The 57,115-nt window shown below is 57.6% G+C and carries 53 protein-coding genes and 3 pseudogenes; 25 read left to right on the forward strand and 31 right to left on the reverse strand.

The window, feature by feature from the left end:
- Nucleotides 1-147 precede the first annotated feature (147 nt).
- The 3 genes from V7787_RS31685 (at nt 148) to V7787_RS31695 (ending at nt 1,722) form a co-directional block, all read left to right on the forward strand.
- Nucleotides 148-1,071, forward strand: coding sequence for a hypothetical protein (locus V7787_RS31685; RefSeq protein WP_010951435.1), 924 nt, complete (start codon nt 148-150; stop codon nt 1,069-1,071).
- A 220-nt stretch (nt 1,072-1,291) separates the two neighbouring features.
- Complete coding sequence (locus tag V7787_RS31690; RefSeq protein ID WP_003298409.1) at nt 1,292-1,501, forward strand: hypothetical protein; 210 nt, start codon at nt 1,292-1,294, stop codon at nt 1,499-1,501.
- A 14-nt stretch (nt 1,502-1,515) separates the two neighbouring features.
- On the forward strand, nt 1,516-1,722 hold the full coding sequence (locus V7787_RS31695; protein WP_003298411.1) for a hypothetical protein: 207 nt from the start codon (nt 1,516-1,518) through the stop codon (nt 1,720-1,722).
- 143 nt (nt 1,723-1,865) lie between these two features.
- Here V7787_RS31695 and V7787_RS31700 read toward each other — a convergent pair whose 3' ends face one another.
- Together V7787_RS31700 and V7787_RS31705 are read right to left on the reverse strand one after the other, a co-directional pair.
- Nucleotides 1,866-1,994 carry a hypothetical protein gene (locus V7787_RS31700; RefSeq protein ID WP_003253468.1) on the reverse strand — a complete coding sequence of 43 codons (129 nt, stop codon included), beginning with the start codon at nt 1,992-1,994 and terminating at the stop codon, nt 1,866-1,868.
- 122 nt (nt 1,995-2,116) lie between these two features.
- A complete protein-coding gene (locus tag V7787_RS31705; protein ID WP_003298414.1) occupies nt 2,117-3,814 on the reverse strand; it encodes a phosphoethanolamine transferase in 1,698 nt (565 codons plus the stop codon).
- Between the two features lie 490 nt (nt 3,815-4,304).
- Between V7787_RS31705 and V7787_RS31710 the strand changes: the two genes are divergently transcribed.
- The 3 genes from V7787_RS31710 to V7787_RS31720 all read left to right on the forward strand — a co-directional run bounded on the left by V7787_RS31710 (nt 4,305) and on the right by V7787_RS31720 (nt 6,111).
- The gene (locus V7787_RS31710; RefSeq protein WP_079732563.1) at nt 4,305-4,643 is read left to right on the forward strand and encodes a zinc ribbon domain-containing protein; all 339 of its coding nucleotides are present in this window, start codon (nt 4,305-4,307) and stop codon (nt 4,641-4,643) included.
- Nucleotides 4,644-4,697: 54 nt separating this feature from the next.
- Nucleotides 4,698-5,603, forward strand: a complete 906-nt coding sequence (locus V7787_RS31715; protein WP_010951438.1) for a cation diffusion facilitator family transporter — start codon at nt 4,698-4,700, stop codon at nt 5,601-5,603.
- A 157-nt stretch (nt 5,604-5,760) separates the two neighbouring features.
- Nucleotides 5,761-6,111, forward strand: a complete 351-nt coding sequence (locus V7787_RS31720) for a DUF3147 family protein (protein ID WP_011953105.1) — start codon at nt 5,761-5,763, stop codon at nt 6,109-6,111.
- A 32-nt stretch (nt 6,112-6,143) separates the two neighbouring features.
- Here the strand turns inward: V7787_RS31720 and V7787_RS31725 are convergent, their stop codons facing one another.
- Nucleotides 6,144-6,470, reverse strand: a complete 327-nt coding sequence (locus tag V7787_RS31725; RefSeq protein WP_010951440.1) for a DUF2790 domain-containing protein — start codon at nt 6,468-6,470, stop codon at nt 6,144-6,146.
- A gap of 689 nt (nt 6,471-7,159) precedes the next feature.
- Between V7787_RS31725 and V7787_RS31730 the strand changes: the two genes are divergently transcribed.
- Together V7787_RS31730 and V7787_RS31735 are read left to right on the forward strand one after the other, a co-directional pair.
- Nucleotides 7,160-7,834 (forward strand): heavy metal response regulator transcription factor, encoded by a 675-nt coding sequence (locus tag V7787_RS31730; RefSeq protein WP_003253457.1) that lies wholly within the window; start codon nt 7,160-7,162, stop codon nt 7,832-7,834.
- Nucleotides 7,831-9,249 carry a heavy metal sensor histidine kinase gene (locus V7787_RS31735; protein ID WP_020302565.1) on the forward strand — a complete coding sequence of 473 codons (1,419 nt, stop codon included), beginning with the start codon at nt 7,831-7,833 and terminating at the stop codon, nt 9,247-9,249. Before V7787_RS31730 ends, V7787_RS31735 begins: the two co-directional genes overlap by 4 nt.
- Nucleotides 9,250-9,391: 142 nt before the next feature.
- Here the strand turns inward: V7787_RS31735 and V7787_RS31740 are convergent, their stop codons facing one another.
- Nucleotides 9,392-9,895, reverse strand: a complete 504-nt coding sequence (locus V7787_RS31740) for a hypothetical protein (protein ID WP_169862265.1) — start codon at nt 9,893-9,895, stop codon at nt 9,392-9,394.
- A gap of 266 nt (nt 9,896-10,161) precedes the next feature.
- On the opposite strand from V7787_RS31740, the gene V7787_RS31745 reads away from it, so the two are divergent.
- Complete coding sequence (locus V7787_RS31745) at nt 10,162-10,383, forward strand: hypothetical protein (protein ID WP_047279652.1); 222 nt, start codon at nt 10,162-10,164, stop codon at nt 10,381-10,383.
- A gap of 135 nt (nt 10,384-10,518) precedes the next feature.
- Here V7787_RS31745 and V7787_RS31750 read toward each other — a convergent pair.
- The 10 genes and pseudogenes from V7787_RS31750 to V7787_RS31795 form a co-directional block, all read right to left on the reverse strand.
- Nucleotides 10,519-11,118: pseudogene (locus V7787_RS31750) on the reverse strand (IS66 family transposase zinc-finger binding domain-containing protein); the annotation flags it as partial.
- A 54-nt stretch (nt 11,119-11,172) separates the two neighbouring features.
- Nucleotides 11,173-11,520: pseudogene (gene tnpB / locus V7787_RS31755) on the reverse strand (IS66 family insertion sequence element accessory protein TnpB); the annotation flags it as partial.
- A 10-nt stretch (nt 11,521-11,530) separates the two neighbouring features.
- Nucleotides 11,531-11,776, reverse strand: coding sequence for a hypothetical protein (locus tag V7787_RS31760; RefSeq protein WP_169862263.1), 246 nt, complete (start codon nt 11,774-11,776; stop codon nt 11,531-11,533).
- Between the two features lie 650 nt (nt 11,777-12,426).
- Nucleotides 12,427-12,753: a four-helix bundle copper-binding protein gene (locus tag V7787_RS31765; protein WP_371326763.1), complete on the reverse strand. Its 327-nt coding sequence runs from the start codon at nt 12,751-12,753 to the stop codon at nt 12,427-12,429.
- A 160-nt stretch (nt 12,754-12,913) separates the two neighbouring features.
- The gene (locus V7787_RS31770; protein ID WP_047279650.1) at nt 12,914-13,267 is read right to left on the reverse strand and encodes a copper-binding protein; all 354 of its coding nucleotides are present in this window, start codon (nt 13,265-13,267) and stop codon (nt 12,914-12,916) included.
- The gene (locus V7787_RS31775; RefSeq protein WP_047279649.1) at nt 13,264-16,422 is read right to left on the reverse strand and encodes an efflux RND transporter permease subunit; all 3,159 of its coding nucleotides are present in this window, start codon (nt 16,420-16,422) and stop codon (nt 13,264-13,266) included. The genes V7787_RS31770 and V7787_RS31775 overlap by 4 nt, the downstream gene beginning before the upstream one ends.
- Complete coding sequence (locus V7787_RS31780) at nt 16,419-17,879, reverse strand: efflux RND transporter periplasmic adaptor subunit (RefSeq protein WP_060477657.1); 1,461 nt, start codon at nt 17,877-17,879, stop codon at nt 16,419-16,421. The genes V7787_RS31775 and V7787_RS31780 overlap by 4 nt, the downstream gene beginning before the upstream one ends.
- Nucleotides 17,876-19,126 (reverse strand): TolC family protein, encoded by a 1,251-nt coding sequence (locus V7787_RS31785; RefSeq protein ID WP_060477667.1) that lies wholly within the window; start codon nt 19,124-19,126, stop codon nt 17,876-17,878. The genes V7787_RS31780 and V7787_RS31785 overlap by 4 nt, the downstream gene beginning before the upstream one ends.
- Before the next feature lie 470 nt (nt 19,127-19,596).
- Nucleotides 19,597-21,003 (reverse strand): heavy metal sensor histidine kinase, encoded by a 1,407-nt coding sequence (locus tag V7787_RS31790; RefSeq protein ID WP_060477658.1) that lies wholly within the window; start codon nt 21,001-21,003, stop codon nt 19,597-19,599.
- The gene (locus V7787_RS31795) at nt 21,003-21,680 is read right to left on the reverse strand and encodes a heavy metal response regulator transcription factor (protein WP_047279645.1); all 678 of its coding nucleotides are present in this window, start codon (nt 21,678-21,680) and stop codon (nt 21,003-21,005) included. Before V7787_RS31795 ends, V7787_RS31790 begins: the two co-directional genes overlap by 1 nt.
- A gap of 164 nt (nt 21,681-21,844) precedes the next feature.
- On the opposite strand from V7787_RS31795, the gene V7787_RS31800 reads away from it, so the two are divergent.
- The 6 genes from V7787_RS31800 to V7787_RS31825 all read left to right on the forward strand — a co-directional run bounded on the left by V7787_RS31800 (nt 21,845) and on the right by V7787_RS31825 (nt 26,812).
- Nucleotides 21,845-22,051: a co-regulatory protein PtrA N-terminal domain-containing protein gene (locus tag V7787_RS31800; RefSeq protein ID WP_047279644.1), complete on the forward strand. Its 207-nt coding sequence runs from the start codon at nt 21,845-21,847 to the stop codon at nt 22,049-22,051.
- Between the two features lie 181 nt (nt 22,052-22,232).
- Nucleotides 22,233-24,146 carry a copper resistance system multicopper oxidase gene (locus V7787_RS31805; RefSeq protein WP_047281597.1) on the forward strand — a complete coding sequence of 638 codons (1,914 nt, stop codon included), beginning with the start codon at nt 22,233-22,235 and terminating at the stop codon, nt 24,144-24,146.
- A gap of 14 nt (nt 24,147-24,160) precedes the next feature.
- Complete coding sequence (locus V7787_RS31810; protein ID WP_081016620.1) at nt 24,161-24,484, forward strand: hypothetical protein; 324 nt, start codon at nt 24,161-24,163, stop codon at nt 24,482-24,484.
- Nucleotides 24,474-25,574: a copper resistance protein B gene (locus V7787_RS31815; RefSeq protein WP_060477661.1), complete on the forward strand. Its 1,101-nt coding sequence runs from the start codon at nt 24,474-24,476 to the stop codon at nt 25,572-25,574. The genes V7787_RS31810 and V7787_RS31815 overlap by 11 nt, the downstream gene beginning before the upstream one ends.
- Nucleotides 25,575-25,584: 10 nt before the next feature.
- The gene (locus tag V7787_RS31820) at nt 25,585-26,367 is read left to right on the forward strand and encodes a c-type cytochrome (protein ID WP_047279640.1); all 783 of its coding nucleotides are present in this window, start codon (nt 25,585-25,587) and stop codon (nt 26,365-26,367) included.
- Nucleotides 26,357-26,812, forward strand: coding sequence for a DUF411 domain-containing protein (locus V7787_RS31825; RefSeq protein WP_047279639.1), 456 nt, complete (start codon nt 26,357-26,359; stop codon nt 26,810-26,812). The genes V7787_RS31820 and V7787_RS31825 overlap by 11 nt, the downstream gene beginning before the upstream one ends.
- A 430-nt stretch (nt 26,813-27,242) precedes the next feature.
- Here the strand turns inward: V7787_RS31825 and V7787_RS31830 are convergent, their stop codons facing one another.
- The 7 genes and pseudogenes from V7787_RS31830 to V7787_RS31860 all read right to left on the reverse strand — a co-directional run bounded on the left by V7787_RS31830 (nt 27,243) and on the right by V7787_RS31860 (nt 34,675).
- Nucleotides 27,243-27,575: a DUF2790 domain-containing protein gene (locus V7787_RS31830; protein WP_047279638.1), complete on the reverse strand. Its 333-nt coding sequence runs from the start codon at nt 27,573-27,575 to the stop codon at nt 27,243-27,245.
- A gap of 144 nt (nt 27,576-27,719) precedes the next feature.
- Nucleotides 27,720-27,914 (reverse strand): MbcA/ParS/Xre antitoxin family protein, encoded by a 195-nt coding sequence (locus V7787_RS31835; RefSeq protein WP_255032616.1) that lies wholly within the window; start codon nt 27,912-27,914, stop codon nt 27,720-27,722.
- 201 nt (nt 27,915-28,115) lie between these two features.
- On the reverse strand, nt 28,116-28,439 hold the full coding sequence (locus V7787_RS31840; RefSeq protein ID WP_003253432.1) for a DUF2790 domain-containing protein: 324 nt from the start codon (nt 28,437-28,439) through the stop codon (nt 28,116-28,118).
- Nucleotides 28,440-28,622: 183 nt separating this feature from the next.
- Nucleotides 28,623-28,867, reverse strand: a pseudogene (locus V7787_RS31845) (group II intron reverse transcriptase/maturase); the annotation flags it as partial.
- A 31-nt stretch (nt 28,868-28,898) separates the two neighbouring features.
- Nucleotides 28,899-32,060: a CusA/CzcA family heavy metal efflux RND transporter gene (locus V7787_RS31850; RefSeq protein WP_010951454.1), complete on the reverse strand. Its 3,162-nt coding sequence runs from the start codon at nt 32,058-32,060 to the stop codon at nt 28,899-28,901.
- Nucleotides 32,061-32,084: 24 nt separating this feature from the next.
- A complete protein-coding gene (locus V7787_RS31855) occupies nt 32,085-33,335 on the reverse strand; it encodes an efflux RND transporter periplasmic adaptor subunit (protein WP_196171443.1) in 1,251 nt (416 codons plus the stop codon).
- Nucleotides 33,336-33,403: 68 nt separating this feature from the next.
- A complete protein-coding gene (locus V7787_RS31860; RefSeq protein ID WP_336091388.1) occupies nt 33,404-34,675 on the reverse strand; it encodes a TolC family protein in 1,272 nt (423 codons plus the stop codon).
- Between the two features lie 404 nt (nt 34,676-35,079).
- On the opposite strand from V7787_RS31860, the gene V7787_RS31865 reads away from it, so the two are divergent.
- From V7787_RS31865 to V7787_RS31875, 3 genes are all read left to right on the forward strand, one after another.
- A complete protein-coding gene (locus V7787_RS31865) occupies nt 35,080-36,423 on the forward strand; it encodes an OprD family porin (RefSeq protein ID WP_047279633.1) in 1,344 nt (447 codons plus the stop codon).
- 488 nt (nt 36,424-36,911) lie between these two features.
- Entirely contained in the window at nt 36,912-37,586 is a 675-nt protein-coding gene (locus V7787_RS31870) for a heavy metal response regulator transcription factor (protein ID WP_003253420.1), read from the forward strand.
- A gap of 118 nt (nt 37,587-37,704) precedes the next feature.
- Complete coding sequence (locus tag V7787_RS31875; RefSeq protein WP_336091390.1) at nt 37,705-38,028, forward strand: hypothetical protein; 324 nt, start codon at nt 37,705-37,707, stop codon at nt 38,026-38,028.
- An 86-nt stretch (nt 38,029-38,114) separates the two neighbouring features.
- Here the strand turns inward: V7787_RS31875 and V7787_RS31880 are convergent, their stop codons facing one another.
- From V7787_RS31880 to V7787_RS31900, 5 genes are all read right to left on the reverse strand, one after another.
- Entirely contained in the window at nt 38,115-38,657 is a 543-nt protein-coding gene (locus tag V7787_RS31880; RefSeq protein WP_060477664.1) for a hypothetical protein, read from the reverse strand.
- A gap of 188 nt (nt 38,658-38,845) precedes the next feature.
- Nucleotides 38,846-40,243, reverse strand: coding sequence for a hypothetical protein (locus V7787_RS31885; protein ID WP_230385194.1), 1,398 nt, complete (start codon nt 40,241-40,243; stop codon nt 38,846-38,848).
- An 81-nt stretch (nt 40,244-40,324) separates the two neighbouring features.
- On the reverse strand, nt 40,325-40,726 hold the full coding sequence (locus V7787_RS31890; RefSeq protein WP_169882566.1) for a hypothetical protein: 402 nt from the start codon (nt 40,724-40,726) through the stop codon (nt 40,325-40,327).
- A gap of 737 nt (nt 40,727-41,463) precedes the next feature.
- Nucleotides 41,464-41,871 (reverse strand): RcnB family protein, encoded by a 408-nt coding sequence (locus V7787_RS31895; RefSeq protein WP_010951459.1) that lies wholly within the window; start codon nt 41,869-41,871, stop codon nt 41,464-41,466.
- A gap of 130 nt (nt 41,872-42,001) precedes the next feature.
- On the reverse strand, nt 42,002-43,294 hold the full coding sequence (locus V7787_RS31900) for a sigma-54 interaction domain-containing protein (RefSeq protein WP_003253147.1): 1,293 nt from the start codon (nt 43,292-43,294) through the stop codon (nt 42,002-42,004).
- Nucleotides 43,295-43,516: 222 nt separating this feature from the next.
- Here V7787_RS31900 and V7787_RS31905 point away from each other — a divergent pair, with 222 nt between their 5' ends.
- From V7787_RS31905 to V7787_RS31915, 3 genes are read left to right on the forward strand one after another with little or no spacing between them, the layout of a single operon-like run.
- Nucleotides 43,517-44,401, forward strand: a complete 885-nt coding sequence (locus V7787_RS31905; RefSeq protein WP_020192714.1) for an MBL fold metallo-hydrolase — start codon at nt 43,517-43,519, stop codon at nt 44,399-44,401.
- 40 nt (nt 44,402-44,441) lie between these two features.
- Nucleotides 44,442-45,710 (forward strand): NAD(P)/FAD-dependent oxidoreductase, encoded by a 1,269-nt coding sequence (locus V7787_RS31910; protein ID WP_010951462.1) that lies wholly within the window; start codon nt 44,442-44,444, stop codon nt 45,708-45,710.
- A complete protein-coding gene (locus V7787_RS31915) occupies nt 45,707-46,525 on the forward strand; it encodes a sulfite exporter TauE/SafE family protein (RefSeq protein ID WP_014589206.1) in 819 nt (272 codons plus the stop codon). The genes V7787_RS31910 and V7787_RS31915 overlap by 4 nt, the downstream gene beginning before the upstream one ends.
- Here the strand turns inward: V7787_RS31915 and V7787_RS31920 are convergent.
- Complete coding sequence (locus tag V7787_RS31920) at nt 46,514-47,401, reverse strand: LysR family transcriptional regulator (protein ID WP_064492541.1); 888 nt, start codon at nt 47,399-47,401, stop codon at nt 46,514-46,516. The two genes, V7787_RS31915 and V7787_RS31920, sit on opposite strands and share 12 nt — an antisense overlap.
- Before the next feature lie 234 nt (nt 47,402-47,635).
- Between V7787_RS31920 and V7787_RS31925 the strand changes: the two genes are divergently transcribed.
- Together V7787_RS31925 and V7787_RS31930 are read left to right on the forward strand one after the other, a co-directional pair.
- Nucleotides 47,636-49,282 carry a GMC family oxidoreductase gene (locus tag V7787_RS31925; RefSeq protein ID WP_064492540.1) on the forward strand — a complete coding sequence of 549 codons (1,647 nt, stop codon included), beginning with the start codon at nt 47,636-47,638 and terminating at the stop codon, nt 49,280-49,282.
- 97 nt (nt 49,283-49,379) lie between these two features.
- Nucleotides 49,380-50,999 carry an MFS transporter gene (locus tag V7787_RS31930; protein WP_010951466.1) on the forward strand — a complete coding sequence of 540 codons (1,620 nt, stop codon included), beginning with the start codon at nt 49,380-49,382 and terminating at the stop codon, nt 50,997-50,999.
- A 174-nt stretch (nt 51,000-51,173) separates the two neighbouring features.
- On the opposite strand, the gene V7787_RS31935 is transcribed toward V7787_RS31930, so the two are convergent.
- From V7787_RS31935 to glyQ, 4 genes are read right to left on the reverse strand one after another with little or no spacing between them, the layout of a single operon-like run.
- On the reverse strand, nt 51,174-51,959 hold the full coding sequence (locus V7787_RS31935) for a lysophospholipid acyltransferase family protein (protein ID WP_010951467.1): 786 nt from the start codon (nt 51,957-51,959) through the stop codon (nt 51,174-51,176).
- 46 nt (nt 51,960-52,005) lie between these two features.
- Nucleotides 52,006-52,533, reverse strand: a complete 528-nt coding sequence (gene gmhB / locus V7787_RS31940; RefSeq protein WP_003253129.1) for a D-glycero-beta-D-manno-heptose 1,7-bisphosphate 7-phosphatase — start codon at nt 52,531-52,533, stop codon at nt 52,006-52,008.
- A 3-nt stretch (nt 52,534-52,536) separates the two neighbouring features.
- Nucleotides 52,537-54,591 carry a glycine--tRNA ligase subunit beta gene (glyS, locus tag V7787_RS31945; protein ID WP_020192531.1) on the reverse strand — a complete coding sequence of 685 codons (2,055 nt, stop codon included), beginning with the start codon at nt 54,589-54,591 and terminating at the stop codon, nt 52,537-52,539.
- A complete protein-coding gene (gene glyQ, locus V7787_RS31950; protein WP_003253126.1) occupies nt 54,588-55,535 on the reverse strand; it encodes a glycine--tRNA ligase subunit alpha in 948 nt (315 codons plus the stop codon). The genes glyS and glyQ overlap by 4 nt, the downstream gene beginning before the upstream one ends.
- Nucleotides 55,536-55,618: 83 nt before the next feature.
- Between glyQ and V7787_RS31955 the strand changes: the two genes are divergently transcribed.
- Nucleotides 55,619-56,170 (forward strand): DNA-3-methyladenine glycosylase I, encoded by a 552-nt coding sequence (locus tag V7787_RS31955; protein WP_020192530.1) that lies wholly within the window; start codon nt 55,619-55,621, stop codon nt 56,168-56,170.
- A gap of 41 nt (nt 56,171-56,211) precedes the next feature.
- Nucleotides 56,212-57,099, forward strand: a complete 888-nt coding sequence (locus V7787_RS31960) for a lysophospholipid acyltransferase (protein WP_003253121.1) — start codon at nt 56,212-56,214, stop codon at nt 57,097-57,099.
- Nucleotides 57,100-57,115 lie beyond the last annotated feature (16 nt).

Here is a 57,115-nt window from a genome sequence, read left to right on the forward strand (position 1 = left end):
TTTCTAGGGCCCGCCCAGGTCGATCAAGCATGCTTTGGGCGGGCCTCAAACCAGTGGGTGACCACCAAAAGGGTCAGTTAGGCCTACTGCTGCCTATCCTCGCTCGTTACCATCCAGAGACCCTCTATTGATACGGTTTCAGCAAAGATGGATGTCTATAAGGTCCGCATCGAAGACACAGAAAGCAAGATCATCGACAAGGAAGGTTTCGAGGCCGAGACCTTCCGCAGAGATCCATGGTACCAGCCTGGAAGTGCCGGCAAGCTAGCTCAGTTTGCTGTATGCCCGGCATGCGACAACCCTGTCCAGCTGGTTGGGCTGTATGAGCTACCGCCTAACGTGAAGAACCCATTCGGGAAACATGCTACTAAGAGCATTCGCGGCATCGCTCCATTTGATAGTGAGGCCCGTAACGATTGCCCGTACTTCCAGCCTCGCCAGCACAAGAAAACAGAACGAAAAACCAGGTTTGACGGCGTCCCACGGAAGATTCTCAAGCTATTGATCGAACAGTTCGATCGCGTGGTTTACATCCTGGAGAAAGAGACCCAACTGGTCCTTTCCGAGAACGCGTTGAGAGGCATGCTGCAGCGTTACAAGGGAGAGCGTGGCTACCTCTATACCGGCGCGACGCTTCGCAATGTGCCATGGATCTTTGCTTACATGTCGGACGCCACCCGCCTGTTTGGCCAGAAGGTCATTGGAAATGCTGAGCTGGTGAAAGCTATTGCCGCTGAGGTGCCAGGGGCGGAAATCAGCAGCACTGGTCGGCTGGAATCGAAGAAGGTGCCTGGTTCGAAGGCGGCATATTTTGATCTCAAAATGAGTTTCATCCGCCATCGAATCGTCAAAGACAGTGAAGCGTCCGGCTTGGTTGAAAGCATGGAGTTTGTAGTGTCACAGCCTCGCGGAGGTGAGCTTGAGCACATTCACAAGGAAGTCATCAAATTCGATTCGGCTTGGTTCGAATCCCTTATCCGGATGCCGGTTGATCATCCTTATCGCAGAATGGATAGAGTGAAGATGGCCCGGGAGGAACTGGGCGATCTGCTGGAGCTGACTCAGGCCTGAGGAGGCCTGTTGTAAACCACTTTTTTTCACTGTAACCACAGTGGTTTACAGTGAAAAAAAGTGGTTTACAACGTAGCTACGACACGCGCCCTGGCCACTCCCCAGGCCAGCGCGCTCCTCATTGATTCGTTCAGTCGGGCGTCGAACACCTATGCTGCTCGGGGCCTTGCCACGCCGCGGTGTCCTATAATTCATCTTCAGCTGAATGGAGCAAAATGTTGTGAAGCGCACATTCATTGGAATGGTCGAGGCTGGTGAGCCACTGATGAGGCAAGCGCTTGAAGCTATCCGACAGGCCCACGAAGCGGAGGCTGCTGGATTGCCAGACCTTGAGGTACAGCGTCTTCACCCATTGGCAGATTCGCTCTATCAGGCGGTCATTGATTTTCAGCTCCTCAAAGCAGGTAAACCACCGTCGACTATCCAGTGAGGACCTGCCGCTACATGACGAAAAAGATGCCAGCTCTTCTCCCCGACCACCCCATGTATACCGACGCAGTGGATGCGATGAAGCAATACCACGAGGCGCAGGCTTCTGGCTCATCTGCCGAAGAGGTTGAGCGCCTGCGTCAAATCGCAGAATCACAATTTCGGGCTGTCAGCGAGTATCAGCTCAACGCTCTGGGATATCAGTCTCGTCGTCCGCACTGAAGGGATAACCGATCCGGAGGTAGCTTCAGAATCCATCAAGCCAAGCGGAAGACTCACGACGCGGTCCGATTGATCAGCGAGACGGTCGGGAGGGTTTGCACACAGCCCCAAAAAAAAAGCAGCTCCCGAGAGCTGCTTTTTTCTTACTCCCCCTTTTTGTGCTTGTGGGGTTTCAGGTCCGGATGGTCCTTCTGCTTTTCAGGGGTGACTCGCTGCCTTTTGTCCGGAGTGCCATCTTCATTGGTGCGCTTTGGGCCTGGCTTGATGCTCATGCAAAACTTCCTTTTCCGCTTGGGTTGTTGAATGCAGCTATGTAATTAGTCCAGCTTCTCTCAGCTGTCAAAGCAGGCTGGTGCAGAACCGCCTGGCCGATGATCCGGTCCACATCGAACATTCAGAGGCCAGAATAAGAGCCTCCGACAAAGGGCTTACAAGGGGCAGTGAAATCCAGCGCTGAGCGATACGAAGACGTCTGGACGTTCATCATGCCGAGCACGGTGTGGAACAGGTTGTCGTGGCTCAGCGGTGACGTGGTTTGAGCTTTCAAACAACCCACGTTGACCTTTTCGCTCTTCGCGAGCGAGTCAGACATCCAAAGTACCAACGGCACCTTTGTTTGCTCGTCAGGAGCCATCGCGTAAGGCAGCCCGTGTAGATAGAGCCCACCCTCCCCCAGCGATTCGCCGTGGTCCGAAACGTACATCAGCGCAGTGTCGAACTTGGTGTTGGCCGCCAGGATATCGATGAGATTTGCAGTCACATAATCGGTGTAGAGGATTGAGTTGTCGTAGGCATTGACCACCTCCTCCTGCTTACATTTGTCGAGCTCGTTGGTCTCGCACACCGGTGCGAATTTCTTGAATTGCGAGGGGTAGCGCTTGTAGTAGGCCGGGCCGTGACTGCCTTTGTAGTGGAGCACCAGGACAGCATCGCCTTCCTGGCGCTTGATGAAGTCTTGCATCTCCGTGAGCAGCACCCCGTCCTTACACTCCTCGCTGGTGCACAGTTGGGAATCCGCGTGAGAGGCAGCCTTGTGGTTGGGAACCCTGTCGCAGACCCCTTTGCACCCCGAGTTGTTGTCAGTCCACATGACACTGATGCCAGCGCGTTGAAGCACGTCGAGCAGCCCTTCTCGGCTCTTGGCCAAGCCATCTTTGTACTGGGCCTTACCCACGTCCAGGAACATGCATGGCAGCGAGACCGCGGTAGCGGTACCGCAGGAGCTCACGTTCGTGAAGCTAATGACATTTCGCTTTTCTAGTTCCGGATTCGTTTCACGGGAGTAGCCGTTGAGGGAGAAGTTGGCGGAGCGAGCGGTCTCTCCTACTGCCAGTACCAGCAGCCTGGGTTTACGAGCCGCACCCTGTCGATTAACTACCGCATCAGTACCAATGGCCGTCAGCGTTTTAGGTGAGGCCAGCTGACGCTTCAGGTACCCATGGCCAGCCGCAAACAAGTTGGTAGGTACCAGAATCAGCCGGATCTCCCGATTGTTGCGCAGCAAGGAGGCATACGACTGGTACTGACTCAACGCGATGCCAGATAAGGTCAACAGAGCGAGCGACAGAGCAATGAACCTGCTGACCAAAGCTTTGGCCCAAGGCTTGCGCCGGAGGGGAACCCGGGCAATCAGGTAGACGGGCAACACCCCAACCATTGCGACCCAAAGACCGAGCTTCCAATTCAGCAGCTCGGTTGCCTCAGCGACGTCGGTCTCCACAACGTTGGTGAACATTGTGTAATCGATCACGATGCCGTAGGCATTCATGAAGTAACTCGCAAAAGACGCGCTGATCAGTACCAGGCACAGTATGGGTTTGGCCAGCCGCCCCCATGACAGCAAGCTCAGAACGGTAAACACCCATGCGAATACTATGACTGGGAGGCTAGCCGCTAGCTGCCAGTTCACTTCATCGGTTTTGAATACCAGCTTCCAGAGCACGTTCCAGAGCTCAGCGTTCGCGAATAGCAGTAACCAAAAAGTCACCAGGCCGATTAGCAAATTAGTACTGATGCCTTTCTGCCGCGCATTGCGAATAGCAAAGATCCATTTGCTTAACAGGGTGTGAACAATGGATTTGGAAGGTGTCATTATCAAACTCTGGAAGCTGCTTATCCATGGCGGTAGCTATGGAGTTAGCGGGAGCTACAAGGCAAACCGTCGACAGATGCTGAGCGATTGCGCAATGTGCGGAGCGTCAGAGGCCTTAGGCCCCTAGGCGTTGGGGACGCTTAGTATGTGTGAGGCATAGGGATAAAAAGAGAAATGAATCTCGCTGAGCGCATTATTTCCGGGACCTGATAACGACACGATGACCTCGGGATTACAATGCTGACAGAAATCCAATTACTGCTGTTTTGATTGTCATTGATCACGCTATGATCAAAATTAGGGGAATACTACCCACCAAAAGCAATGCTCCGCTCAGCTAGATAAATTTAATTTCACAAACAAAACGGTTTCGTTTTGTCGTAGGCTAATTTTGAACTTTCAATTCAACTTACAAGTCTTTCTCGCGAGCAGAACATAATTTTCAACTTTTGCTCGTTAATATGTCACCCATCAATGAGGGGCGAATACCATGAGCTTTTTCAAAAACATCCTGGGCGGGCACCATGGCCGTGGAAACCACGGTGGAGGCAAGCACCACAGCGGGGGACATGGGGCCGAGCAATATGATCGCCATGGCCGGCAGCAGGGCTGCGACGGCGGTAATCAGGTGTATGACGGCGGGCGCCCTCCCACTCCTGCCCCCATCAAAGATCTGCAGGGCTGCAGGCAGTGCCGGACGGCCAACGATCCGTCAGCACGCTTTTGTCTAAACTGCGGAACACCGCTATCGAGTGGTTGCACCGCCTGCGGCTCGCTGCTGAGTGCAGGAGCAAGATTTTGCAGTCAGTGTGGCCAAGCGACGCTCTAAGGCTAGGTAGACAGGAAGGCCAACGAGACCACAACCCTGCGCAAGGAGAAATACGTGGGTTCAAATCATGACCATGGCAGCGCTGCAGTACGCGAGGGGCATCAGAAGAAGCTAATCATGGCGCTCGGCTTGACTGGCAGCTTCATGATTGCAGAAGTGATCGGTGCGTGGATTACCGGCAGCCTGGCGCTGCTGTCGGACGCATCTCACATGTTCACAGATACTGCCGCCTTGGCGATCTCACTGATTGCACTTCAGATAGCCAAGCGGCCGGCGGATCAGAAAAGAACCTTCGGCTATGCGCGCCTGGAAATTCTGGCTTCGACGTTCAACGCCGTGCTGCTCTTCCTGGTGGCGATGTACATCTTGTATGAGGCCTACCAGCGCTTCTTCATGCCGGCGGAGATCGCTACCGGAGCGATGATGTGGATCGCAATCGCCGGCCTGATCATCAACCTAATTTCGATGCGCCTTCTGGCATCTGCGAGCAACGAAAGCCTCAACGTCAAAGGAGCCTACCTCGAAGTTTGGAGCGACATGCTCGGCTCGCTTGGCGTAATCATCGCGGCACTTATCATCCGCTTCACCGGCTGGACCTGGGTCGACACGATTGTCGCTGTGGCGATCGGCCTTTGGGTTCTGCCGCGGACGTGGCAGTTGCTTCGCGAAAGCCTGGGGATCCTCATGGAGGGTGTCCCGAGGGGGCTCGACGTTACGGCAATCGAGGCCACCATCCTCGGAGTAGATGGCGTGACGGACGTTCATGACTTGCACGTGTGGGCTGTCAGCAGTGGCAGTAACGTGATGACGTCGCACGTAGTGGTTCGGGATTCTGCAGATGGGGATGCTGTGTTGGCGGCCGTCGTGGATGCTGTCAGCGATGCATTCGAAATCCATCACTGCACCATCCAGATCGAGCGGGCAGCTTTCCACGAGAGCGTTCCCTCACCCTCGCACTGACCGATCGGTAAACACCATGCAAACACATCACCCTCCTGGCTGAGGGTGATGTTGCAAAAAAAATGCGGTGAGGGATGCCGTAAACGGCAGGAGCGCTTCAAGGGGGTTGGTGAATGGCTTCGCCTGCCCTCGTCAACAACCTCCAGAAGGCTCAGCGATGGCCTGGATCATCACGAAGTACCTACTCACTGCCGGTATAGTGATTCTCGTGTCAGAGCTGGCGAAACGCAGCGACAAGCTGGGCGGCTTGGTCGCCGCCCTACCCTTGGTCACGGTCGTGACGTTGGTCTGGCTCTATTTAGAGAACCAGAGCATGGAGAAGATCTCCAACCATGCTTGGTACACGTTCTGGTACGTGCTTCCGACCCTGCCGATGTTTATTGCTTTTCCATTGCTGCTACCTAAGCTCGGCTTTTGGCCGACACTGATCAGCAGCATCCTCATCACAATGGCCAGCTTCGGAGGCTTCGCCATACTGCTGCGCCGGTTCGGCATTGAGCTTCTATGATCCGGTGGCCGCAGGGATCATCTTGATGAGTCTTAACGGCTATTAACACACTCGCCCTTCACCAGGTAGCGAACCATGTGCAGTTCGCCTTTCGAGTCTTCGTAGGTCATCATGCTTCTTACATTACCGCAGTACCGCACATTGGGTGATACATACACCAACTTACCAACGTCCAGGTCCATGCCATAGGCGTAGTCTTCTAGTTGAGGCATGGGCTTTTTTACGCGTTGAGCATAATCCGCTGTAGCCTCTCTAGCAGTACGCTCGATGTGTTTATTGATCTCCATACCGCTTTGGGCATTGGCTGTTAGTGATGTAAAGAGCATAAACACGGCGATCGCTGATACAGTAGTGTTCATAAGAAGTCCCTTAATAAAAAAGCGCCCGTAGGGGGGCGCTAAAATTCACCTACCAAAGGAGCGTATGGTTTACAGGTGAATGCACTGGCGCGAACAACTGCTCGGTGCTCTTGCCAAGCTGCTTTGAAATGAGACAATTTCCAAAGCAGCGATGCCTCTTCCGCTGCCCTTAAACTAGCAAAGGAGGCTAACACCAAGATGATCGTGCAATTACAATTTGGACATGTAATAGATTGTAAGATAATTATTCGAGAGAATATCGAGCCGCCACGTGAACTAATTTGCAGAAAGGCGCTGCGGTTTGCGGCCGTGCATGGGGTCTGCCTGCGTGGCGCCCTCGATCCAAGGCCAGTACCAGTCCTTGCAAGCTAACGACCGAAATGCTGCCTGTCCTGGCCGATTCCACCTGCCAGGCGAATCTGTCATACACCGCCGCAGGCCCCAGAATCCGCTATGCTTAGGGGTGGAGCCTGCATGACTGTCAGAAATCTTGCGGCTACATTACAAATTTGTAGGATTTCGCCGCGGCCAGCTTCTTCGCGTTAAGATTCAAGCGTCCTCAGGTGACCCGGCGTATGGACAGAGGTAGCGACTACCACATGCCATACCCTCAGCCAAACTTTCGAACAGCCTGCAACCATAATCTTGGCGGATTAGGCCAACTCCTTCCTCACACCTTGAGATAAGTTATGCGCGTTCTAGTTGTGGAAGACGAAATTAAAACTGCCGAATATCTTCAGCAGGGCCTATCCGAAAGCGGGTATGTCGTAGATATCGTGCACAACGGTGTAGATGCTCTGCACTTGTTCAACACTAATGTCTATTCGTTGGTCCTCCTGGACGTGAACCTCCCGGGTATCGACGGCTGGGACCTGCTGGAAACCATCCGTAAGACCAGCCGGGTCCGCATCATCATGCTGACCGCCCGCGGACGCATCAATGACAAGCTCAAGGGCTTGGACGGCGGCGCGGATGACTACCTTGTGAAGCCATTCGAATTCCCTGAGCTGCTTGCTCGCATCCGTTCGCTGCAACGCCGTGGTGATGAGTTAGTCGAGAAGAGCTCGCTGAAAATTGCCGATCTGGAACTCGACTCCGTCCGCCATCGCGTCTTCCGCGGTGGCACACGCATCGATCTCACCACCAAGGAATTTGCGCTTCTGCACCTGCTCATGAGCCGAACGGGCGAAGCGCTGACTCGCTCTCAGATCATCTCGTTGGTCTGGGATATGAATTTCGATTGCGACACCAATGTCATCGATGTAGCCATCCGGCGCTTGCGCTCGAAGATCGATGACCCGTTTGAAACCAAGCTCATTCACACGCTTCGTGGCGTTGGGTACGTTTTTGAGGAACGCGCATGAGGCCATTCAGCCTGGCTGCAAAGCTGGGGTTAAAAGTTGGGTTGATGAGCGCAGCGTTGCTGCTTCTGTTCGCCACCTTTGGCTATCTGATGGTAGGCAAGGCTCTGGAAAGAAATGCCAGAGCAGACCTGGAAGTAAAGATGGCGGGGATGGCTCACAACCTGTCCACCATCCCGGACATCTCCGGCGTCAACGCGGATGCGCATCAGCTTGTCGATTTGGTCATGGGCCACAACAACCTGTATGTGAGCATATTCGATACCTCACAGAATCAGACTCCCCTGCTCTCGATTGGCTCGAAACAGGTCAATCTGGAGGTGCACAAGTTTCAGCCGGCGGCCCAGCCCAAAGAGCACGAATGGCGTGATACGCAGGACCGTCCTCTGCTGAGTGCTTCTCGAATCATGCGTTTGGGCGATGGAACAGAGGTCAGCGTCTATATGACCATGGACCAGTCATCCAGTGAGGCGCTGCTCGATGCGTTGCTGACCTGGGCCTTGATGATGTCCCCCGTCATCCTCGCACTGATCTTGGCCATTGGCTGGTGGACTGTGCGCAGAGGCCTGCTACCACTGACCAAGTTCCTCAAGATCGCCTCGAAAATCTCAACCGAGAGCCTCGACCATCGCCTTCCAACTGATGGGATGCCGGCAGAACTCAAAATGCTCGCCGACGGCATCAACATCATGCTGGCTCGCCTGGATGATGGGGTTCAGCAGCTTTCGCAGTTCTCTGACGATCTCGCTCATGAACTTCGAGCACCGCTTTCCAACCTTATGGGTAAGGCTCAGGTAGCCTTGACCAGAGAACGATCACTTTCCGAATACCGGGAGGTTCTGGAGTCGTGCACAGAAGAGCTGGACCGCATGAGCCGCATGGTTTCGGACATGCTGTTCTTGGCCCAGGTCAGTCATCCAGCATCAATGGTGGAGTTCGAACCCGTCTCCTTGGTCGACGAGGTTCAGCGAGTGTGCGATCTCTTCAGCATTTCGGCAGAAGAAGGCGAGATCCAGCTGCAGATCTCTGGCAGTGATGACGTGGTGCGCGGGAACCGCCTGATGGTTCAACGTGCCGTCTCGAATTTGGTCTCGAACGCGATCCGTTACTGCCCTCGTGGCCGCACGGTCTACGTGAAGGTGCAGCATAGTGCGAGCGGTACGACGTTGAGTGTCGGCAACCCCGGCCGCGGTATCGCCAAGGAACACCACGCGCACTTGTTTGAGCGGTTCTACCGTGTGGACAAGAGCCGAGCACGGAGCGAAGGCGGTACCGGTCTTGGCTTGGCCATCGTTCAGTCGATCATGAGCCTGCACCAGGGATCGGCGAGCGTGGAGGTGACCGAAGAAAACTTCACTTGGTTCCACCTTCACTTTCCTGCAGCCCAGCAACTGCAGCCGGCAATGACCGCCGCTTAAACCGCGCAGACATGATTAGGCCCGTCAATCGACGGGCCTTTTTGTCTGCCTCACTGCATCAGTGCCGGAGGACCACAGGGTCCATGGGCGACCGCAGAATCACCGACTTAATAATCTTCTGTTCGTCAGGATTGGCGTTCTTTCACAGGTGGGAGAAATACTGAGCATTCACTTTCTCTTGAGCACTTACGCTGCCGGCGGCATCGATCAGGCGCATGGTCGAGTAGACACAGATCAGCGCCAAGATGAAGAATGCCGTGGCGACCACCATCACATAACGCTTGGCCAGCACCGGTGCCCGCTTGAGCTCCTGGATAGAGGCGTCCGCTACCTTTGCCGCTGCTGTTAGCTCTGAGATCAGTGGCTGGATGGCGGTGTCGACTCCGCGGCATGCAGCTGAATACGCTGCTGCAGCGGCGCGCAAGGCAACCTCTTCCGCATTCGACCAAGCCTTCTCTGCCTTTCGCACCTCCTCCTGAATCTGCCGGCCGACAGCGTCCACCTGCTCCACCAGTTCGTTCGACCTCTCCAGAACAGCGCTGGAGGTGCGCGTCTGCGAGGTCAGCTCATCGAGCTGGACAGTGAGTTTTTCAGTGCAGCGGCGAAAGTCACCGATAGCAACTGCCCAGGGCTCTATGTAATTCATGGCTATCTCCTAGGGCGGCCAACAACGCCGCGCTGAATTAACGCGCTAGATATCAAAATTGTAATTTGAGAGAAAATTCTTAATCCACCTCGACAATGCCGAGATAGACATGATCCTTCCAGATTTGACGATTTAACACATCCTATCTGCAGCCTAAATTACGGAATTGTAATTATTGACTCACCTTGTCGTTAGCTTCGTGTTCCTAAACTACAAACCAACAAAGGCCGCTAATCAGGTAGGCCTAGTATGAACCGAGGTTCACAATGAAATTTGTCAAATCTATCGCTATTGGCAGCCTGCTGCTGGGTCTCATGGGTACCGCTTACGCTGAAGGCGGCTTCGAGCGAGCGAAACAGTTCAACGAGAACTTCCGAACCGAACAGGCTCGCCTATGGAGCGATGACGCTTCGGACCAGAACAAACAACAAGTCGCTCAAGAGCAAAAGAAAGAAAGCAAGGATGGTAGGGAACAAGCCGACAATTAATCGGCGGTTAAATAGGACTTCAAATGACAAAAGTAATTGACAAAAAAGCCAGGGTAAAACCTGGCTTTTTTGTGCTTGGAATTTAGCCTTCGTTCTCGCGTGGCGTTTCCGCATTGCTTTCTCCGGTCAGACCCAGTGAGCGGCAAACTCGGCCACCATCACGTGGGCCAGCAGGCCTGCGGTTGGAATACCTTTGTCGATGACCTGGGCCGGAACAGGCGCCTGAATCAGGGTTTCGCACTGACGGCAGGCCCATTTACCACGTACATGCTGCTCGACGGTAAACACGCCCGGCGTGTAATCCAGCTACTCGCTAACGTCTTCGCCGATGCGTTGAAGTTGGCAGCCTCAAGCGCACTGAGTGTTTTCCGGTTCGTGACGGATCACCGTGCGTGGAAACTGCGGCGGCAATGGTGCACGTTTCGGCGATTGCCGTGGCTCGACCTGTGACGAAGCTGGGAGGAGCTGTTTCAGCTCTGCTTCGATAGCTTCAAGATCTGTGTCGAGCAGATCATCCAGCAAGCTGCCTTGTGCTTGGCTGATCTGCTCGCTGCGCTTGGCAAATTTGTGGCGCTTGAGCAGGGCGATCTCGAACTTGAACTGTTCGATGAGAATTTCATCATTTTGGATCTTCCTGCTCATCGCCTCGACTTGGGACTGCAACTGCGACGCCTGTGCCGCCAAGGCACGAAGCTGTTCCGGGGTCATATGGTCGAGGTTGGGCGAGGAAGTCATGCCGCTGATTGTGCCAGAGCAGGCCCGAAACGACGACGAGCAGACCCGCTGCCACGGCAGGCCCAGCACCAACGCCTGGAGTTGCTCGCTGTCGAGTTCGACCTCACAGCCATGGCGAATGCCGGGCCAGTGAAACTTCCCTTGATTCAGGCGCCGCGCGGCAAGCCAGACGCCCACGCCATCATGCACCAGCACTTTCATCCGGTTAGCGCGGCGAATGGCGAACAGATAAGCGCAATGCGGCTTCGCCGCACCGAACACCGCGATCACTCGGGCCAATGCCGTTTCGGTTCCGGCGCGCATGTCCATCGGCTCGGTGGACAGCCAGATCGCATCGATGCGGATCATTGGGCCACAGCCCGGATAAATTGCGCGCAGCCCTCGGGATCCGAGGCTGGCCATTTCAATGTGATTACTTGCCCGGCCATGGGCAACTCGATGACCACTGACGCTTCGGCTGGCCGTTTACGTTCCAGTGCAGGAACCGGCAATCCTTGTGCTTATCAAGCCACTGGAAAAAGCCTTTCAGCATCGACTTTTCGAATTTATTGAGCTCTGCTTGCATGCTAGAGAGCTGTTTACTGAGCTCTGCTTCTTTATGGATGGACCATGACTTGGTCTGGCCGGTTTTTAGGTTTCGTGTGGCGATGGATGTCACACGTTTCAACTCCCCGGTATCGTTCTGATAAAACGATTCGCAGGAGTAGTGGATTACGTAAACTCGGTTCGCGTCGAGGTAGAGGTCTTCGATTAAAGCTCTGCTCCTCTTGCGATCCTTTACCCGATCTAGCTCTGCTCCCACACCTTTCCCCTCAACCCAGTGCAATGTAGGCGAGCTAGCGATTCTGCCCTCAAATGTAGGTGCCCGCTAGATTCACCTCTAGCTCTGTCTATGACTCTGGCGAAGGGTACACCGCCTGGGGACAATCGGCCTGCTATGTCTTGGCGGACTGCCCTACCAATTGGCGGGGCCTACAACGGCCGCTTTTTAAGGTCGATGGAAAGCAGGACCATACGCTCCTGCCGAAGCTAGCTGGCAGGCGTCAGCCAAGAGGCGTATCCTACAACTGCTTGCTCCGAGACTTGTTGGCCTACAGCCTCCCCTTGGAGACATCTGATAGCCCGCCGCCGAGGCGGGCTTCTTGCTACCAGATCCGTAGGCAGCGGTGGCTAGGTGCCCAAGCTAGGCTCCGCCAGAGCGCATACTCAACATCAGCGATCTACCCGTCTCCCTAGTCCGACGGTTATCGACGTATCCAAGTCCTTTATCAGGCGCATGGAAAGCCGGCGAAGACTGGGCTAGATGCGCTACGCAGCCATTGCTTCGCAGGATTCTGCGCAGGCCATACAGGCCTGTGCGCAATGCTGACAGTGGTCTGCCTTATGCTGACCGCACTCCTCCCCGCAGGCCCGGCAAATTTTGGCGCATAGGGCACATAGCTCTCTGGCAAGCATGCTTTCTCGTGCCATCAAGGTAGCCGCAAGCTTGCACATATCTGCGCAATCCCTGTCCAGCTTGATGCAGTCAGCCATCATTTTTACATCCTGTTCTTGAAGGCAGGCTGTCGCACAGCCTTCACAGGCCAGCGCACAGCGCAGGCATTCCGAGATGCATTCTTCAAAGCGACTGTTCATGGTCATATCTCCGGTATCGGGTCGATGTGATGCCAGTAAACCGTTTCAAAACGGTATGTAGCGTTCGACCTGACGGGGTCCTGAAGATTGATTACATTTCTGTAAGCTTGTCCGAAGCATCTCGGTGTGAAGGCCTGCCGGATCATTTAAGGCTGGAAAATCACTGCTTCTGAATGCTCACGATTTTCGCGACGCTTCCCTCCATACGGAATGCAAATTCCACCTTGTCTCCTACGTTCAAGCCGTTCAGCCGTGCAGGTTCCGCTTGGAAACCCATGGTCATCGCCGGCCATTTGAGCTCTGCTACTGGGCCGTGGGCCAAGGTGATTTTTCCGCTTTGCGGATCCAGCGCCTTAATTGTCCCTTCAGCATGCGCAGTGGATGCCGCCTGGGTGCCTTGGCCACCCTCGGCGGAAGCTGGCATGTTCTTCATGTCCATACCATCCATGTCCTGGGCATGCACACTGGCGGCGAAAACTGTGACCAGGCCTGCGATGACGAATAGCTTTTTCATTGGATTACTCCTGAAAAGTGAGGGGTTGTTACAGCGAGTTCGCGGCGACGGACCAGCCAGTACGCCGCAGGTATTACAAACAGGGAGAGCAATGGAGCGGTCAGCATCCCGCCCACCATGGGCACCGCGATGCGACTCATGACCTCGCTGCCGGTACCGCTGCTCCAGAGGATGGGCAGCAGGCCTGCAACGATGACCGCCACAGTCATTGCCTTGGGTCTGATGCGCTGCACCGCGCCCTCACGGATTGCATCGAGCAGCGCTGCGCGTGTGGTTTCGCATTCGGCCTGACGCTCAGCCCAAGCGTTATTCAGGTAAATGAGCATGATCACCCCGAACTCCGCCGCTACGCCGGCCAGGGCAATGAAACCTACGCCTGTGGCCACCGACAGGTTGTAGCCCAGCAGATACAGCAGCCAAACGCCTCCGGTTAGGGCAAAAGGTAAGGTGCCCATGATGAGCATTGCTTCACCGAAGCGCCCAAATGTCAGGTAAAGCAGCACGAAGATAATGGCCAAGGTGGCCGGCACCACCCAGGCCAGGCGGGCGTTCGCCCGCTCCAGGTATTCGAACTGACCGGAGTAGCTCAAGCTCATGCCCGGATCGAGCTTTACCTCGCTGTCGATAGATTGACGTAGGTCTGCGACAACAGACGATAGGTCTCGGCCGCGCACATCGATGTACACCCAACCTGAGGGGCGAGCATTCTCGCTCTTGAGCATTGGCGGGCCATCGGCAATACGTATGCGGGCCACGGTGCCGAGCGTGAGCTGGCCGCCCTGCGAGGTGTAGATCGGAAGCTGACGCAACGCCTCCACGGAATCACGCCATTCGCGTGGATAGCGCACGCTGATGGGATAACGAGCTAACCCTTCAACCGTTTCCCCAATGGTTTCGCCACCTATTGCACCGGCAACAATAGCCTGAACGTCGGTGATGTTCAGGCCATAACGGGCAGCGGCATGGCGGTCGATGTCCAGATCTATGTAGCGGCCGCCAGTCAAACGCTCTGCCAGGGCCGAAGTCACTCCAGGCACCTTTTTCGCTGCCCGCTCCACAGCAAGGGTAGCCCGGTCTATCTGGTTCAGATCGCTGCCGGCAACCTTGACGCCGATTGGACTCTTGATGCCGGTGGCCAGCATGTCAATCCGGTTGCGGATAGGCGGAATCCAGATGTTGGTGAGCCCGGGCACACGCACGATACGGTCAAGCTCTTCGATGAGCTTCTCCGTGGTCATACCGGTACGCCATTCACTCTTGGGCTTGAGCCGCACGGTGGTCTCGAACATCTCCAGAGGTGCAGGGTCGGTGGCCGACTCGGCGCGGCCGGCCTTACCAAAAACACTGGCTACCTCGGGGACGGTACGAATCAAGCGATCCGTTCGCTGCAACAGCTCTGAAGCTTTCTGCGCCGAGAGCCCAGGCAAGGCTGAAGGCATGTAGAGCAGATCACCTTCATCAAGGGGGGGAAGAAACTCGCCGCCGAGATGGTTCAAGGGCCACAGACTGCTGAGCAGGATAAGCGCTGCTCCAGCGAGGGTCACCAGAGGCCGGCGCAGGACGACCTCCAATGCCGGACGGTATAGCCGGATGAGCACCCTGTTGAGCGGGTTGCGCTGTTCCGCTGGCAGTGGCCCTCTGATCCAGTACCCCATCAGCACCGGTATCAGGGTCACCGATAACGCAGCCGCCGCTGCCATTGCGTATGTCTTGGTAAAGGCCAGGGGGGCAAAGAGGCGGCCCTCTTGGGCTTGCAGTGTGAACACCGGGATGAACGAGAGCGTGATGATCATGAGGCTGAAGAACAGCGCAGGACCAACCTCCACGGCTGCCTCCGTCATAACCTTCCAATGCGCTTCGCCCCGCAAAAGTTGACTAGGGTGCCGGGAATTCCAGGCCTCAACTCGTTTGTGGGCGTTCTCGATCATGACCACGGCAGCGTCCACCATTGCACCGATGGCTATAGCGATTCCGCCAAGGGACATGATGTTGGCGTTGATGCCCTGATGACGCATGACGATCAGCGCAATCAGAATTCCCACGGGCAGCGACACGATGGCAACCAGCGACGAGCGCAGGTGCCAGAGAAACGCTGCGCATACCAACGCCACTACCACAAACTCCTCGACAAGTTTGTGACTGAGATTCTCCACAGCACGGTCGATCAGCTGGCTGCGGTCGTAGACGGTGACAAGCTCCACCCCGGTAGGTAGGCCTTTCTTCAAGGTTTCGAGCTTGGCCTTAACGTGCGCGATGGCCTCACGAGCATTCTTGCCGCTGCGCAGGATAACCACTCCACCTACGGCCTCACCGAGGCCGTCCAGCTCGCCTATGCCTCTGCGGGCTTCCGGACCTATCTGCACCGTAGCGACATCGCCTAACTTCACCGGCACGCCCTTGGCAGCCAGTCGCAGTGGGATCGCTCTGAAATCGTCCAACGATGTTAAGTAGCCCGCCGCACGAACCATGAATTCTGCTTCGCCTTGCTCCAGCACACCGCCACCGGTCTCCTGGTTGGCCTTGCCTATAGCCTCCACCACTTCAGCTTGGGTGATACCGAGGCTGGCCATGCGAAGCGGATCGAGGACGACTTGGTACTGCTTGATCATACCGCCGATGGTGGCCACCTCAGCGACATCCGGCAGGGTCTTGAGCTCATAGCGCAGGAACCAGTCCTGCAGGCTGCGCAGTTGCGACAGGTCATGGCCGCCATTGCGATCAACCAGCGCATACTGATAAATCCAGCCCACTCCGGTGGCGTCCGGTCCCAATACCGGCTTGGCTGCCGCAGGTAATCGCGATTGCGCCTGGCTCAGATACTCAAGAACCCGAGAGCGCGCCCAATACAGATCGGTGCCATCCTCGAACAGCACGTAGACGAAGCTGTCACCGAATGCGGAGAAGCCACGTACTGTTTTGGCTCCCGGAACCGAAAGCATGGTGGTGGTCAGCGGATAGGTCACCTGATTCTCAACGATCTGAGGTGCCTGTCCTGGGTAGGACGTGCGGATGATCACCTGTACATCCGACAGGTCGGGCAAGGCGTCGATTGGCAGGCTCCTCACCGAGACGAATCCCCATGCCACCAGAAACAGCGTGGCGAGAAGCACCAGCACGCGGTTGCCTACCGACCAGCGAATCAGTTTGGCAATCATGGTTGGCCCTCCAACACTTTGATCTGCTCAACCACCATGCCCTCGTCTCGTTCGCGTATGCCAAAGCGAATCTGCGCACCGACCTTGAGGCCATCAAGGAGCGACTGATCAGCCACCGGAAAGGTCATGGTCATCCCAGGCATGCCCAGGGTGAGGAAGGGACCATGGGCAACGGTGAGCTGGGCTCCGTCTATCTGCACGATACGGCCGTTCGCTTCATGGAGGGCGGGCCCCGCTTTGGGCTGAGCATCCTGCGCCGTCGCCGCTTCGATGCCTTTCAAATTAGCTTCGGAGTCCAGCAGGAATTGCCCGGATGCGACGATGCGCTGACCTGCCTGAAGGCCCTGCAACACCGCAACTTGCCCCTTGCTCTCCTGACCCAACACGACTTCCACCGGTCGGAAGCGACCATCGTCTTCAGCCAGCATCACCAGATCCCGCTTGCCGGTGCGTATGACCGCCTCGGCAGGCACCAAGAGACTCTCCTCGGCGGACACGCTGGGATGGAGAGCCACCTGTGCGGTCATTCCAGGACGAAGCCGTCCATCCGGGTTGGGCAACTCGATACGCAGGCGCAAAGTACGGCTTTGCAAGTCGGCATCGGCCAACAGCGCAGTCAGCTTGCCCGGTACGGGATCACCTGGAAACGCTGGCAATTGCGCCTGTACAGGCTGGCCTTCGTGGAGACCTTGAGCCTGGGCTTCTGGCACGGCGGCTTCCAGCCAGACGTTGGCCACTCCGTTGATCCTTGCCAAGGTAGCCCCCGGCGTCAGCGTCATGCCGGGTCGTAGATCGAGAACCTGGATTACACCGGCAGTAGGCGCAGAAAGTGTGACCGAGAGCTGCACCTTCCCAGTACTCGCGACCCGGTTGATCAGGTCGACCGGCATGCCGGAGAGCACGAGCCGCTGTCGCGCCGCCGCCGTCAGCTGAGCGTCGCCGGAATGTCGCAACGCCAGATATTCTTCCTGCAAACCAGCCCACTCCGGGGTCAGCACATCGGCTAGAGGAGCCCCTTTGACAACTATGTCCCCCGTCGCTCGGCCATATGCGCGTTCGACGTAACCGCCAGTACGGGCCTGCAATACGCTGAAGTCGCGTTCGTCGAACGCCAGAACGCCGCTCACGCTCAGGGATCGTTCAAGCCGGCCAGCCGTCACCGTTGCCAATCGAATCCCGAGATTTTGCTGGAGCCCAGCCGAGACCTGAACCGCGAGCTGCCCCTTGTCATTCGCGTCGTCTGAATACTTGGGCACGAGCGGCATATCCATGAATGGCGATTTACCGGGTGCCGGGAAATGCTGCTGGGGATACATCGGGTCGTACCAGTACAGCGCTTTTTGCTCACCATCTGGCTGAGATGGGGTAACCGTGCCACGTCCACCCAGCCAGAAGCCCGCACCTATCCCAATAGCAAGGGCAGCAGCCACAACCAAACCAATCGACCTACCCCTCATGCCTGCACCTCTCCATATACGAAATGCAGACGCGCTGCTGTTGCCGCCAACTGTCCTTGCAGGTCCACATCCTGTAACAGCGCTTCCACGCGTTGCCGACGTGCCGACAGCACTTCACTTAACGACGACTTACCGGCGCGGTAGTCCGCAAGAGCGAGGCGTACCCGGTCCTCGGCCAGAGGTAGAAGCGTTTCGCGACTGCGCCGCACCGCCCGTTGCAAGCGTTGGTACTCGGCAAGGTCTGTTTCTAGCTGGGCTTGATGCTCGCGCAGGGCAGCGTCCTGCTCGTCCTCCAACTGGCGAACTTGTGCGCGTCGTGCCGCAATCATCGGGTCTTGCCGTGAGCCAGTGAACAACGGCAACTGGAAGCTAACTTGCAGGCTGACCATGTTGCTGAAGTCCGGGCCACGACGCTGATAATCCACCCCCCAAGACCAATCTGACTTCTTTTCTGCCTGGGCCTGGTGTACCTGGGCTTGCGCCTCGCGTGTCATGGCGTTGTAGGTATTGAGCTCCGGATGGGCATGAACGGAGTGCAGGTATTCAGCTGCGTCTACTGGCCAGACAGGGAAAGTCGGCGCGCCTACTTCGGCGTCCTGCCCAATCCAGCGCTTCAGCGCGGATCGCGCTTGAGCTGCCTGACTCAACAAAACATCTTTCTGCTCGTCCAGCTGTGCCAATTCCTGTTTGGGAGCCAGCGTATCGGCCGTTGAGCCTGCGCCTCCGGCCAGGCGCGCCCGCACCGTAGATGCCAGCAGCTGGTTTTCTTTGTAGAAAGCGTCGAAGTGTTCAAGTTTTCGCTGCACGGTGTACGCCGTAACCCAAGCCTGTGCGGTTGCCGCCCGAATCTTCAGGCGCTCGAAGACTGCCTCGGCATCGGCTCGCTCGACCGTGGCCTGAGCTGTCTCTACACGAGCTTTGCGTTTTTCCCGATTCGGTACGTCTTGGGACAGGCCAACCACCTGCATGGTCATGAAGTCTCTGTTCATGCTCCAGCGATCAGCGCCTTCAATCGGCAGGTTTTGTACCCCAAGATTGAGGCGCGGATCGGGTAGTTCGCCCGCTGGGATGACCGAGCTGCGAGCAGCTGATGCCTGCTCCAGGCGGGCCTGTAGAGAGGGAGCGTTGCGTTCAGCCAATTGCAGCGCCTCATCCAGCGACAGCGTTACAGCCTGTGCCGAGACAGCCGGCAGCAGTATGAAAAGGACGGCCGTGGTGATCCGTCCCTGAAAACGTTGGGGAGTCATGAAAATGATTCCTCGAAAGATCAGCGCCCAGGCGCGTGCCATCGCCCCGCTTCTAAGCAGAACGATGGTGTGAAATTAAGAGGGAGTCAGACGCGGGGAGGACGCCATGGATCGGGGGGAGAACCTGTCGCTATGCCTACAGCGTAGGTATCGGCAGGCCGTGGCTTTGCATAGGTCAGTCCAGGCGTCAGGAAGCTGAGCTGCACTGTGCTGGCAGTCCTGCACTCCTGACCCACCTTGCAGGATTTGGCATGGTCACCAGTCTTGCCCGGGTCTTGGTCCTGGCAGCAGTCATGGTCCATGCCCGCCATCATTTCCATGCCCATGGTCTGCATTGGGCAAGGTTCAGTCGCCGAATCGATGCCCGCCATCCCGTTAAGCGGAAGCGCCACGATAATCATCAGGATGGTGAGCAGTCGAATGAACCGATTCATGATGGGCGAGTATAGGTTACCGGGATGAATTCAGCATTAAGGGGTTGGGGCTGCACCAACCAACCGCTTGGAGGCAGGAAGGCTGATGAAGAAGGTTGTGACACCCTCCTCTGAAGTACACCAAATTCGTCCGCTGTGAGTCTCAATAATGGAACGTGTGATCGACAGCCCCAGGCCCGCATTACTTGGACCACCTTCGCGTCTGGCTGGATCGGCCCGATAGAACCGGTCGAAGATCTTGCCAATGTGCTGAGGATCGATGGTTACTCCGCTGTTACGTACGGATAGCGTCACGGTTTCACGTGTTTGCTCGATCTGCACTGCTATCTCATTGCCTTCCGGGGTGTAGCGCAACGCGTTAGATAATAGGTTGGAAAGGGCTCGGTCAATCATCAGGCGATCACCACGAACCTTGCCACGACCTTGGAGGGTCAGCTGAATGCCCCGGTCCTCAGCCAGAAACTGGTAGTACTCGAACAGCTTGGATACGAGTTCGGAGAGGTCCACATCGATCTGCTCGGGCACGATCAGACCATTATCCGCCTTGGCTAGGAAAAGCATGTCGTCGATCATGCGCGACATGCGCTTGAGGTCTTCCAGGTTCGAATAGAGGTTTTCCTCATAGGCATCCAGGTCACGCTTCTTGGTGAGCACCACTTCGGTATGAGTCAGCAGGTTGCTGACCGGCGTTCTCAACTCGTGAGCGATATCGGCAGAGAAGTTGGACAACCGAACGAATGTATCCTCCAACCGTCCCAGCATCCCGTTGAAAGACAGGATGAGTTCCTGAAGCTCAAGCGGTACGGGCTCCAGTGGAATGCGCTCGCGGAGAGATTTTGCCGACATCCCGGTGGCCACTTTGGTGATTTGCCTGACAGGCCGGAGTCCGCTTTTGGCCACGACCCAGCCCAAGCCTGCGCTCACAATCGCGCTGATCACCAAGCCGATGCCGAACCACCATTGCAGGGTGACAAAGAAATGCGCGTGAGTGGTGACATCGAGCATCAGCACGGCCGTTACCGGTTCCGGCTCGCCCGCGATAGTCAACTGGGCGGTGATACCGCGGAAGTTCTGCGCTTCATCCTGCCATTCCCAAACCGCACCCTGGCGCGCCTGCTCGAACCGCTGAGGGATTTGGGAGGCTTTGGAGTCTGAAAAAAGGACCGTGCCGTCAGCCTTGGTGATTTTCGCCGAAAGATCCTGATGTGCGCCGAGCAATGCCCGCAGTTGCTGCTCCTGATCGTCGAGCTCGCCTCGCGCTGCTGAAATGGAAAGGATATGACGCGTTGACTCCAGCTTTTCGGCAAGCGCCTGCTCATCCAGCATCCGGAAATGGTGCTGGCTGAGCCCGTAGAAAGCCACGCCGGCAACGACCAAGACAGCAGTCACCGCGAACATGAACATTAGTGTCAGTCGCTTGACGAGGGATGATTGCGGGCGCATCACTCGGGCACATCCATCATGTAGCCCATGCCTCGGGCGGTGTGGATGAGCTTTGGCGCGAAGTCGTCATCAATCTTGGCCCGCAGTCGGCGAATCGCGACCTCGATCACGTTGGTGTCACTGTCGAAGTTCATGTCCCAGACCTGAGAAGCGATCAGCGACTTGGGGAGCACCTCGCCGCGTCGGCGCATGAGCAGCTCCAACAGGGAAAACTCCTTGGCAGTAAGGTCGATACGCTTACCGTTTCGCGTAGCCCGGCGCTTGAGCAGGTCCACTTCAAGGTCTGCCATTTTCATGGTGGTTTGAGCAGAACCACCGTTGCCTCTGCGCAGCAACGTGCGAACCCGAGCCAGCAGCTCCGAGAATGCAAAGGGCTTCACTAGGTAATCATCAGCGCCCAGCTCCAAACCTTTCACGCGATCGTCTACGCCATCACGGGCCGTCAAGAAAAGGACCGGCACATCCTTACCCGCTGCGCGTATCTTGCGCAGAACCTCCCAGCCATCGAGCCCCGGCATCATCACATCGAGAATCAGCAAGTCATAGGCTTCGCTCTGCGCGTGTTGCAGGGCATCAGTGCCTGTCATCACCCGGTCAACGGTGAAGCCAGCTTCTGTCAGGCCTTGCTGGAGGTAGACACCGGTTTTCGGCTCATCTTCGGCTACGAGTAATTTCATCTGCTCTCATCCACGCGGGGTGCATCTCCAGTTTGCAGGAAAAAAGACGCCCAACCAGAAGCTGACGGAAAAGTAATGTCGAGATCAGTTTTCTGACAGCACCGCGAGGCTAACTTGACCACGTACCTGACGCCATGAGGCGCAGAACCATTGAGGATCTCCAGATGAACATGGTCAAAGCAATTGTGTTGGTCGTTACCTTCGGCACGGCAGGCATTGCCCTGGCAGAGGGCGGCGCGGACCGGACCTTTGCGCGGATGGAAGCGGCTCGCCAAAGTTCCATGCAGGGCTACCAGGTTGCGCAGGAGAAGAGAGAGCAGGCGCCAGTCGCCGCCCAGTCCAGCAAGCACGCGGGCCACGAAAGCTGCTGATCCGAGCTTACAGAAATGTAATCACCCCGGAATCTGAACTATGGCAGTTTCAGACTACGGCCTCTCATCAGCCTCGCGCAGTGGCGAAAGTCTACGAGACTGGTGAGAGCACCAATGAACCCAAGGGCTGCGCCATCGAGCAGCCTGGATATCAGCGATCTACCTGACTGGACGCAACGGCATGCAAAGCAAAACCACGAGACGATCTTTCGTCAAAGGCCTGGCCGCTACCGGACTTCTGGGTGGGCTCGGCATGTGGCGCGCGCCGGTCTGGGCCGTGACCAGCCCTGGCCAACCGAACGTGCTCAGCGGCACGGACTTCGATCTGTATATCGGTGAACTGCCCGTCAACATCACGGGTGCAGCTCGTACGGCCATGGCCATCAACGGCTCCGTGCCAGGGCCAATCCTGCGATGGCGCGAAGGCGACACCGTGACGCTGCGCGTACGCAACCGGCTGAAACAGGACACCTCCATTCACTGGCACGGCATCATCCTGCCCGCCAACATGGACGGTGTGCCGGGCTTGAGCTTCCACGGCATCGCTCCCGATGGCATGTACGAATACAAGTTCAAGGTCCACCAGAACGGCACTTACTGGTATCACAGTCACTCAGGCTTCCAAGAACAGTCCGGGGTCTATGGGGCTTTGGTGATCGATGCCAAAGATCCGGAGCCGTTTGTATATGACCGTGATTACGTCGTCATGCTCAGCGATTGGACGGATGAAGACCCGGCGCAGGTGCTCTCCAAACTCAAGAAGCAATCTGACTACTACAACTTCCACAAGCGCACAATTGGCGACTTCGTTGACGATGTGAGCGAGAAAGGCTGGTCGGCCGCTGTAGCGGATCGGAAGATGTGGGCTGAAATGAAGATGAGCCCCACCGACCTCGCTGATGTGAGCGGGTATACCTACACCTACCTCATGAACGGCCAGGCTCCGAACGGCAACTGGACGGGAATCTTCAAGCCCGGCGAGAAAATCCGCCTGCGCTTTATCAACGGCTCGGCCATGACCTATTTCGATGTCCGGATTCCTGGGCTCAAGATGACGGTTGTGGCTGCCGACGGCCAGTACGTCAAACCCGTATCGGTCGATGAGTTCCGGATCGCCGTTGCGGAAACCTACGATGTCATCGTCGAACCTGAAAACGAGCAGGCCTATACGATCTTCGCGCAGTCCATGGACCGTACCGGGTACTCCCGAGGCACCCTGGCAGTTCGTGAAGGCTTGCAAGCGCCCGTGCCGGAGGTAGATCCGCGCCCGATCATCGCCATGAGCGACATGGGCATGGACCACGGCAGCATGGGCGGAATGGATCACGGCAGCATGGCTGGCATGGACCAAGGCAACATGGCCGGCATGGACCACAGCAAGATGGCTGGGATGGACCACGGCAGCATGGCCGGCATGGACCACAGCAAGATGGCTGGAATGGACCATGGCAGCATGGCCGGCATGGACCACAGCAAGATGGCTGGGATGGACCACGGCAATATGGCCGGCATGGATCACAGCAAGATGGCTGGGATGGGTCATGAGGGCATGGCCGGCATGAGCGGGGCAATGCAGAGCCATCCGGCTTCCGAGACCAACAACCCGTTGGTCGATATGCAGACCATGTCGCCGACCCCGAAGCTGAACGATCCGGGAATTGGCCTGCGCAACAACGGGCGCCGAGTGCTGACCTACGCCGATTTGCGGAGCACCTTCATCGATCCCGATGGTCGAGAGCCTGGACGCACAATCGAACTGCACCTTACCGGCCACATGGAGAAGTTCGCGTGGTCGTTCGACGGTATCAAATTCTCCGACGCTGAACCGCTGCGGTTGAAATATGGCGAGCGTCTTCGCATCACCTTGGTCAACGACACCATGATGACTCACCCCATCCACCTCCACGGTATGTGGAGTGATCTGGAGGACGAGAATGGCAACTTCATGGTTCGCAAGCACACCATCGACATGCCACCTGGCTCAAAACGAAGCTATCGCGTCACCGCAGACGCCTTGGGACGTTGGGCCTATCACTGTCACCTACTGTTCCACATGGAAATGGGCATGTTCCGAGAAGTCCGTGTGGACGAATGAACCGGAGATCTGAGATGAGCAAACCAATGAAACGAAGCGCCTTTTTCCTTTCTGCTGCGATGGTAGGCATGCTGGCTGTTTATGCCCCGTCGTCGTGGTCCAGCGACAACCATGATCAGCACTCACAGAAATCCACCGAGGCAGGCAAAGCCAAAGGCTCGCAGGACAAGCAGGGCCAGGGGATGAACCATGAAGGCATGGACCATGGTTCCATGGAAGGTATGGACCACGGCTCGATGAAGGGAATGGACCATGGCTCGATGGAAGGCATGGACCACGACAAAATGATGAAATCGCATGGCAGCGACAAAGCTAAGGCAGGGAAAGATGGCCAATAGCCTCGGGCGGCCTTCGCTGCTGGCCCTGACTGTTTCAATCGGCATGCTGGGCGTAACGCCCAGCTTCGCCGCTGAAGAAATGGATCACTCGGGCATGGATCATTCGAAAATGGGGCACGGTTCCATGCAAATGGATGCTGCTCCGTCCGAATCGATGCCGGCGATGGATCACAGCAAGATGGGGGTTAGCAAACATCAGAAACAGACTGCCCCTGTTGATCACAGCCAGATGGGGCATGCTCAAAGCCAGAGCAAATCCAGCCCGGTGGACCATAGCAAGATGGACCATGGAACCATGAAGGGCATGGATCACGGTTCGATGAAGGGCATGGACCATTCCCAGATGAATCATGGTTCAGCGACTTCTCCAACCACAACTAGCCGCACGCCGATTCCAGTGCTCACTGATGCCGACCGTGAGGCAGCCTTTCCGCCTTTGGGTGGCCACCAGGTGCACGACAGCGGAATCAACAGTTTCTTCCTGTTGGACCAGCTCGAATACCAGGACGCCGATGAGGGCAGCACCCTGGCCTGGGACGCTTCAGGCTGGGTAGGCGGTGACATTAATCGACTCTGGGTTCGTTCGGAAGGCGAGCGCACCAATGGGGTAACCGAAGACGCCGAGCTGCAATTGCTTTACGGCCGCTCGGTCAGTCCATGGTGGGATGTGGTCGCCGGGGTCCGTCAGGATTTCAAACCGGAATCCCCACAGACCTGGGCAGCCTTTGGTATTCAGGGCATGGCCTTGTATGACTTCGAGGCCGAAGCCACGGCGTTCATAGGCGAGAACGGCCAGACTGCTGCGCGTCTTGAGGGCGAATACGACATCCTGCTGACCAATCGCTTGATTTTGCAGCCCACGGCCGAGGCGAACTTCTATGGCAAGAACGATCCTGAGCGCGGTGTTGGCTCGGGTCTGGCCAATACCGAAGTCGGCCTGCGTCTACGGTATGAAATTGTCCGCCAGTTTGCTCCATACATAGGCGTTACCTGGAGCCGCTCCTACGGCAACACCGCTGACTTCATCCGAGACGAGGGTGGAGATGTTAATGAGGCACGCTTCGTTGCCGGTATCAGGATGTGGTTCTGAGAATTTCAACATGAAAAGAACAATTACAACGCTGCTCGTGGCCGGTACTTTCGGAAGTGCTGCTGTATTGGGCACGGCGTATTTCGGCTTGGTGAATGTCGGCGCCGATGATCCTCACTTTCCGGCTGTCCATTCGTTTCTCGCCATGGCTCGCGACCGGTCGATTGAGGTTCGAGCGCGAGACATTGAAGTGCCTGACCTAAAGAATGCCGCGTTGATCAAGGCAGGAGCAGGCAACTACAACGCCATGTGCATTGGGTGCCACCTCGCCCCAGGCGTTGGGCAGACTGAACTAAGCCAAGCGCTATACCCGTCGCCACCTGACCTCACCAAGGTCGGTGTCGGAGGCGATCCGGCCGCCGCATTCTGGACGATCAAACACGGTATCAAAGCCACCGGCATGCCCGCTTGGGGCAAGAGCATGGGTGATGAGTACATCTGGGGAATCGTCGCGTTCCTGAACCAACTGCCCCAAATCAATCCTGAGCAGTACAAGGCTCTAGTGGCCACGAGCGGTGGCCACAAGCACGGCGGCGGTGAAAGCGATATGCACAACCATGAGGGCCAGCACGGCGTAAGCAGTCGTGCCGAGCATGGTGATCACGACGAAGCGGCAGACGACGATCATGCCCAGGCAGCTCACGACCACGGAACTGCACCCGCAGGCTCCGCCCAAGCGGCAGATCATCACGGTGACCACAATGCGGCCGAGGCCCATTCGGATCCCCACCCGGCATCGTCGCCTAAGACGCATGTTCACAAAGACGGTAAGGAGCACACTCATGCCAACTAACCGGGTCTTCGTTCGGCTAGCTGCTATCGCTGGGCTTCTGGTGACCTCGGCGGCCTACGCTGCCGAGCCATTGTCCATCAACGTTCACCGAGACGCGAACTGCGGTTGCTGCAAGAAGTGGATCGCGCACCTGGAAGCTAATGGTTTCAAAGTGATCGACCATGTTGAGACGGACATGAGCGCAGTGAAACAGAAGGTGGGCGTAGCGCCACGGTTAGCGTCCTGCCACACAGCAGTGATCGACGGAAAGTTTGTCGAAGGTCACGTGCCAGCTGAGCAGATTCGAGAGCTCAGGGGGCGGAACGATCTGGCCGGGATCGCCGTACCAGGAATGCCAGCTGGATCCCCAGGCATGGAGGTTGATGGCGTAAGCCATACCTACCAAGTCATTGGTTTAACCAAAAGCGGCGAGGACCAAGTAGTCGCCAACTATCCGGCCAAATAACACATCGACCAGAAGGACGGCAGTAGGCTGACTGCCGTCCCATGTGCTCCGGCTAGAAAGCTTCATCTGCTCAACACGACGATACAGTGGGCCTGTAAAAGATAGCTAATCAGATTCACGGCGCTCGCGTACTGGTTTGAGTACGATATCGCCGTTGATGAGCTCCATGGAGAGTATGTAGCCCGTCGTAAGCCCGAGCTCGCGCAGAATATTGTCGGGTAATTCCACAATCACATCGCCGGAGCCGTCGCCGGGATCAGGCACTTTACCGTGGTGCGCACTGATTCAGTCATTAGGCTCTCCTGTCTGAGCTACCAATCCTCATCGTACTCCACGAGTCATGTAAGCCGGTCACCAGGCGATCAATCGCCGGAATTGACGCTTCAACCCGGCTTTTTATCAGCGTAAGTCCTGTCCGCTCGCTCAGTGCTCAGTTCTGGCCCCGGCAACCGACTCCAGCGGTCCGGTATTCAAGGATTTTCACGTCTCCGTTGGAATCCTCGTAGTTCATCTGTGCCGGCATCACGTCACAGCTCGCCGTGGTCGATGTCATGCTGATTACCCTCGCCACGTCGGGCCGCATCCCGTAGCGATAATGGATCACCTCCGGTGGCTTCTTACCATTGGCGGCTGCATAAGCTCGCATAGCTTGCTCATTGGCCTGAATCATTTTCCCGTATAGACGGTCGGATCCTCCTTCGGCGAGTGCGGCTGAGGAGGCCACTATGGCCAGGATGGCGGTGATACTTTTGATGACTTTCATTTCAATCACTCCACTAGACGTGACTGAAGATTAAGGTTTGGTCGCTGTCAATTGAGTGATACGGGGATTACAAGGTTGTAAGTCCCGCTTGCAGAAGAAGGTAGCGTTGCGGCTTCACCGCATACCCGTTCCCCCTCAGGCAAACTATTGGTAGACACCCAAGAGTAGACGCTCAAGATAGTCCACTACTAGGCTGAACCCGAGCGACGTGTCGAGCATCTCGAATGGAACAAAACCCATCAAATGACCGCACGGCCGACAAAGCCACTGCTCCGCGAGCATCTGAGAGCCTAATACCTTCGATGCTATCTCCGGTCCTTTCGCATATTGGAACGCCACCGCGCTCTGCTGGGCATCCAGGCGATGGGCCTGAACGGGTTGGCTCAGAGCCGTCTCTGTTGGTTGGCTGAGATCTATTGCACGGTTTGCCCGGGCCCAGGCGCAAAAATTTCGAACCTATGGAGGCAACGGGCGTAATAAAAAATGCCAGGCACTGCCTGGCATTTACGAAATCTCTAATTGTACTGTTCAAATCATTTACTACTTGTTGTTGATGCATTGCGAATACATCGAGTAACGAACAGTCTTCAGCGTGCCCTGGGAGTCCTCGAAGGTCATCAACCGTGGGTAGACCTGGCAGGTACGGGGGTCCTGCGACTGACGTACGAACTTAGCAACGTCGATCTTCATGCCATATTTGTAATCCTGAATCTCTGGCATTGGCTTGCCATTTTTCTCCGCGTACTTGGCCACTGCGGTCTGGTGTTCCTTGGTGTATTGCAGCTGCTTGCTCTCGGAGAAAGTGTTGGCCTGCGAAGCCACCGAGAAAACAACAAGTGCAGCAGCGATAATTAGCTTTTTCATAAAACCCTCTAAATTTCAAAACTTCTCGGGCATAACCTTAGCAATGCATAGGCATCACCGGCATGACGAGAAACTTACAATTTTGAAAGGTAAGTGCATCTACTTCACTTTAATCGAGTAGGAGGCGGGTTCACGCCCGCCGTCCTCTCACACCACCGTGCGTACGCTTCCGTACACGGCGGTTCAGGTTATGCGACTAAGCCGGTTGATCGTATCCAGTATCGAGACAAGCCCAAGGCGTCCCATAGTTTCTTCGGCAGCGCCTGATTCATATGTGGTGCACCCGAGTTCCACCATGGCCGCCTTCCATTGGAGGTCGATTTACAGGCACGCTCTGCACCCAGCCCCAGCCGTATCAGGTTGCGAGCCCTCGTCGAAGGCTGCTTCCATTGTCGCCAGATGACACAGCGCAGTTTGTGCCTGAGCCACGTGTTGTGGGCTTCTCTTTAGCGGAGGCTGTTAGCTAACCACTTCGGCCTCGTCGCCGTCTTCATCCTTGCGGTGTGCCCAGTGATACAGGGCAGGCAATACCAGCAAGGTCAGTGCGGTGGAGGACAGGATCCCGCCAATTACCACCGTTGCCAATGGACGCTGAACTTCTGCACCGGTACCGGTGGCCAAGGCCATCGGGATGAAGCCCAGGGACGCTACCAAAGCTGTCATCAAAACAGGTCGCAGACGGGTCAATGCGCCTTCATCGACTGCCTGCCTGAGCGTCCGCCCCTCCTCTCTTAGCCCGCGGATGAAGGCAATCATCACCAGGCCGTTCAGGACTGCAACGCCGGACAGTGCAATGAAGCCGACACCTGCCGAGATCGACAGTGGGATGTCCCGCAGCCACAACGCCACAACACCACCGGTGAGTGCGAATGGAATACCGGTGAAGACCAGCATGCCGTCCTTCAGGTTGTTGAACATCAGGAACAACAAGGTCATGACCAGCAGCAAGGCGACTGGAACAACGATCTGCAGGCGTTTGGCAGCCGACTGCAGCTGCTCGAACTGGCCCCCCCAAGTCGTCCAGTAGCCCGCAGGGATTTGCACCTTCTTGTCCAGCGATGCGGTCGCCTCCTCAACGAAGGACCCCAGATCGCGGCCTCGAACGTTGGCGCTGACGATAACCAGACGTTTGCCGTTCTCGCGGCTGATTTGGTTCGGGCCCAGTTGCAGGTCCAGATTGGCGACCTGGGACAGCGGGATGAAGCCGATCTGATTGGCACCCTGTGCCGCATTGGCAGGTACCGGGATCAGCAAGCTGGACATACCCGCTACGTCGGTGCGAACGGTCTCTGGTAGGCGTACTACCATGTCGAACCGACGGTCGCCCTCATACAGCGTGCCGGCCTGACGGCCACCCACGGCGATAGCGATCGAGTTCTGAACATCCGCGATGTTCAGGCCGTAGCGTGCTGCTTTTTCGCGGTCAATGTTGATGGTCAGCACCGGCAGGCCGGATGTCTGCTCAACTTTCACTTCCGATGAGCCCGGGACCGCTTTGAGCGCTGCCGCGATCTTGTTGGCGGTGTTGTTGAGCACGTCCATGTCATCGCCGAAGACTTTCACAGCGACGTCACTACGCACGCCCGAAATCAGCTCGTTGAAACGCAGTTGGATTGGCTGCGACAACTCGTAGTTGCTTCCTGGAACACCCGCTGCGGCCTTCTGCACTTCAGCAATCAGCTCATCACGAGGCTTCTTCGGGTTAGGCCACTGATCCTGAGGCTTGAGCATGATGTAGGCGTCAGAGGCGTTCGGCGGCATCGGGTCAGATGCAATTTCTGCGGTACCCGAGCGTGCGAACATCCGCTCAACTTCAGGCACCTGCGCAATCACCGCTTTCTCCAGACGCTGCTGCATCTCGACAGATTGAGTGAGGCTCGTTCCAGGCACACGCATGGCCTGCATCGCAAAGTCACCCTCACTGAGGCTTGGGATGAACTCGCTACCCATACGACTTGCCAGCAAACCACTGAGCACGACCAAGGCTACTGCGGCCGAGAAAGCGATGTTCCGATGTCCCAGCACCCATTGCAGAACCGGTTCATAGCGCAGTCGAGCTGTGCGCATGACCACGCCTTCCTCTTCCTTCACCTTGCCAGTGACGAACATGGCAATAGCTGCAGGAACAAAGGTAACGGACAGGACCATTGCACCCAGCAGCGCCATCACAACGGTGAAGGCCATCGGGTGGAACATTTTGCCTTCGACGCCGGTGAGGGCGAAGATCGGCAGGTACACCACCATGATGATCAGCTGACCGAAGATCAGCGGCCGGCGAGCTTCTCGCGCCGCGGCAAAGACCTCGTGGAAGCGTTCGGTTTTGGTGAGCATGCGGCCATGCTTATGTTGCGCATGAGCCAGTCGACGGATCGCGTTTTCTACAATAACCACGGCACCGTCGACGATGATGCCGAAGTCGAGTGCCCCCAAACTCATTAAGTTGGCACTGACCTTGTTGTTGAACATGCCTGTGAAGGTGAACAGCATGGACAGCGGAATCACCATCGCGGTGATCAGAGCCGCACGGATGTTGCCGAGGAACAGGAACAGAATGGCGATAACCAGGATCGCGCCTTCCACCAGGTTCTTCTTCACCGTCGCGATGGCTTTTTCAACCAGGTTGGTACGGTCGTAAACAGTCACAGCCACCACGCCCTTTGGCAGGGTGCGGTTGATGTCCGCCAATTTGGCGGCGACAGCTTGAGATACGGTGCGGCTGTTTTCACCAATCAGCATGAACACGGTACCGAGCACGACTTCGCGGCCGTTCTCAGTAGCAGCACCTGTACGGAGCTCTTTACCGATGCTGACGTCAGCAACGCTGCTGATGCGAATCGGTGCACCATCCACACTGGTGATCACGATGTTGGCGATGTCTTCGATATTGCCTACCTGACCCGGTGCACGGATGAGCAACTGTTCACCATTACGCTCGATGTAGCCGGCACCGACGTTGGCGTTGTTACTTTCCAACGCTGCGACCAGGTCATTGAGTGTCAGCTTGTAGGTAGCCAGGCGCTTTGGATCCGGCGCAACCAGGAACTGCTTGGCATAACCGCCGATGGTATTGATCTCGGCCACACCCGGGACGTTACGCAGCTGAGGCTTGATGATCCAGTCCTGGATCACGCGCAGGTCGGTCGGGGTGTACGGCGTACCGTCCTCTTTGACCGCGCCATCTTCGGCTTCAACAGTCCACAGGAAGATCTCGCCGAGGCCGGTAGATACCGGACCCATGACGGCCTCTACACCTTCTGGCAGCTGTTCCTTCGCAACCTGCAGCCGCTCGTTGATCAACTGGCGGGCAAAGAAGATGTCAGTGCCATCCTTGAAGATCACGGTGACCTGAGACAGGCCAGAGCGAGACAGGGAACGGGTCTGCTGAAGGCCCGGGAGACCGGCCATGGCCGTTTCAACTGGAAACGTGATCCGTTGTTCGGTTTCCAAGGGCGAGTAACCAGGCGCTGCAGTGTTGATCTGCACCTGGACGTTGGTGATATCGGGTACCGCATCGATGGGCAGCTTTTGATAGCTGTAGATACCGATACCCGCCATGATCAGAACGGCGATCATTACTACGATGCGCTGCTCGATGGCGAATCTGATGATACGTTCAAACATGAGAAATCATCCTGTCAGTTCGCATCAGTGACCGTGTTCGGCAGAAGCTTTGCCGAGCTCGGACTTGAGTGTGAAGCTGCCACTGGTTGCTACCTGGGCGCCGGCTTCAATACCGTCGATGATTTCCACGTACCCATTGTCGCGGCGACCCAGTTTTACCGGGCGGGTGTCAAAGCCATCTGGGGTGCGTACGAATACCGAAGGTTTGTCTTCAACGGTCTGCACAGCGTGCTCAGGGACCGCTACGGCAACTCGATCGGTCTGGAAGGTGACCGCAATGTTTACGAACAGGCCTGGACGCCAGGCGCCGTTGGGGTTGGTCAAGGTGACGCGGACAGTAGCTGCACGGTTTTGCTCGCCCAGCAGGCTGCCGACATAACCCACCTTCCCTTCGACCTCGACGTTCATGTCAGGCGAAGAGACTTTCACTGCACGGCCAGTCGTGACCTTGCCCAGATCTGTCGGCGGAACTGCGAAGGTCGCCCAGACCTGATTCAGGTCGGAAAGGATGAAGGCGTTGGTCGCCTCGCTGACGACTTCGCCGACGGTCAGGTGTTTCTCCACTACCACGGCGTCGAAGGGAGCGCGGAGCTCGTAACGATTACCGCCAACAGAGTTAACCGAGGCACCGATTGCGCCGACCTTCTGCTTGGCGTTGGCCAAGGAGATATCCGCCTCTTGCAGCGCTTGGCGTGCTTGGAGGTAGTCTTGCTCTGCGGAGATCTTGTCCTGCCACAGTTGCTTCTCACGCTCGAAGGTGACACGCGCCAGTTCGACGCGACGCTGTGCGGCCTGTTGTTCGCTGCGCAGGTCAGAGATCTGCTGGCTGGCGATTACCGCCAGGACTTGCCCTTTCTTGACCGTCTCGCCCAAGTTGGCCTGGACAGCCTCAACAACGCCAGGAACACGAGGAACCACGTGGGCAGTACGATCTTCGTCGAAGCGAATTTCGCCCGGGAAGCTCACGACGGTACCGAGGTCACGAGGCGCTGCAGCTTCCAAGGCAACACCGGCGGCCTTGATCTGTTCAGCGCTGAGCGTCAGCTTGCCCTCTTCTTCACCGCCCTCTTCGCTATGACCTTCTTCACCATGGCCCTCATCACCTTCCTCTTTGGCGGCAGATGCGGCTTTCTTTTCGTCGCCATGGCCATCGTTAGCGCCATGCTCAGCGGTACTGGCGGCTTGCTGTCCGGAACTATTGTTCCAGGCAAGGCTGCCAAATCCGAGGGCTGCCACAGCGGCTACCGCGAGGGCGATCTTGCGTTTGTTATCCATTGCTACTCCTGCTGATCGTAGGCACCGGCTTGTTCAAGGCTGTGTGCCGAAGAAAATGTTTGGCCCGTTCAGCGAGCGCCGGCAGTTGAGCCGACTTCGCCATAAACCCTTTCCACCTGCGCACGCGCATTGGTCGCCGCTGCCAACGATTCGAGGTATTGGCCACGAGCGACGATCAAGGTGCGCTGGGCATCCAGCACTTCGATGAAGCCAAATTTGCCCATCTCGAAGCCGCGGGTTGCGGTCTCTACGGCTTGTTGGGCTGATGGCAGAATGGTCTTGTCGTAGGACTCGACCTCCTGCATGGCGGTGGACCACTGGTTCAACGCGGTTTGGGTTTCGGTGCGCAGACGCAGCTCCACAGCATTGCGCTGGTCTCGGGCCTGATCTGCACGACGAGAAGCGGAAAGAATGTTGCCTTGGTTACGATCGAACAGCGGCAACGGCATAGACAGGCCCACAGTGTTGACCCGCTCGCGCACAGAGCGGTCGTACTGGCTACCTACGCTGACAGTAAGGTTCGGGATACGCTGAACTTTCTCTGATCCGAGCGAGGCGTCGCTCTTGTCGATCTGAACCACGGCCTGACGCATTTCTGCTGTTTGGTCGAGCTTAGCCAGCAGATCTTCAGTGCGAGGTGGCAAGCCCGGGGAGAGGGTTGGCGATTCGAGTCGATCAAACACGGTGACTGAGCTCCCGGTAATTTGAGCGAGCTGTTGGTAAGCGGTCGCTTTTTCCGTTTCTGCACGTCGAACTTGCAGCTGGGCTTCGGCCAGTTGCACTTGAGCGCGGGTCGCCTCCACTGGGGACGACTTACCTGCGCGAACACGGCCATCGACGATGCGAAGACCGCGCTCAGTCAGTTCGAGAGATTGCTTGGCCAGGTCGAGACCTGTCTGGGCCCGCAACGCGGCGTAAAAGGCTTGGACGACATCTGCACGCAGGCCGTTAACGCGACGGTCTAACTCAAGCTGTGCGGCGGTCTGCCCGTATGTGGCGACGTCAACACGAGCCCCCCGCTTACCGCCCAGCTCAAGGGTCTGGCTGAGAGAGACAGTCGTCTGGCTGGTGTTACGACGGGTGTCTTCCACGTCATACGAGATTGTGGGGTTGGGGATAAGCCCGGCCTGCTTGCGAGCACCATCAGCGATCCCAATTTCTTGCCTGGCCGCGGCCAGGTCTGGGTTGGCATCCATGGCCGTCGAAAGCGCCTGGGGCAAGCTGATGCTTTGGGCAAGGGCTGCAGGCGCCATCAACCCAGAGATGACTGCACAGAGTGCAGCGATCTTCCAGGGCGAGACGGGGGTCTTGGGTAAGACATTGCGGTTATACCGGGGCACTTTGATGGTCCTCGTGCACAAACTTCGATAAAGCTTGGCGAGAACGCCGAAACAGCTGCCAAGCCCCACTTGATTAGGTGATGGCACTCTAATGAGCGGTAGCTATCAGAGGGGTGGCTGGAAAATTACAATTTCGTAATAAATCCCTGTAATGCCCGTAAATACTGCGATTCCCAACCCGGCTCTATGATTTCGTTACAAGCAACGGAGATGGCAACCACGCGGTGCGAAGGCGCCAAATAACGGGCAGATGACGAAATTGTAATTTTCCTATCACCCTCCCGTTATCTTCGGCCTGCAAATATGAGCTCGCGCTACGCTAGGCGCGCCGCCGGGTCAGAACAATTAACGACACCCGCGCAGGTAAACATAATAAAAACTGCCGTGAATCAAAGGAGCATCGGATGAAAATCAAAGTACCACTGTATTTGGCGGCAGTTTCTGCGCTGTCTGGAAGCTATGCTATTTCGGCACAAGCTGAAGACAAGCCAGAGGGCTTCATTGAAGGCAGCAGCCTTACAGTGCTGAACCGTAACTTCTATTTCAATCGTGATAACCGCGACAGCACTGCCCCTACTTACAACAGTGGCAAAGGCAATACCAATGGCTACTCCGAAGCCTGGGCGCACGCAATCATCAGCAAATTCAACTCTGGGTTTACCCAGGGTACAGTGGGCTTTGGCGTTGATGCCTTCGCCATGATCGGCCTTAAGCTCGACACCGGTGATGGGCGCAACGGCGGCCGTAGCTCCTTCGACGTGCTGCCTGTTGATAACAAGGGCGAAGCTCGCGACGAATACACCAAGGTCGGCGGCGCAGCCAAAGTTCGCTTGTTCGATACCATCGTGAAAGTGGGTGATGTCTTCCCATCGACCCCGGTCGTTGCATCGGGTGACTCGCGACTGTTGCCGGAAAGCTTTCGCGGCGTGACCGTTGAGAACACCAGCATCCAAGGCCTCACCCTGCAGGGTGGTCGTCTGCATGCGATGAGCCAACCGGTCTCTAGCAACCTTAACGACAACTTCGTGACCTTCTACGGCGGCCCAGTCAACTCGCCATGGATCGGCTACGGTGGCGGTGATTACTCGATCAACGACAACTGGACCGTGAGTGCCTATGCAAGCCAGTTGAAAGACGTCTGGAACCAGTACTACGCCGGTACCAGCTTCGCCTACCCCTTGAACGACGATCTGGCGCTGATCGGCGGCTTCAATTACTACAAAGCCGTGGATGAAGGTAAGCGACGCCTGGGCGAATTTGACAACAACATCTGGAGTGCCAAGGTCGGCGTACGTTACGGTGCTCACACCCTGGCCCTCTCGCATCAGCGCAACAACGGCGACGACGACTTCGACTACCTGCGTCAGTCGGACTCGATCTTCGTCGACAACTCCATCCAATACAGCGACTTCAACTCGCCGAAAGAGCGTTCATGGATGCTGCGCTACGACCTGAACTTCACCAGCTACGGCATTCCAGGCCTGACGTTCATGACCCGCTACGCCAGAGGCTCGGGCGCGGATTACTCGAACGCTAACCAGTTCTACATGCGCACTGACGACAACGGCAACCCGCTCGACAATCAGAAGCGCTGGGAGCGTGACGTCGAAGTCAAATACGTTGTCCAAACCGGCCCGGCAAAAGATCTGTCCTTCCGGTTGCGCCAGGCAACCACGCGTGCCACTGCTTTCGAATCGGATTTGGATGAAACTCGTGTAATCATCGAGTACCCGCTTTCGATTCTTTAATTCGCTAACGGACCAGTTATTCATTAGCTGATCCTGTTAGTAAAACGAGCATTACGAATTCACCTTGAGTGGCTTAAGTGCTCCTTTGGTAAAAGGTGGATATTTGGCGCCCTTTGGGCGCCTTTTTTTTGCCTAAAATTCAAGTAAGCGTTCGATTGTACGCATCGCATGCCGGTGAAGTTCATGGCTACACCAATGACCAGTCTCCTCGATGTGAGCAACCTCGCCGTCATCTGAGCGGAACGAAGCCAGTACAAAGAAGAAAATAACCCAATACTTCATAAGGTCAAGTCACCTGCTGGAGAGAGGGTCCGCAACTGTCAAACCCAAACCGCGACAAGATATACCGCCAGACTATCAACTGTATTACCTAGAAATTACAAATCCGTCATTTGAGCCCCGGCACGCTCATTTTGATTTACCATCCCTTTCAATAATGCCGGCGCGCGTGCGCGGTTAATTGCTCAGTGATATCGAGACAAAATCCCATGCGAATTCTGGTAATTGAGGATGAAGTAAAAACTGCGGAGTATGTGCGTCAAGGTCTGACGGAGTGTGGCTATGTCGTAGATTGCGTCCACACCGGATCAGATGGATTATTCTTGGCCAAGCAGCACGAATACGAGCTGATTATTCTCGATATAAACCTCCCAGAGATGGATGGTTGGCAGGTTCTTGAGTTGTTGCGCCGTAAAAATTGCCCTTCCCGCATCATGATGCTGACGGCGAGAAGCCGGCTGGCGGATAAGGTCCGGGGGCTAGAGAACGGCGCAGATGACTACCTGATCAAGCCATTTGAGTTCCCTGAGCTGTTGGCCCGGGTTCGCGCCTTGATGCGCAGGTCGGATCACCCCGCATCCGTAGAGGTCATTCGCGTCGCTGACCTGGAGCTTGATCAGAGCCGGCACAGGGCGTTCAGGGACGGTCAGCGAATTGATTTGACCACAAAAGAATTCGCGTTATTGCACTACTTGATGCGTAACACCGGGGTGGTACTGAGCCGTACGCAGATTATTTCTCAGGTTTGGGATATGAATTTTGACTGCGACACGAACGTTGTAGAAGTGTCGATTCGAAGACTCAGAGCCAAGATAGATGACCCATTCGAGACCAAGCTGATACATACGCTTCGGGGCGTAGGGTATGTGCTTGAAAAGCGATAATTGCCAAGCTCTCTAGGTACCGAAAATTGGCTGTACACTCCCGTCGCTTGCGAGCTTGAGGTTTCTGTTTACGATCCGCGGCGCTGATTCCTCACCCAACAAATGAGGTAGGCTGTACATGAGGTATAGCATTGATTATCAGCAGGTTTCGCAAGGTCAATCGCATGCCAGGATTGATGCCTGTCCAGCTGACATTATCTTCAACAGCGACCATGGCTTAGCACTTATTCCGTGCGTCGGCGATGTTATCAACCTTCCCTCTACGGCGGTCAAAGAAGGGGTTTGTGGCATCGTCAGATCAAGGATTTTCAATTATCTAGGAGGTCCTGAAAATCTGTACTGCCACGTCAACATTCTCGTTGAAGAAGCTGACATCAATTTCGGAAATCTCATCTCGGAATACATGCGCAATCAGGCACGCGCACGCTCGCCTTCTTCATAAAGTCGAAGGCGGGCCTGGCCATTAATGGTTATTTATGACTGAGGATTCAACAGAGCGGGCGTCTACTGAGCACCAGAGGTGGATAGTCACAGCCTAGTGGCTGAACGAGGTACTGCTGGTGTGCGCAGAGCTGGACTCATTGTTTTTTGAATGGCGCATTGCAGTATAAAGAAGTACATAATCCCTGAGGCAAATACGATAGCAGACAGAGAAACCATTTCTAAATCTAAGACCCCAGAAATCATATACTGCTTAATCGTGATAGATCCCAGGATGATTCCGGTGCAGTACATGACACCCGTGAATTGGTTTCCCATAAAACTCAGTATGCCGCTGAAGGCATTGTTTGCGCTGAGTAGCACTGCCCTTAAAATGGTCCATCCGAGAAGTGGTAAAAATGCCTTAATCATGAAGGCAAATAGCATCGACGATGCAAATAGCTTTATCGGCGTTTCTGCCCACGGCTTGATGGTACCGTCTATTTCAACGCCGGTATACAAGATGACATTCAGAACAATTGCCATGACGGTGCATATGCCGAGGCGTATCATTTCCCGCTTAAGAGGGGCCATCATTATCACTGCGTGAATCTTGCGTCCGATGAATCGATTTAGTCCTTGGGTCGACATTTCTCTTCCTATGCTCTCGGGGATGACGCTATTTTAACGTTGTAAGAATGTCATGCTTTTACCCGATGAGAGGTGACGCTTCAACAGTTCTGAATTGCGCAGGGGGTCTCATGTCTTTCCCAGGTCGGATATCTTGCTGAAAAATCCTCATCTATCTGCGGGGCAAAGATGCGGCCACCCCGCCGCCGTCAGAGCTCTGGAGGACTGGTTGCTGTCAGCAACTCATCGAGTGACGGAACCTTAGCGTTTGCACTGAGGACGAGTGTCCTGGATCGGAGTATGGATACTTCATAGAAGGATTCGCACTCGACTCGTCCATTCACTTCTCTCCAGTGGGTGACTTCTGGTATCAGTTCGTTAGGCACCGGATGTAATGCCATAGGATTATGGAAGACCTCCACTTCAGCAGACCACGGCTCGTAGCCATACTGCGGCCAGAGCTGACCGTAATCGCTGGACGCTACATCCAACAAAAATGGGATACCTCGTGATGCACCTGGAGAACGGTCGAAAAACTCACCAAACCGCAAGTATCGGTACCCGTCTAGATGAGCTCCACCTGAAATCGGCACTCGGCTGAGCTTTGAGACTGTGCAGGCATTGGTGAAAATGACCGCTGAAAGATGGGCATTTTCCCTTAGCGTAAATAGGCCGTTGGGGCGCCCTGATAGCAGAGATGTCTCTTCCTCCACAGTTATCAGCTGCATTCCACGATGCGCAGATGAGTGAACTGAAAAGCCATAGAGATAGCTGATGAGCGACTCCCTGCTCCACAGCATTGAACTGGGCGCATGGAAATCGGCTAAGGCCAGAATGAGCGGCTTACCCTCCACGTGCGGTAGGGATTCGTAACGCTTGTCCAATTTGTTTTGGATGGTCCTCGCAAACCTTTCTGCAGCCGCTCCAAAGAAGCGCTCATGTCGGTCAGCTGGTGGGGGGACCGGCGAGGCGCCAAAATGCTCATACCGCTCTTCCGGGTTGGCTGTCACTGCTTCAACCCAGGCCTCACCTCCCAGCCTATTCTCGATATGAAAATCGGGTGATTCTTTAGGCTGGGTGACAAAGAGTCCCTGCTCACGAAAAATCGCTAATAGGTGGGCCTCCCAAAGGCGGGTGTGAAAATTCTCAGTCTGGCAATCGGGAACCCAATTTCTGTCTGGGGATGGCAGTGCGAGATACAGTTGATTGAGCGCCCACGCCCCAATACGGCGGCTTGGATCAAATAGTGATTTGAACACCACGCTTGGTGTGCGCTTACCCATTCTGCTTAGAGGAGCACGTCGTCGTTCGCCTGAGGGGAGTGGAAGCGGATGGGCTTGGGTACTGAGAAAATGGCTGATTGAGGCGCGGGCTTCGGACTCGCCAGTGGTGCACTCACTATGACTGAGGAGCACCCACACGCTATCGACACGACGCCGCAAGGTGACAATTCCGAAACTGCCGGAATGGATATTTCGGGTTAGAGCGGCACAAGAAATTCCGTCCTCACTAAGCCATGCCCCTACTGGCGGGCTGTCCCCAAACCCCAACCCTCGTGGAAGCGACAAAGCGATTAGATCGAACATCGGCGCAGCAATTTCTTTCATTCGCTGATCTCGGCAGCCGTCAAAATGCATTCCATCAATGCCTCGGAGCGTGCCCGCCGGCGATGGCATCGGTGGAGGTACCTATTGAAGAAGGGGGCCTTGTTCCACCAGGACATCTCGGTTGGTGAAGATGGTCTCAATGGTTGCAGCCTCGGCAGCCACATGAGTCTTTCGCGTGATCTCTTCAAGGGCCAGTTCGAGCCGGTAGTCTTGGAAATACTCGTACAGCTTTTCAGAGCTCTCGGATATCTCCTCCCCACCATTCTTTGCGAACAAGATGTGGATGATCGCTGCGAGTGGAAGGGAGATGTCGAGATCCTTCTCTTCTGCATCTGACTCCGAGTTCAAACCGTCGAAATACCTCTCCAGATGATTCTGGAGCTCCTCAAGCCAGAACTGAGATAGGTTGCTAGGTAGGGAGCTTTCAGGCCCGGCCAGAAGGACTTCATCTCTGAATCGGGCCAGCAGATTGGGGGTTGCCATGGAGGACCTCACGATTAGATTTGAGAGCAACTGGTCAGCATAGTCCACCTCAAGATGACCACCTCCTTGACGCCCATCCTGGTGCTCCTGAGCCTCAGACGAGTGAATCGCCCCGAAAACTGTAGATAGATGCCGTTAGCTACCTTTCTTCAAGGACAGCTTTGGATCGATAGCGGCCTTCGTGGAGGTTGGTGTCTACGGGGCCGGTTTAGTCATTCTGAATCTCCGGTTTCACCTCCGTGAGGCCGGCCATCGTCATGCATCAGATCTTGATTGACACGCGTGCCGCCTTGGATAGCCTTGCAATTGAGGGCTGCAACTGCGCATTTGTCGGGCCTGGGTACCAGCATGAGCCCCCCCGCAATTCTGGCAGCAGAGGAAGCTGGTTCCTCTGAAGTAGTGACGACGGGCATTGCCAGTCGGATTCTGAACCCAAGGTCGCCAGACTGGGAGCTAAAGGATCGCTGCGACTACTCCTCATCCCTTACCGAAAAGTCACGCGTCGGTCGTAAAGGGAGAACACACTGGCCCTTTCCAGGCCAATCAACTTTTGTGATTGGTGAGTAGGGCTTTCTCGGCTTTTCTGTGAAAAGCACCCCTTCATTTCACAAAAAAAATGGCCAAGCTTCCAATTTCACGGGGTCTGGCCTATCACCTATTTTGTGAACCTACATCAGGTGTAATTCGCCAGGCACTAAAAAGCCCGCTGATGCGGGCTTTTTAGTGCCTGCAAACAATCAGTAGCCGGTGAGAATGTTCACGATCACACCGCTGGCAATGGCCACCAGAACATAGTCGCCATTCACATACAGCCAACGATGATCACGAGGTGGCGCATACAGGTGGCGTGCTTTCCAGTCAGTTACCCAGTAACGGTCCCCACGGTAATGTGGATCAACGGCATGACCACGCTGCCACTGTTTATGAGGTATCGGCATGCCTTGTTGTGGGCGGAAGTTTGGATCACGGTAAGCAGGTCCGCGGCCATTGTCATGTCGGCCCTGGTGCTGTGGTTGACCATGTGGCGGGTTGCCTTGGTGCGATGGGCCGCCATCATGCCGATCAGGCGGGCCCGGTTGCGCGAAGCTTGCCAGCGGTGTGCTGAGCATGAGCGCGGCGCAGATCACGGTTAGGGCTTTCTTCATTTGATGCGGTCCTCTGCCTGTTAATCGCCTGGCAGGTATTGAGTGCCAGGTTCGGTTAACTGATCAGACCACGATTTTTCCCTTTCAATGTCAGGGCGCAGGTAAAGGTCCGGTAAAGTCTGGCGTTCTTTCAGTTCAGCCCGAGTGCTTTCAAGCGGCGATACAGCGTGCGTTCACTCATGCCAAGATGACTGGCCAGTTCACTGCGCGAGCCTTTGAACTGCTCCAGCGCCTGCGCCAGCTCACCCAAGTCATTGCGACGGCCGCTTCCTTTAGCCGCGCCAGTCAGCCCAGTGTCTTCCGGTAAATGCTCCGGTCTGATTACTCCGTCATCGGCAAACAAACGCGCGCGTTCCAGAATGTTGCGCAGTTCGCGGATATTGCCTGGAAACGGATGCAACGCAAGTTGCTGCAAGGCGTCTTCACTCAGCCTGGGCGTCGGCTGGCCGGCCATGCGCTGCAGCAGGCTCTGTGCGAGCAGCGGCAGATCTTCCACCCGTTCGCGCAATGCAGGCAGACGAATCGGGAAGCCGCTGATGCGGTAATACAGGTCTTCACGGAAGGAGCCATCCGCGACCATTTGTTTAAGTGGTTTATGGGTGGCCGATATCAGGCGGAAATCCGAATGGACAGTGCGCAGGCTGCCCACAGGACGGAAACTGCCGGACTCTATCAGGCGCAGCAGCTTCACCTGCATCGCCAGCGGCACTTCACCGATTTCGTCGAGGAACAGGGTGCCGCCATGGGCTGCCTCGGCCAAGCCGATCTTGCGCTGATTCGCCCCGGTGAACGCGCCCTTCTCATAGCCGAACAGTTCACTCTCGAACAACGACTCGGTCAGGCCGGTGCAGTCGACCACCACCAGTGGGCCGTTGGCCCTGGGGCTGCCCATGTGCACTGCACGGGCGAACAGCTCCTTGCCGGTCCCCGACTCCCCCTGCAGCAACACCGGGATCTGCGCCGGTGCCGCACGCTGCAGGCTGGCCAGCGCGGCCTTGAAGGTTGGCGCGCGGCCGACCAACCCTTGCTCCTGTGGCTGCGCCGAAGCGAGGGTGATGGTGGTGAGGCGTTCGACAAAGGCCACTACCTTGCCCTGCTCATCCAGGATCGGCCGCAACTCCACATCCACATGCTCCGGGCCGCGTGGTGTGTGATGAATGTGCAATACCCGCTCCGGTACCTTGCTGTCCCACGCCTTGCGCATCGGGCAATGTTCGCCAGCCTGGTCGCACGGCACAGCGTAGTGGTGCGAAACCCTGTGGCACTTCTCGCCCAGTGGGGCCTGATCATGCCGGCCAAACTGACGGCGATAGGCCGCATTGGCGGCGAGGATGTTGTAGTCGGTGTCCAACACGATGGTCGGAAGGGCATCGTGCTCGAGGTAGGAAACCAGAGCTAGGATGAGAGGATGGGCTTCAGGCATGTCGGCACCGTATGGATGACCGACGCAGGGTAACAAGGACTGCCAAACACTGCCATTGGCTGTCAGTCGACTGCCACCTTGGCTGCCAGTTTTGCCCGCAGCGGTCTGCAACTGGCCGGTTTTACTGGCCAGTGAGTGGCAAAAAGCCTGGCATGCATCTTGATAAAGCTCCTGTCACTGCCTACGCCTGTACAAGGCGGGGCGGATAAATTGGAGAACGTGATGATCATCGGCAACAACCTTCACGTGGACGCCTTCTACGACGAGGCGACCTCGACCATCAGCTATCTGGTCATGGACCGTGAAACCCGACAATGCGCATTGATCGACAGCGTGCTGGATTACGACCCCAAGTCCGGGCGCACCTGTAGCGCTTCGGCTGATCGCTTGGTCGAGCGTGTGAATGAACTGAATGCCAGCGTGCGGTGGGTGTTGGAAACCCATGTGCACGCTGACCACCTTTCAGCGGCTGCCTACCTGAAAGAAAAGCTGGGCGGCCATACCGCAATTGGCGCGCACATTACCCAGGTGCAGAAAGTGTTTGGCGCCTTGTTCAACGCAGAGCCCGGCTTCGCCCGTGATGGCAGCCAGTTCGATGTGCTGCTCGAAGACGAGGAAGGTTTCCGGATTGGCAACCTGCAGGCCCGTGCGTTGCACACGCCTGGGCACACACCCGCGTGCATGAGTTTCATGATCGAAGATGCCGGCGAGATCGCGGTGTTCGTTGGAGACACCTTGTTCATGCCCGACTATGGCACCGCCCGCTGCGACTTCCCCGGGGCCGATGCCCGCACCTTGTACCGCTCAATCCGTCGCCTGCTGGCTTTCCCCGATCAGACGCGGTTGTTCATGTGCCACGACTACCTGCCAGGTGGCCGCGACATGCAGTACGTCACAACTGTCGCCGAGCAGCGCGCCCACAACATTCACATCCATCAGGGTATCGATGAGGACAGCTTCGTTGCCATGCGCGAAGCCCGCGACAAGACGCTCGAAATGCCTGTGCTGATCCTGCCTTCGGTGCAGGTGAACATGCGTAGCGGCCAGCTACCCCCTCCAGAGGCGAACGGTGTGAGCTATCTGAAGATCCCGCTGAACAAGCTGTAAGCGCCCTGCCCCCATAATCAGATTTCCAGGATTTACCGCCATGCCTGCCTTGTTGTCCCCTGCCAATACCGACCACCACAAGGTGGTCATCGTCGGTGCCGGTGCCGCCGGGATCGCCACTGCTTCCAGCCTGATCAGCCGCGACCCATCGTTGGACGTCGCCTTGATCGACCCTGCCGAAGTGCACTACTACCAACCCGGCTGGACCATGGTCGGTGCCGGTGTGTTCAAGGCACCCAGCACTGCCCGCACCATGGCGTCGACCATTCCTCGCGGTGTGCGCTGGGTCAAGGCGCGGGTAAAGGGATTCGACCCATTGGCCCAGTTGGTCATCCTCGATGATGGTCGCGCCATCAGCTATGAACAGCTGATCGTCTGCCCCGGCCTCAAGCTGGACTGGGCGGCCATTGATGGGCTCAGCGAGACCCTGGGCCGCAACGGTGTCACCTCCAACTATCGCTACGACCTGGCACCCTATACCTGGGAACTGGTGCAAAAGCTCAAGCAAGGACGCGCGTTGTTCAGCCAGCCGCCCATGCCGATCAAGTGCGCCGGTGCACCACAGAAGGCGCTGTATCTGTCTTGCGACCACTGGCTGCGCCATGGCCATTTGGGGGCGGTGAAAGCCAGCTTCTACAATGCGGGTGCCGTGCTGTTCGGTGTCGCGGACTACGTGCCCGCGCTGATGAAGTACATCGAAAAATACGCCGTCGATCTCAACTTCTCTCACAGGTTGGTTGCCGTAGACGGCCCGGGAAAGCGCGCTACATTCTTGCGTACCTTGCCCGATGGCAGCAGCGAGACGCGCATCGAGGCCTTCGACATGCTGCACGTGGTACCGCCACAGGTGGCGCCAGACTTCATTCGCGAAAGCCCCTTGGCTGATAGCTCCGGCTGGGTTGACGTCGATCCGCATACCCTGCGCCATCGCAAATACACCAACGTTCATGCCCTAGGTGACGTGGCTAACACCAGCAATGCCAAGACCGCCGCTGCGGCGCGCAAGCAGGCACCGGTGGTCGCCAACAATGTGCTGGTGGCGCTGGGCAGGCTGGCGACCCTGGCTCAGTACGACGGCTATGGCTCGTGCCCGCTTACCGTCGAGCGCGGCAAGATCGTCCTGGCCGAGTTCACCTATGGCGGCAAGCTGGCACCGAGCTTCCCCAACTGGTTACTGGATGGCCGCAAGCCGACCCGCCTGGCCTGGCTGCTCAAGGCACAGGCGCTGCCACCGCTGTATTGGCAAGGCATGCTCAAGGGGCGCGAGTGGTTGGCACGCCCGCAGCTGGTAGCCGAGGGTGGGCAGTGATCGAGCATCAACTGTTAGGGGCGGGCCTGGGCGCAATCATCGGCGCGGTGCTGGCGCTGACCGGCGCAGGCGGTGGCATTCTTGCAGTACCCTTGCTGGTGTTCGGCCTGGGGCTATCGATGGTCGAAGCGGCACCGGTGGGCCTGTTGGCTGTAGGTTTGGCTGCAGCGGTTGGTGCCGTGCTGGGCTTGCGCCAAGGGCTGGTGCGTTATCGGGCTGCGCTGTTCATTGCGTTGGTTGGTGTGGCAGCAGCGCCGTTCGGGCTGATGCTGGCGCACCGCCTGCCGAATGCACCGTTGCAGGTGGTATTCGCCGGCGTGCTGGTTTATGCCTGCCTGCGCATATGGCGCAAGGCGGCCAAAGAGCTGCGTGGCGAAGCCAATGACGCTCATCGCTTTATCGAGCCGTGTGTGCTGAACCCGCTGCAGGGTCGTTTGCGCTGGACCCTGCCCTGCGCGCGCGCATTGGCATTCACGGGTGCCTTGTCCGGGTTGTTGTCCGGCCTGCTCGGCGTGGGTGGGGGGTTCGTCATCATCCCTGCCCTGAACCGCTACACCAACCTGCGCATGGCCAGCATCGTTTCCACTTCGCTGGCGGTGATTGCCCTGGTCTCTACCGGCAGTGTGGTCAGCGCCAGCCTTGCGGGCGTCATGCACTGGCAGGTTGGCGCCCCGTTTGCCGTCGGCGCGGTGCTCGGCCTGCTGCTGGCGCGGCCTTTGGCAGCCAGGTTGGCCGGGCCGCGTCTGCAGCAGATGTTTGCCGTGGCAGGTTGGGCCGCTGCCCTGTTGTTGGCCGGCAAGGCTCTACTCGGCTAGCAACTCGCTTTGTTCGGCCGCGCACAACGCCAGCAGGTAGTCCCACACCACCCGCAGGCGCACAGACTTGTGCAGCTCACGGCGGGTGCAGATCCAGTAGCTGCGCTGGATGGTTTCACCCGGCAGCACGCGCACCATTGTCGGGTCGTGGCGGGCCATGTAGTTGGGCAGCACGGCGATGCCCAGCCCGGCGCGGGCGGCGGCTTGCTGGGCGATCACGCTGGTGCTTCGAAACACCACGTTGGGTGCTCGGCAGAAACTGTTGAGAAACAGCAGTTCCTGGCTGAACAGCAAATCGTCAACGTAGCCGATCCAGCTGTGCCGGGCCAGGTCTTCGCGGTGGCGCAGTGGCGGCGCGCGGTCCAGGTAGTCCTGGCTGGCGTATAGCGCCAGGCGGTAGTCGGTGAGTTTGCGGGTGATCAGCAGATCGGCGTTGGGCCGCTCCAGATGGATGCTGATTTCTGCCTCGCGGTTGAGGATGCTGACGAAGCGCGGCACCGCTACCAGTTCCACCTCCAGGCCGGGGTAGCGCTCGAACAACGCGTTCATGCGTGGGGTGAAGAACATGATGCCGATGCCTTCGGTTACCCCCAGGCGAATCTTGCCCAGCGGGGTGATGGCCTGGGTGATTTCCTCCTGTGCCAGCAGGGCGACGTTCTCCATGGCTTCGGCATGCTTGAGCAGGGCTTGACCCGAGGGGGTCAGCTCGTACCCCTGGGCATGTTGCACGAACAGCGCGGTTCCCAGGCTCTGCTCGATGCTCTCGATATGCCGGGCCACGGTGCTGTGGGTAGTGTTCAGGCGCTTGGCGGCGGTCAGCAGGCGGCCGCTGCGCTGCAACTCGAGGAAAAACCGCAGATCATTCCAGTCGAACATGCTTGTCCTTTATGGCAGTTCGTTCCGGCCTCTTCACGGGCATGCCCCACAGGTGCGGTGAACACCCTGAAGGTAACGTGATCCCTGAGGTGCGGGCGAGCCCGCGAAAAGGTCGGTACAGGCTTGCCACTGTGCTAAAACGCACAGCGGCTGCGCGAAATCTCGTGTTTCATCCACGAAATTACTCACTAAGATGGATCGGGACAAGAATAAAAAACAGGCGCGAGGTTGCACATGCCATCAGCCGATTCTGTCTTCGACTACGTGGTCGTAGGGGCCGGTCCTGCCGGATGCCTGCTGGCCAATCGTTTGTCCGCCGACCCTTCCTGCCGCGTGCTGCTGCTGGAGGCGGGTGGCCGTGACAATTATCCCTGGATCCACATCCCCGTCGGTTACCTCTACTGCATCGGCAACCCGCGCACAGACTGGTGCTTCAAGACCGAGGCACAACCTGGCCTCGGCGGTCGCGCTTTGGGTTATCCAAGGGGCAAGGTGCTAGGTGGCTGTTCGTCGATCAACGGCATGATCTACATGCGGGGCCAAGCCGCCGACTACGACCATTGGGCCGCGCAAGGCAACGACGGCTGGGCGTGGAAAGATGTGTTACCGCTGTTCAAGGCCAGCGAAAACCACTTTGCAGGCGCCAGCGAGCACCACGGCGCGGAGGGCGAATGGCGGGTCGAGCGGCAACGCTACAGCTGGCCGATCCTTGATGCTTTCCGAGATGCCGCCGAGCAGAGCGGTATTGGCAAGGTCGACGATTTCAACACCGGCGACAACCAGGGTTGTGGATATTTTCAGGTCAACCAGCGCAGTGGTGTGCGCTGGAACGCTTCCAAAGCTTTCCTGCGGCCGATCAAGGATCGCGCCAACCTCACTGTGCTGACCGGCGTGCAGGTTGACCAGGTACTGCTCGACAACACCCGCGCAAGGGCGGTGAAGGCGCTCTGGCAAGGGGCCTGGCATGAGTTTGCGGCGCGCCGCGAGATCATCCTCTGTGCTGGGGCGGTAGGTTCACCGGGCATCCTCCAGCGCTCCGGCATCGGCCCGCGTCAGTTGCTGGAAAGCTTGGGTATTGGTGTTCGCCACGACATGCCAGGCGTTGGTGGCAACTTGCAGGACCACCTGCAACTGCGCCTGATCTACCAGATCCGCAACACCCGTACCTTGAACCAGATGGCCAACAGCCTGTGGGGCAAGATGGGCATGGGCCTGCGTTACCTCTACGACCGTAGTGGGCCGCTGGCCATGGCGCCGAGCCAGTTAGGCGCGTTCGTGCGTTCAAGCCCCGAACAGGCCACCGCCAACCTTCAGTATCACGTGCAGCCGCTGTCACTGGAACGCTTCGGTGAGCCGTTGCATCAGTTCCCGGCCTTTACTGCCTCGGTGTGTAACCTGCGCCCGGCCAGCCGCGGGCGCATCGACATCTGCAGCACCGACATGAACAGCACGCCGCTGATCGACCCCAATTACCTCAGTGCTCCGCAGGACTTGCGGGTTGCTGCCGATGCCATTCGCCTTACCCGGCGCATCGTCCAGGCCCCTGCCCTCGCCGCTTTCGAGCCCAAGGAATATTTGCCGGGCCCAGCGCTGCAAAGCGAGGAAGACCTGTTCGAGGCCGCTGGCAAGATCGGCACCACCATCTTCCACCCGGTCGGTACCTGTCGCATGGGCAACGGTGCCATGGACGTTGTGGATAACCAGCTGCGCGTGCATGGCATCCCCGGTCTTCGCGTGGCTGATGCTTCGATCATGCCGCACATAACGTCCGGCAATACCTGTTCCCCCACCCTGATGATCGCCGAAAAGGCGGCGCAACTGATCCTCAAAGGAGCTGCTACCCAGACCTACCTGAACCAAGACGCGTTACCGACGCCCTGACCCGGGTGCGTGCAGTACCGGCGGCTTGCGGTCAGAAGTCGCCGACAGTGGAACAACAAGAATAATCACTGTGGCCTAAGGGCCGAGGACAGCAACGATGTCGGATTACATCCAAGAGCAGGGGGCGGCGGCCAGCAGCTCCAGCCGCCGTGAAGAACGCAAGATCATTTTCGCGTCATCTCTCGGGACGGTTTTCGAGTGGTATGACTTTTTTCTCTATGGTGCGCTGGCAGCGGTCATTAGCAAGCAGTTCTTCGCTGGCGTGAACGATACCACCGCTTTCATCTTCGCCCTGATGGCCTTCGCTGCGGGCTTTCTGGTGCGGCCGTTTGGCGCGCTGGTGTTCGGCCGCCTGGGTGACATGATCGGGCGCAAGTACACCTTCCTGGTCACCATCGTGCTGATGGGCCTGTCCACTTTCGCTGTGGGGTTGTTGCCCACCTACGCCAGCATCGGCATCGCCGCACCGATCATCCTGGTGATCCTGCGCATGCTTCAAGGGCTGGCGCTGGGCGGCGAGTATGGCGGTGCAGCCACTTACGTGGCCGAGCATGCGCCGCCCGGCAAGCGGGGCTTGCACACTGGTTTCATCCAGTCCACCGCAACGCTGGGCCTGTTGTTGTCGCTCTTGGTGGTGCTGGGTAGCCGGTATATCAGTGGCGACCAGTTCGAGACCTGGGGCTGGCGCTTGCCGTTCCTGCTGTCGATCGTGCTGCTGGCGATCTCCACCTGGATTCGCATGAGCATGCACGAGTCGCCGGCCTTTGTGAAAATGAAGGCTCAGGGTAAGGTCAGCAAGTCGCCCATCCGTGAGTCATTCACCTCCTGGCCAAACCTGAAAGTGGTGCTTACCGCCCTGTTCAGCATCAACGCGGGGCAGGCTGTGACCTTCTACACGGCGCAGTTCTACGTTCTGTTCTTCATGACCCAGATGCTGAAAATGGACTCGGCTCAGGCCAACACCCTGCTCATCATCAGCGTTGTGATTGGCGCGCCGTTCTTCGTGTTCTTCGGCTGGTTGTCCGACCGTATCGGCCGCAAGCCGATCCTGATGCTCGGCCTGTTGCTGGCCACGGTACTGTACTTCCCACTGTTCAAGGCGCTGAGCCACTACGCCAACCCGCAGATCGACGCTGCCAGCCGTCAGGCGCCGATCGTGGTCACCGCCGACCCGCAAGGCTGCACATTCCAGTTCGACCCAGTGGGCAAGGCTCGTTTTGACAGCCCGTGCGACAAGGTCAAGACCTTCCTGGTCAAGCAGGGCCTGCCGTACAGCTCGGTTAGCGTGGCCGGCAGTGAAGTGGTGGTCAACATCGGTGACAAGACCATCAACGGCTTTGACGAAACCGCCATGCGTGCTGCAATCGAGCAGGCTGGTTACCCGGCCAAGGCCGACCCTGCGCAGGTCAACCAGGTAATGGTGGTGGTACTGATCGTGGCGATGATCCTGATCGCGACCATGACCTATGGCCCGTTGGCGGCGGTGATGGTCGAGCTGTTCCCGACCCGCATCCGCTACACCTCGATGTCGCTGCCCTACCACATTGGTAATGGCTGGTTTGGTGGTTTCCTGCCTACCGTATCGTTTGCGCTGGTGGTCTATACCGGGGATATCTTCTACGGGCTGTGGTACCCGGTGCTGGTGACCGGGATCAGCCTGGTGGTTGGGATCTTCTGTCTGAGAGAAACCAAGGATGTAGATATCGACAAAGTCTGATGTCCACATGCCATAAAAAAACCGGCTGTAAAAGCCGGTTTTCTTATGCCTCAAAAAAACTTATGCACGATTTTCAGAAAAAATTCATACAAAGAAATAACTAGCAAATTCATACACTTAGCTATCAATTCAAGCATTTAATCCAAAAACTGCACACAAGTTATCCACAGAAGGTCAAGCCATCTGCTCCTGAGGTTTTTCCGCCGCTGGCGGCAGCGATCCCATGGCCCGCTGGGTCGCTTCGTTCCAAGCTGCAGCGCGGTCGTTGAGTTCGGCGATGGCACGTGGCCCTGTGCCGTTGGCGTACATCGGCTCACCAATTACCACTTCGATTGTACCGGCGCGCTTGCCCCAACCGGTCTTGGGCCAGAACTTGCCGGCGTTGTGGGCAATCGGCAGCACTGGCAGCCCGGCATTCACGGCCAGGGCGGTACCGCCGCGGGAAAACTTGCCGATGGTGCCGAACGGCACACGGGTGCCTTCTGGGAAAATCAGCACCCACGTCTTCTGCTTGAGCAGTTCGTCACCCTTGCTCGCCACTTGGCGCAACGCTTCCTTGGGGTTGTCGCGGTTGATCGCGATGGGCCGCAGCATGGCCATGGCCCAGCCGAAGAACGGTACATACAGCAGCTCGCGCTTGAGCACCTGGCTAAGCGGCGAGAAGTACTGGGACAGGAAGAAGGTTTCCCAGGTGCTCTGGTGATTGGACAGAATCACGCAAGGCTCAGCTGGCACGTTCTCGGCGCCAGTGATCTTGTAGTCGATGCCCAGGATGGTGCGCACCAGAAACAGCGCGCAGCGGCACCAGTACACGTTGATGAACTTGTAGCGCTTGGGGAACGACAGGAACGGCGCGACGAAGAAGCTCAGCGAGCACCACAGCAGCGAACTGGTGCCCAGCAGCAGGTAAAAAAGAAAGATTCTGATCGCCTGCAGGATCGACATAGTGGCTTGTACCATTGCGGGGCATGCCCGCCTGAGAAAAATGCGCCAGAAGGCGCACTGTTTAAATTAGTTCTCTGGCGATAGCTGCCAGATCGTCGAAAATCAGTGTAGTTTCCGGGACGCCTTTTTCCAGGGTCCGCTCGCCCTTGCCGGTTTTCACCAGCACGGGTTGTGCACCGACGGCCAGGGCGGCCTCCAGGTCACCTTTGCTGTCGCCGACGAACCAGACGCCTTCAAGGCCGATCTGGTAATGCTCGGCGATCGCCCGCAGCATGCCGGGCTTGGGCTTGCGGCAATCGCACCCTTCGTCCGGCCCATGCGGGCAATACACGATGTGGCCCACCTCGCCGCCCTGCTCGGCCACCAGCGCGCGCAGGCGCGCGTGCATGGCCTCAAGGGTTGCCAGCGGGTAGTAGCCACGGGCAATGCCGGACTGGTTGGTGGCCACGGCCACCGTCCAGCCCGCCTTGCTCAACTGCGCGATCGCATCGACCGAACCAGGGATCGGCACCCATTCTTCCAGCGTCTTGATGTACGCATCGGAGTCGTAGTTGATCACCCCGTCACGGTCGAGAATCAGCAGTTTCAAGGCTTACCCCAGCAGCGAAATGTCAGCCACGCCCAGGAACAGGCCGCGCAGACGGCTGAGCAGGGCATAACGGTTGGCACGTACCTTGGCGTCTTCGGCGTTGACCATGACCGCCTCGAAGAAGGCATCGACCGGGTCACGCAGGGCCGCCAGGCGGGCCAGCGATTCGCTGTACTGACGTGCTGCAGCCATCGGTTGCACGGCCTGGTCGGCCTGCTGGATGGCCGAGTACAGGGAGAACTCGTTAGCATTGTCGAAGTACTTCGGCTCGACCTGCTCGGCGATGGCACCTTCGGCCTTGCTCAGCAGGTTCGACACGCGCTTGTTCACCGCGGCCAGGGCCTCGGCTTCCGGCAGTTTGCGGAACGCCTGCACAGCTTGTACGCGCTGGTCGAAGTCCAGGGCGGAGCCTGGCTGCAGTGCGCGTACCGACAGGTACGTGGCGACGTCGATGCCTTCGTCTTCGTAACGCGCGCGCAGGCGGTCGAAAATGAACTCCAGTACTTGCTCGGCCAGGCCGGGGGCCTTGACCTTGGCGCCGAACTGCTTGACTGCAAACTCAACCGCACCGGTCAGGTCCAGGTCCAGTTGCTTCTCGATCAGGATACGCAGCACGCCCAGAGCAGCACGGCGCAGGGCGTACGGGTCCTTGCTGCCGGTAGGCAGCATGCCGATGCCAAAGATACCCACCAAGGTGTCGAGCTTGTCGGCGATGGCCACGGCAGCACCGGTCAGGGTCTGCGGCAGCTCGGCGCCTGCACCGCGCGGCATGTACTGCTCGTTCAGGGCCAGGGCTACGTCTTCCGGCTCACCGTCGTTGAGCGCGTAGTAGTAACCGGCAACACCCTGCATTTCAGGGAATTCGCCGACCATCTCGGTGGCCAGGTCGCACTTCGACAGCAGGCCGGCACGGCCAGCGCGCTGGGCGTCGCCGCCGATCAGCGGAGCAATGAAGGCGGCCAGCCTGGAAACACGTTCGGCCTTGTCGTACACGGTGCCGAGCTGAGCCTGGAACACCACGTTCTTGAGGCGCTCGTTGAAGGTTTCCAGTGGTTGCTTCTTGTCCTGCTTGAAGAAGAACTCGGCGTCGGTCAGGCGCGGGCGCACGACTTTTTCGTTGCCTTGCACGATCTGCTTCGGGTCGCGGCTTTCGACGTTGGCCACGGTAATGAAGCGCGGCAGCAGCTTGCCTTCGCTGTCCAGCAGGCAGAAGTACTTCTGGTTGTCCTGCATGGTGGTGATCAGGGCTTCTTGCGGCACCTCGAGGAAACGCTCCTCGAACGAGCACACCAGCGGCACCGGCCACTCGACCAGAGCGGTCACTTCGTCCAGCAGCGCCGGTGGCACGATGGCCGTGCCTTCCTGCTGCATGGCCAGCTCTGCGGTACGCTTGCTGATCAGCTCGCGGCGCTCGGCGAAGTCGGCCAGGACGTAGGCCTTGCGCAGGTCTTCGACGTAGTTGGCCGGGGTGGTGATGAGCACGTTTTCCGGATGGTGGAAGCGGTGGCCACGGGATTCACGCCCGGCCTTCTGCGACAGGATGGTGCAATCGACCACCTGATCGCCCAGCAGCATCACCAGCCATTGGGTCGGGCGCACGAACTCTTCACGGCTGGCCGCCCAGCGCATGCGCTTGGGAATCGGCAGGTCGTTCAGCGAATCTTCGACGATGGTCGGCAGCAGCCCAACGGTAGCCTTGCCCGGGATGTGCTGGGAGAAGCGCAGCTTGGGGCCGCTCTGGTCGATCTCGGCCAGTTCCACACCGCACTTCTTGGCGAAGCCCAGCGCAGCCTGGGTCGGCTCGCCTTCGGCGTTGAAGGCAGCCTGCAGGGGCGGGCCGTCGATGTTGATGCTGCGGTCAGGCTGCTGCACGTCCAGCTGGCGAATCAGCACGGCCAGACGACGCGGCGCGGCGTACACCTGCTTGCCGGTGTAGTTCAGGCCAGCAGCCTGCAGGCCTTTTTCGATACCGGCCAGGAAGGCGTCGCCAAGGCTGGCGAGGGCCTTGGGTGGCAGCTCTTCGGTGCCCAGTTCTACCAGGAAATCTTGAGCACTCATTGTGCAGCCTCCAGCTTAGCCAACACTTCGTCACGCAGTTCAGGGGTGGCCATCGGGAAGCCCAGGCGTGCGCGGGCTTGCAGATAGCTTTGCGCCACGTCCCGGGCCAGGGTACGTACACGCAGGATGTAACGCTGGCGCTCGGTTACCGAGATGGCGCGGCGGGCGTCCAGCAGGTTGAAGGTGTGCGAGGCCTTCAGGACCATTTCATAGGTCGGCAGCGGCAGCTCCAGCTTGATCAGGCGGTTGGCTTCGCTTTCGTAGAAATCGAACAGTTCGAACAGCTTGTCGACGTTGGCATGTTCAAAGTTGTAGGTCGACTGCTCCACCTCGTTCTGGTGGAACACGTCGCCATAGGTGACCTTGCCGAACGGGCCGTCGGCCCACACCAGGTCGTACACCGAATCGACGCCCTGGATGTACATGGCCAGGCGCTCCAGGCCGTAGGTGATTTCACCGGTGACCGGGTAGCACTCGATGCCGCCGACTTGTTGGAAGTAGGTGAACTGGGTGACTTCCATGCCGTTGAGCCAGATTTCCCAGCCCAGACCCCAGGCGCCGAGGGTCGGCGATTCCCAGTTGTCTTCGACGAAACGAATGTCGTGCACCAGCGGATCCAGACCGATGGCTTTCAGCGAGCCGAGGTACAGCTCCTGGAAGTTGGCCGGGTTCGGTTTGAGCACCACCTGGAACTGGTAGTAGTGCTGCAGGCGGTTGGGGTTTTCGCCATACCGCCCGTCGGCAGGACGACGGCTAGGCTGCACATAGGCGGCGTTCCAGGTTTCTGGACCCACGGCGCGCAGGAATGTAGCGGTGTGGAAAGTGCCGGCGCCTACTTCCATATCGTAGGGCTGAAGTACCACACAACCTTGAGCTGCCCAGTAGTTCTGCAGGGCGAGGATCAGGTCTTGGAAGGTACGCACGGCTGGCGTAGGCTGGCTCACGAAATTCACCTGTATCTGGGGATGCGGATGTAAAGAGCGGGAGTATAACCTGATTCGCCTCGCCCTCTACTCATTGGAGCCTTATGCCACGCTGCTTTTGGTGTACCGACGATCCGTTGTACCAGGCCTACCACGACCAGGAATGGGGAATGCCACAGCGCGACCCGGCGTTGCTCTTCGAGATGCTTTTGCTCGAAGGGTTCCAGGCGGGGCTTTCGTGGATTACCGTTTTGCGCAAACGCGAGCGTTATCGCGAGGTGATGTACGGCTTCGACCCGGTAAAGCTGGCGGCCATGAGCGACGAACGCATCGAAGAATTGATGCAGGATGCAGGCATCATCCGCAATCGCCTCAAGCTCAAGGCCGCAAGGCGCAATGCCCAGGCCTGGCTGGCTGTGGATAACCCTGCCGAATGGCTGTGGTCGTTCGTCGGCGGCTCACCGAAGATCAACCACTTCAAGCAGCGCAGCGACGTGCCGGCGGTCACCGATGAAGCCAAGGCAATGAGCAAGGCCCTGCAGAAAGCTGGCTTCACGTTCGTCGGTCCGACCATCTGCTACGCCTTCATGCAGGCCACCGGCATGGTCATGGACCACACCACCGACTGCGATCGCTACGCCGCCTTGTTGCGCTGAGGGGTTACAATGCGCGCCTTGCTGAAATAAGGAATTCGCCTGTGGAAAAGTTCAAGGGCGCCCTGATGGTCGGGGTGCTGCGCCTGTTTGCCAAGCTGCCCTGGGGCGCTGTGCAGCGTGTCGGCGCCGGTATTGGCTGGCTGATGTGGAAAATCCCCAACAGTTCGCGCAACGTGGTACGGATCAACCTGGCCAAATGCTTCCCGGAGATGGACCCGGTTGCCCGTGAGCAACTGGTGGGCCAGGCGCTGCGGGATATCGGTAAATCCTTTGTCGAAAGTGCCTGTGCCTGGATCTGGCCGCCGCAACGCTCGCTGGAGCTGGTCAAGGAAGTGCATGGCCTGGAAGTGCTGGAGCAGGCCCTGGCCTCGGGTAAAGGCGTGGTCGGCATCACCAGCCACCTGGGCAACTGGGAAGTGCTGAACCACTTCTATTGCAACCAGTGCAAGCCGATCATCTTCTACCGCCCGCCGAAGCTGAAGGCGGTGGATGACCTGCTGCGCGAGCAGCGCGTGCAGATGGGCAATCGCGTGGCACCGTCGACCAAGGAAGGCATCCTCAGCGTGATCAAGGAAGTGCGCCGTGGTGGCCAGGTGGGTATTCCTGCCGACCCGGAGCCGGCGGAATCGGCGGGCGTGTTCGTACCGTTCCTCGGCACCCAGGCGCTGACCAGCAAGTTCGTGCCGAACATGCTGGCCGGTGGCAAGGCGGTAGGTGTGTTCCTGCATGCGCTGCGGTTGCCGGATGGCTCGGGCTTCAAGGTGTTCCTCGAAGCTGCGCCGGAAGAGATGTACAGCACCGATGTGAATGTGTCGGCAGCGGCGATGAGCAAGGTGGTCGAACGCTATGTGCGCGAGTACCCCAGCCAGTACATGTGGAGCATGAAGCGCTTCAAGAAGCGCCCGGCTGGCGAGCCGCGCTGGTATTAAGCCATTCACCGCCCCT

The organism is Pseudomonas sp. CGJS7 (genome assembly GCF_036961695.1).

Coding starts and splice junctions, on each gene's coding strand:
- V7787_RS31895 (WP_010951459.1), bottom strand. CDS start 41,871: ATGAAGAAAGCCCTAACCGTGATCTGCGCCGCGCTCATGCTCAGCACA.
- V7787_RS31730 (WP_003253457.1), top strand. CDS start 7,160: ATGCGCGTTCTAGTTGTGGAAGACGAAATTAAAACTGCCGAATATCTT.
- V7787_RS31865 (WP_047279633.1), top strand. CDS start 35,080: ATGAAAATCAAAGTACCACTGTATTTGGCGGCAGTTTCTGCGCTGTCT.
- V7787_RS31785 (WP_060477667.1), bottom strand. CDS start 19,126: ATGACTCCCCAACGTTTTCAGGGACGGATCACCACGGCCGTCCTTTTC.
- V7787_RS31815 (WP_060477661.1), top strand. CDS start 24,474: ATGGCCAATAGCCTCGGGCGGCCTTCGCTGCTGGCCCTGACTGTTTCA.
- V7787_RS31770 (WP_047279650.1), bottom strand. CDS start 13,267: ATGAAAAAGCTATTCGTCATCGCAGGCCTGGTCACAGTTTTCGCCGCC.
- V7787_RS31790 (WP_060477658.1), bottom strand. CDS start 21,003: ATGCGCCCGCAATCATCCCTCGTCAAGCGACTGACACTAATGTTCATG.
- V7787_RS31875 (WP_336091390.1), top strand. CDS start 37,705: ATGAGGTATAGCATTGATTATCAGCAGGTTTCGCAAGGTCAATCGCAT.
- glyS (WP_020192531.1), bottom strand. CDS start 54,591: ATGAGTGCTCAAGATTTCCTGGTAGAACTGGGCACCGAAGAGCTGCCA.
- V7787_RS31930 (WP_010951466.1), top strand. CDS start 49,380: ATGTCGGATTACATCCAAGAGCAGGGGGCGGCGGCCAGCAGCTCCAGC.
- V7787_RS31810 (WP_081016620.1), top strand. CDS start 24,161: ATGAGCAAACCAATGAAACGAAGCGCCTTTTTCCTTTCTGCTGCGATG.
- V7787_RS31890 (WP_169882566.1), bottom strand. CDS start 40,726: ATGGCAACCCCCAATCTGCTGGCCCGATTCAGAGATGAAGTCCTTCTG.
- V7787_RS31870 (WP_003253420.1), top strand. CDS start 36,912: ATGCGAATTCTGGTAATTGAGGATGAAGTAAAAACTGCGGAGTATGTG.
- V7787_RS31705 (WP_003298414.1), bottom strand. CDS start 3,814: ATGACACCTTCCAAATCCATTGTTCACACCCTGTTAAGCAAATGGATC.
- V7787_RS31735 (WP_020302565.1), top strand. CDS start 7,831: ATGAGGCCATTCAGCCTGGCTGCAAAGCTGGGGTTAAAAGTTGGGTTG.
- V7787_RS31775 (WP_047279649.1), bottom strand. CDS start 16,422: ATGATTGCCAAACTGATTCGCTGGTCGGTAGGCAACCGCGTGCTGGTG.
- V7787_RS31850 (WP_010951454.1), bottom strand. CDS start 32,060: ATGTTTGAACGTATCATCAGATTCGCCATCGAGCAGCGCATCGTAGTA.
- V7787_RS31840 (WP_003253432.1), bottom strand. CDS start 28,439: ATGAAAAAGCTAATTATCGCTGCTGCACTTGTTGTTTTCTCGGTGGCT.
- V7787_RS31685 (WP_010951435.1), top strand. CDS start 148: ATGGATGTCTATAAGGTCCGCATCGAAGACACAGAAAGCAAGATCATC.
- V7787_RS31805 (WP_047281597.1), top strand. CDS start 22,233: ATGCAAAGCAAAACCACGAGACGATCTTTCGTCAAAGGCCTGGCCGCT.
- V7787_RS31955 (WP_020192530.1), top strand. CDS start 55,619: ATGCCACGCTGCTTTTGGTGTACCGACGATCCGTTGTACCAGGCCTAC.
- V7787_RS31925 (WP_064492540.1), top strand. CDS start 47,636: ATGCCATCAGCCGATTCTGTCTTCGACTACGTGGTCGTAGGGGCCGGT.
- V7787_RS31720 (WP_011953105.1), top strand. CDS start 5,761: ATGGCCTGGATCATCACGAAGTACCTACTCACTGCCGGTATAGTGATT.
- V7787_RS31725 (WP_010951440.1), bottom strand. CDS start 6,470: ATGAACACTACTGTATCAGCGATCGCCGTGTTTATGCTCTTTACATCA.
- V7787_RS31780 (WP_060477657.1), bottom strand. CDS start 17,879: ATGAGGGGTAGGTCGATTGGTTTGGTTGTGGCTGCTGCCCTTGCTATT.
- V7787_RS31900 (WP_003253147.1), bottom strand. CDS start 43,294: ATGCCTGAAGCCCATCCTCTCATCCTAGCTCTGGTTTCCTACCTCGAG.
- V7787_RS31935 (WP_010951467.1), bottom strand. CDS start 51,959: ATGGTACAAGCCACTATGTCGATCCTGCAGGCGATCAGAATCTTTCTT.
- V7787_RS31800 (WP_047279644.1), top strand. CDS start 21,845: ATGAACATGGTCAAAGCAATTGTGTTGGTCGTTACCTTCGGCACGGCA.
- V7787_RS31765 (WP_371326763.1), bottom strand. CDS start 12,753: ATGAACAGTCGCTTTGAAGAATGCATCTCGGAATGCCTGCGCTGTGCG.
- V7787_RS31745 (WP_047279652.1), top strand. CDS start 10,162: ATGAAATTTGTCAAATCTATCGCTATTGGCAGCCTGCTGCTGGGTCTC.
- V7787_RS31825 (WP_047279639.1), top strand. CDS start 26,357: ATGCCAACTAACCGGGTCTTCGTTCGGCTAGCTGCTATCGCTGGGCTT.
- V7787_RS31855 (WP_196171443.1), bottom strand. CDS start 33,335: ATGGATAACAAACGCAAGATCGCCCTCGCGGTAGCCGCTGTGGCAGCC.
- V7787_RS31885 (WP_230385194.1), bottom strand. CDS start 40,243: ATGAAAGAAATTGCTGCGCCGATGTTCGATCTAATCGCTTTGTCGCTT.
- V7787_RS31820 (WP_047279640.1), top strand. CDS start 25,585: ATGAAAAGAACAATTACAACGCTGCTCGTGGCCGGTACTTTCGGAAGT.
- V7787_RS31905 (WP_020192714.1), top strand. CDS start 43,517: ATGATCATCGGCAACAACCTTCACGTGGACGCCTTCTACGACGAGGCG.
- V7787_RS31880 (WP_060477664.1), bottom strand. CDS start 38,657: ATGTCGACCCAAGGACTAAATCGATTCATCGGACGCAAGATTCACGCA.
- V7787_RS31795 (WP_047279645.1), bottom strand. CDS start 21,680: ATGAAATTACTCGTAGCCGAAGATGAGCCGAAAACCGGTGTCTACCTC.
- V7787_RS31710 (WP_079732563.1), top strand. CDS start 4,305: ATGAGCTTTTTCAAAAACATCCTGGGCGGGCACCATGGCCGTGGAAAC.
- V7787_RS31910 (WP_010951462.1), top strand. CDS start 44,442: ATGCCTGCCTTGTTGTCCCCTGCCAATACCGACCACCACAAGGTGGTC.
- V7787_RS31740 (WP_169862265.1), bottom strand. CDS start 9,895: ATGAATTACATAGAGCCCTGGGCAGTTGCTATCGGTGACTTTCGCCGC.
- V7787_RS31695 (WP_003298411.1), top strand. CDS start 1,516: ATGACGAAAAAGATGCCAGCTCTTCTCCCCGACCACCCCATGTATACC.
- V7787_RS31700 (WP_003253468.1), bottom strand. CDS start 1,994: ATGAGCATCAAGCCAGGCCCAAAGCGCACCAATGAAGATGGCACTCCG.
- V7787_RS31830 (WP_047279638.1), bottom strand. CDS start 27,575: ATGAAAGTCATCAAAAGTATCACCGCCATCCTGGCCATAGTGGCCTCC.
- V7787_RS31920 (WP_064492541.1), bottom strand. CDS start 47,401: ATGTTCGACTGGAATGATCTGCGGTTTTTCCTCGAGTTGCAGCGCAGC.